This is a genomic window from Caulobacter sp., assembly GCF_039596335.1.
Classification (GTDB): Bacteria; Pseudomonadota; Alphaproteobacteria; order Caulobacterales; family Caulobacteraceae; genus Caulobacter.
Map to the genome: position 1 here is coordinate 57,672 of NZ_JBCNJZ010000009.1, position 55,914 is coordinate 113,585.

The following is a 55,914-nucleotide window of genomic DNA, read 5'->3' on the forward strand; positions in this document are numbered from 1 at the left end:
TGTCGGCGCGGATGACGCGGGGCGCGGTGTCCATGACATCGCGGACCGGACGCGTGGTCAGGTCGGCCACGCGCATCTGGCCTTGCAGTACGTCGCGATAGACCAGGCCGACGGGTGCGTCGCCCTCGACCACGGCGATGGCGGTCAAAGCCGGTTCGGCGTCGAACATCGCCGCGACCTCGCCGCAGGGCGTGTCGGGCGCGATCGGCGCGCGGGTATCGATCAGACGGGACAGCGTTTCCATACGGACGTCGCCAGGACCTTTGGCCAGCACTTTGGATTGTCAGCTTGCCCCGGCTCGCCTTGCGGAGTCGTTAAGTTGACAGCGCTTGTCATACCTTTAGCGCCGGAAACGACTGATCTTTTTCGCGGAGCATTGTTCATCGATAAAACAAGAAGGGCGGCGGATCGCTCCGCCGCCCCCGTAAAGTCGGGACGTGAACGCTACCAGGACTTGCTGATGGCGATGCCGTACAGGCGCGGCTCGGCGGTGATCACATTGGTGAACAGGCCCGAGCTGTCGTCGGTGGTGTAGGCGTCGATGATCGGGATCTTGTTGCCGATATTCTTGACGTAGGCGTCGATGGTCACGCCCCAGTCCGGCTTGTCGAACTTCAGCGTGATGTTGCCGTTGTCCCAGGCCTTCAGGCGGTCGTACTCGGTGTTGTAGACGCGGGCGAACTGCTGGCTCTGGCGGTAGTAGTCGCCACGCAGCGTCGCCGACCAGCCGCCCGAGAGCTCGAACGTGTACTGAGCGCCGACCGAGGTGGTCCAATGTGGCGAGTTGGGCAGCTCGTTGCCCGACAGGTTCGCCGCCACGCCTTCGATCGAGAAGCCGTTGGCGTAGTTGAACAGGCCGGTGCTGTTGGCCAGGAACGCGGCCGTGGCCGCGGGCAGACCTGCGCCGCCGGCCGCGGCCGGGGTCGACAGGAACGCCTGATAGGCCGCCGCCCCGGTGCAGGCCCAGGGCAGGGTGGCCCCGGCACCGGCGCCCAGGATGGTGGCGACGCCGACCGTGTTCAGTACGCAGTTGGCCCCGACCGACGAGGCCTGCGGGCCCACCTTCACGACCGTATAGGCCGGGTTGGACTGGGTGCGGTTCATGGTGTCGATCGAGGAGACGCCGTCGCCGATCTTGGTGTTCAGATAGCCGACGGTGGCGTTCAGCTTCAGGTTCCGGACTGGCGACCAGATGGACTCCAGCTCAAAACCCCAGATCTTGGCGTCGACGTTCTCGTTCACCGACGTGCGGTTCACGATCTTGGAGATCTGATAGCCCTTGTAGTCGTAGCGGAAGCCCGTGGCGTTCAGCAGCACGCTGCCGCCGGCCAGGGTGTTCTTGGTGCCGATCTCGATGGCGTTGACGAACTCGGGGGGCGAACGTCTGGCTGATGCCGATCGCGCCGGCCGGCACGCCCGGATTGATGCCGCCGCCCTTGTAGCCCTTCGAATAGAAGGCATAGAGCAGGGTGTCGTCGGTGAAGCCCAGATTGGCCTTGTAGTCGAAGCCGACGCGACCGGTGGTCTCGGTGAAGCGGGCCCGTTGGTCGGGATTGGTCGGGTTCAGGGTCAGGCCGTAGCCGGGCGCCAGGAGAACGGTCGAGTAGTTCTTGACCGCCTTCTTGTCGCGCGTCTGGCGCAGGCCCAGGGTGAACTTCAGGTCCTCGTTGACCTGGTAGTAGACCTCGCCGAACAGGGCGTCGGACACCAGGGTGTAGGGCGTGCGGTTGTCATAATAGTTGTGGCCGTCGCCGGTCGGGGTGGCCGAGGTGTCGATGCCGATGCAGTTGGCGGTGGTCGACGGGTTACAGGCCGGATTGCCGGTCTTCTGGAAGTTCAGCGCCATCGACGACAGGGTCAGCGAGTTGCCGATCACGTAGTAGTCGGTCAGCGTCCGATAGGTGAAGTGGATGCCGCCGACATTGAAGTTCAGCGGCCCGTCGAAGGCCGACTGCAGGCGGAATTCCTGGCTGAACTGCTCGGAGCGGCCCGAGCTGACGTCGATGGTGGTGAACTTGTTGGTGTTGCCCACCTGCGGGTCATTGAAGAAGCCGCCCGGCGTGAACGGCGTGCTGTTGAACGGGATCGGCGAGACGACCCGGTTGTAGTCCTGAGACGTGTAGACGCTGCCTTTGCCGTACGAGGTCATGGCCGTGAAGGTCAGCGCGTCGGACAGGTCGTAGTTCAGGGTGAACTGGTAGGTGTTCGAGTTCGACTGATAGAGCGGATCCAAGGCCGTCTCGATCTCGCGCAGGTTCGTCGAGGTCGTGGCGCCGGCGTTGGAGTCGCCCGAGGTGAAGCCGAAGATGTTGCCCAGCAGGCCGGTCAGCGTGCCCGACGTGTTGACCGAGCCGTAGGCGGCCGGGGCGTATAGCGAACCGGGCAGGCAGCCCTGGGTCAGATAGCGGGCGGCCGCGCCGGTGGGCACGCCGCCGACCGTGGCGGGGCCGGGGTCCTTGGTGCACAGCTGCTTGCCGGTGCGGGCGCGGCTGTCGTCCTCGTGGAAGCGCTCCCACAGGAAGTTGGTGCGCAGCTTCTCGGTCGGATTGAACATCACCTGTACGCGGGTCGAGTACAGGTCGCGGTCGTCGACTACGTGGTTGTTGAAGGTGTTGGTGACGAAGCCGTCGCGCTTCAGCATGGTGCCGGCCACGCGGACGGCCAGCTTGTCGCCCAGGATCGGCATGTTGACCATGCCGCGCAGGCGGATGGCGTTGTAGTTGCCGTACTCGGCGCGGGCGTTGGCCTCGAACTGGTCGGTCGGCTTGGCGGTGATGACATTGACCACGCCGCCCGTGGCGTTGCGGCCGTACAGTGTGCCCTGCGGGCCGCGCAGCACTTCCACCCGCTCGACGTCGTAGAACTCGCTTTCGAACAGGTTGCCCGACTGCTGGGGCGCGTTGTTCATGTGCACGCCGACGCCCTGGTCGGCCGAGGCGCCCACGGCCTTGGCCCCGATGCCGCGGATCTGGAAGTTGAAGCTGTTGGTGAAGTTGCTGCGGGCGAAGCTGACGTTCGGGATCGCCTGCTGCAGATTGGGGCCGCCGTCGATCTTCTGGGCCTGCAGCGAGTCCTGGCTGAAGGCCGACACGGCGATCGGCACGTCCTGAAGGGCCTCTTCCTTCTTCTGGGCGGTGACGACCAGTTCCTCGATGACAGTGGTTTGTTGTGCGGCCGGGCGGGCCTGTTGAGCGAACGCGGGGACGGCGAGAGCCGAGATCGCGGCCGCAGAAGCGCCCATGACCAATAGGCTCCGCAAACGCAGAGTATGCGACATTGGATTCCCTCCCTGGACCCGGCGGCGCCTTATGGATGGAGCCTGCGAGGGTCGGTGTTTCCTCGGCGCCGTACTGTTTTCACCACGCGGGCGTACGGCGAGCCCCTCGCAGCATTTGTCGATTGCATACTTGCGTTTGAAAGCTGTCAACTGGGCCAAACGTAAGTGAACGGCGATAGGTTACAGCTTTTCACTTTCCGTGTGGCGTTGTTCTCCTGCTGCGCGTAAGTTTTCACGGCATTAGAAAATCGGGTTTGTGAGTTCCGTAACGGAAGCTTTGCGCATATTGCGGCGCAATAGGCCCGTATCCTGGCGCGAATCCATCATTCGTGTGCGAAAGAATTCGCGAGCCTTCATGGTCGAGGTATAGCGCCCATCGCGCGCCGTGGCGCCGCATGGTTCCGGCCCGGCCTTGCCTCGTGTAAGGAGGGGCCATGTTCCCCCTTTTCCTGGAAGTCCGGAGCCTCGCATGAGCGAAGCCGCCCTTGTTCTATTCTCCGGCGGCCAGGACAGCAGCGTCTGTCTGGCCTGGGCCCTCGAGCGCTATGCGCGCGTCGAGACGGTCGGCTTCGACTATGGCCAGCGCCACGCGATCGAGATGGACGCCCGCCAGAACGTGCGCCGTGAAGTAGCCGCTCGCTTCCCGCAGTGGGCCGATCGCCTGGGCGAGGACCACGTGCTGGACATCAAGAGCTTCGGCCAGGTGGCCCAGTCGGCCCTGACCGCCGACCGCGCCATCGAGATGACCGAGCGCGGCCTGCCCTCGACCTTCGTGCCGGGGCGCAACCTGGTGTTCCTGATCTACGCCGCCGCCCTGGCCGACCGCCGGGGTGTCGACGCCCTGGTCGGCGGCATGTGCGAGACCGACTTCTCGGGCTATCCCGACTGCCGCCGCGACACGCTGGACGCCATGCAGAGCGCGTTGAACTTAGGCATGGATCGCAACTTCCGGGTCGAGACCCCGCTCATGTGGCTGACCAAGGCCCAGACCTGGGGTCTGTCCAAGGCCTTGGGCGGCGAAGACCTGGTCCAGCTGATCGTCGAGGAAAGCCACACCTGCTACCAGGGCGAACGCGGCCAGCTGCACAGCTGGGGCCATGGCTGCGGGACCTGCCCGGCGTGCGAGCTGCGCGAGAAGGGCTATGTCGAGTGGGATGCGGCGGGTCGCCCAGTCCTGGTCGAGGGGGCGCTGCAGCCGTGACCTACAGCGTCAAAGAGATCTTCCTGACCCTGCAGGGCGAAGGCGGCCAGGCGGGCAAGGCGGCGGTGTTCTGCCGCTTTTCCGGCTGCAACCTGTGGACCGGCCGCGAGCAGGACCGCGCCAAGGCCGTCTGCACCTTCTGCGACACCGACTTCGTCGGGACCGACGGCGAGAACGGCGGCAAGTTCGCCACGGCCGACGACTTGGCGGCGGCGGTCGAGGCCCAGTGGACCGGCGGACCGGATGACCGCCTGGTGGTCTGCACCGGCGGCGAGCCCTTCCTGCAGCTGGACGAGGCGGCGATCGCGGCGCTGCACGCCCGCGGCTTCCAGATCGCTTGCGAGAGCAACGGCACGATCGCGGCCCCGGCTGGGATCGACTGGATCTGCATCAGCCCCAAGGCCGACGCCCCCGTGATCCAGACCTCTGGCCAGGAACTGAAGCTCGTTTTCCCGCAGGACAAGGCCATGCCGGAGCGCTTCGCGGACCTGGATTTCGAGCGCTTCTACCTGCAGCCGATGGACGGTCCGGACCGCGACAGGAACACGCAATTGGCCGTCGCCTATTGCCTTTCGCACCCACAATGGCGTTTAAGCGTCCAAACGCACAAATATCTCGGCCTGCCCTGACGGATAAGGCGCTCGACTTGGTGACAGGGTCGACGCGCTAGAGCCTCCCAGGCCTAGTCAAAAGAAGTCACAGATGAAGCCCGTCTTCGAGATCACGAAGGCTGCGTTTTTCGACGCCGCCCATTTCATCGAGCAAGGTCCGACCGACCATCGCTATCGCAAGCTGCACGGCCACTCGTTCAAGGTGGAAGCCAGCGTGAAGGGCGAGATGCTGCCCGAAGGCTGGGTCGCCGACCTGGAAACCCTGGACGTCGCCCTGAAGGCCGTCGCCGCCGAGCTGGACCACGGCCTGCTCAACGACCGTCCGGGCCTGGAAGTCCCGACCCTGGAGCGCCTGTGCCTCTATTTCGCTGAGCGCCTGCAGGCCCAGTTCCCCGGCCTGTCGCGCGTGGTGCTGTCGCGCCCGACGATCGGCGAGACGTGCGCGCTGAGCCTCTAGCTACCGCCGATAGTCGTCGCGGTCCCGATCGCGATCCTTCTTGCCGTCGCCGGGGATCACCGCCTTGCCGGCCCCGACCACGACCTTGCCCGCGCCGCCGACGACCGCGCCGGTGACGCCGATCGCGGTGCCGGCGACCGTGCCGACCGCGGCGGCGGCCAGGCAGCCCGTCTGTGAGACGGCGATCATCGCCAGGAGAGCGGCGAGGGGAGCGAAGCGGCGGAAAAGCATGGTGAAGCTCGTAAGGGACTGTTCACCACGTTCTAGCCGGCCAATCCTTTAAATTCTCCGCGTCGGATGGACGCGCTGCCCGAACGGATCCTGGGCGTCGTCGACATAGGTCGTCCGGTCCTCCGCGCGCCGCCGTTCGCCATGATAGCGCGGGTCGTCGCGCCGGCGGCGGTCGGGGCCGAAATAGTCCTCGGTGCGGATGAAGGGCCGCGGGTTCTCGACCAGCAGGGTCAGGCGATGGATGACGCCGCGCGCGGTCACCGGCTTGGCCAGGAACTCGTTGACCCCGGCGTCGCGGGCGGCGTGGACCCGCCGCTCGGTGGAGTGGCCGGTGATCATCACGACAGGGCAGAATGGATGGGGGCTGTCGGGTGAATTGCGCAGCAGATGAACGAACTCGATGCCGTCCAGCCCGCTCATCTTGAGGTCGGTGAACACCACATCGATGGCGACCTGGCGCAGAAGCGACAAGGCCTCGGCGCCGTCCACAGCCTCGAAGACATGGCGCACGCCCAGCGCGCGGAGGATCTCGGTCAGCAGCAGGCGCATGTGCTGGTTGTCGTCGACCAGCAGAATTTTCAGCAGATCAAACCGCACGCCCCGTACTCCCCCAATGGGCGAGTTCTACGGCCTGTTGATAACTTCGGTCAATCTAAAACCTTATATTTTTCAGATATAAGGTTCTCGATCTGTGGGAATGGGCGTTCCTGGGTGATGAATCTCACACACGGGATGCGGGAGTTCAGCCGACTTGGGCGCGGTGGCGCAGGAAGGCGTCGGCCAGCACGCAGGCGGTCATGGCCTCGACCACCGGCACGCCGCGGATGCCGACGCAGGGGTCGTGGCGGCCCTTGGTGCGCAGGTCGATCTCCTCGCCGGCCTCGTTCAGGGTCTGGCGCGGGATCAGGATCGACGAGGTCGGCTTGAAGGCCACCCGCGCCACGACCGGCTGGCCGGTCGAGATGCCGCCCAGCACGCCGCCGGCGTGGTTCGACAGGAACACGGGTTCACCATTCTCGCCCCGGCGCATGGCGTCGGCATTGTCCTCGCCGGTCAGGGCGGCGGAGGCGAAGCCTTCACCGATCTCCACGCCCTTGGCGGCGTTGATCGACATCAGGGCCGCGGCCAGCTCGGCGTCCAGCTTGCCGTACAGCGGCGCGCCCCAGCCGGCCGGCACGCCGGTGGCCTCGACCTCGACGACCGCGCCGGTCGAGGAGCCGGCCTTGCGGATCTTTTCCAGGTGCTCTTCCCACACCGGGATGATGTCGGCGTCCGGCGACCAGTAGGGATTCTGTTCGGTCTGGGCCCAGTCCCAGTTGTCGCGGTTGATGGCGTGCGGGCCGATCTGCACCAGGGCGGCGCGGACGGTGACGCCGGGCGTGACCAGGCGGGCGATGGCGCCGGCGGCCACGCGTGCGGCCGTCTCACGCGCCGAGCTGCGGCCGCCGCCGCGATAGTCGCGGATGCCGTACTTGGCGAAATAGGCGTAGTCGGCGTGACCGGGGCGGAAGGCCTGGGCGATCTCGCCGTAGTCCTTGGACCGCTGGTCGGTGTTCTCGATCATCAGGCTGATCGGCGTGCCGGTTGTCCGCTGGCCGTTGCTGCGCTCGTCCTCGAACACGCCCGACAGGATGCGCACGGCGTCCGGCTCCTGGCGCTGGGTCACGAACTTGCCGTTGCCCGGCCGGCGCTTGTCCAGGAACGCCTGGATCATCTCTGGCGTCAGTTCGATGCCCGGCGGAACGCCGTCGACGACACAGCCTAGGGCCGGGCCGTGGCTTTCGCCCCAGGTGGTGACGCGGAACAGGTGACCGAAGGTGTTGTGCGACATGGGGCGGGGTTTAGCGGAAACAGAGCCGGGTCGCAAAAGGAGGGATGAGCTTGCTCACTTGCCCCCTCCGGGCCTGCGGCCCTCCTCCCCCGGAGGGGGAAGACGGGCGCCATCTGCCCCCTCCGGGGGCGGACGACCTGCGTCAGCAGGTCAGGTGGGGGCAGGTGATGAGGATCTAGCCCCGCACCTGCGCGGCATCCGCCAGATAAAGCTCCAGGTTCGTCCACCCCGAGCCGTCCTTGGCCAGCGCCGCTCCGTCGGCCTTCTTCGGATCCAGCCCGTGCGCCGTCTCCCAGGCGTCGGGCATGCCGTCGCCATCCGTGTCCTTCGCGGCCTTACCTGCCGGAAGCGCCGGCCAGCCGCCGACGTCGCTCTGGATGTTGATCACCTTGCCGGTCCGGGTGCGCACGCCCTCGATGACGCGGCGGTCGACGGGATCGCGCCAGACCGAGGCGCCGGCCTCGGCCAGCACGCGCTCATAGGCCTTGTCGGCCGTCTCGGGCGTCACCGCCCCGACGTCCAACGGCGCGGCCAGACGATAGCCAGCCGGCTCTGGGATGGTGAAGGTCACCAGGCTCCACGGATCGGCCGGAACCGCGCCCGCCATGCTGTTGCCGGCGAAATACGCTTTGGCCAGGGTGTTGCTCTCCTGGAAGGCTACATTCTTGGTCGAGTTCGGCCCCGGCACATAAGCGTTGTCGACGAAGTTATAGGCCGCCATGGCCGCCTTGTCGGCGTCGTAGCCGGCGTGGCCCTTGCCCCAATTGTAGAAGACGTTGGAGCGGAAATCGAAGAACGCCCCGACCGTATCCTCCTCGACGCCGGCATAGTTCCCCGGCCGCGGCATCCGCGCCATATGGTTGGCCCACAGGTTGTGGTGGAAGCTGATCTTCGAGCCCTGGCCGCCGCGGATCAGGCTGCCATAACCGTGGTCACCCTTGACGTGGATCGAGTGGGCCAGGCTCTCGGCGATGATCGACCATTGGACGGTCAGGTCGTAGAAGCCCTGTTCCTTGTTATTGGGGCCTTCCTTGCCGAAGCGGGCCGAGGCCGACAGGGTCTCGTCCACCGACCAGCTGGCCGAGACGTGGTCCAGGATGATCCGGCGACCGCCGTTGATCCAGATGGCGTCGCCCTCGACCTTGCTCTCGGCCCCCAGGCGCGAGCGGATGAAGCGGATGACCACGTCGTCGGCGCTGACCACCAGGGTCTGGTCGCGCAGGGTGATGCCGCCACCCGGCGCGGTCTGGCCGGCGAGGGTGATGCGGCCTTCGCTGATCTTCAGTTCGCTCTTCAGCTGGATCGTGCCGGCGACGTCGAACACCACCGTGCGCGGGCCCTTGGCCTCGATGGCGGCGCGCAGGGAGCCGGGGCCGGCGTCGTTGAGATTGGTGACTCGCAGCACCGCCCCGCCGCGTCCGCCCTGGCTGAACCGTCCCGCGCCCTCGGCGCCGGGGAAGGCCAGGGTGTCGGCCAGGGCCGGCGTCGCCGCCAGCATCAGGGCGACCGCGCCGGCGGCGCGAAGAAGGTGGCGAGCAAGCATGATCCATCCCCGGCTGCGGTCGACTTGGCGTCGCCGTCAGGCTTCGGAAAATGGCAAGTGGCGCTTGTCTTGTCCATCGGTGTCATGGCTGTTCTCCGGGGCTAGAGCCCCGGCTTCATGATCACGTTCAGCGACACCCGCGACTGCTGGCCGTCGCCCTGGTGGACGACCTCAACCGAGTCGATCGCGCCCTTGGGCAGGGTGGTGGGATCGAAGCCGGCGGGCGGGGCCGCGCCGTTCAGCAGCACGATGGTTTGCGGTGCGCGCAGGCGGCCGCGGATCTGGACGTCGCCGAAATAGGTCGACGTCTTGCCGTTCTCGATCTGCAGCTTGCCATCGATGAACTCGGCGTTGCTCACCCGGATATATTTCGAGCGGATGTCGACATACTGGCCGGTCCTGGTGTCGGTGATGACGGTGCGGCTTCGGCTGCGGCCGGGGGTCTCGTCCTGCTGGGCCAGGGCGATCGAGCCGGCGGCAGTGAGGCCGATCGCCAGCAGGCTGGCCAGGGTCAGCAGGGCGCGGCGGCCTCGGGTGGCCGGATCGCGCGGATCGGTGATGGCCTTCAGGCGCATGAGCGTGGGTCTCCGTCCCTTGCCGGTGAAGGCGGGGTGCAGGGCGGGCGCGGCGCGGGTGCGCAGCACGTCGATCAGGGTCTCGGCGTAGTTGCGGCGCACGGCCGGACCGGCGTCCTCCAGGGCCAGGGCGTCGGCCAGCTCCTCGCGGGTGGCGGCGGCGCGGGCGCGCAGCAGGGCATAGGGCGGGACCATCCAGAAGAGGCCGCCCAGCAGGTGCTCGGCCAGCAGCCGCCAGTTGTCGCCGCGCTTCAGGTGGGCCAGCTCGTGGGCGCAGACCGGGACCAACCGCTCCAGCGGCAGGCGCTCGACCAGGGCGCGGGGCAGCAGGATCACCGGCGTGGCCAAACCCGCCAGCAGCGGCTGGTCGATGGTGTCGCTGACCTTCACCTCGGGCCGGCCGGTGTCCAGCCGGCGGGCGGCGGCGCGGACGGCCTGGGCCAGTTCCGGCGAGACCGGGCGGGCCTCGGCCACGATGCGCTTGAGCCGGGCGCGGCCCAGGACTTGGCGCACGGTCGCCACGGCCAGGCCGCCCAGCGCGCCTAGGATCAGCGCGGCGCCGACCAGCTCCAGTCCGTCGAAGCGGGAAAAGGCGAGGGTCGAGACCTCCTTCGCCGCCGCCGTGGCGCGGGCCGCGGCCTGCGTGGTCAGAACGACCTGATAGACCGGGGCGGTGGTCTCCTCGGGCAGGGCCGAGACGGCGACCATGGCCGCCAGCATGGCCGGCGGCAGGGCCACGGCGCGATTCCAGGCCCGGGCCCGCTGGGCCGGATCGCCGGTCAGGCGGTCGGCCGCCTTGCCCAGCAGCCAGCCCAGGCCGCTGGCCGGCCAGGCGGCGACCAGACCCAGGGCGGCGGAGGCGAAGAGCGCGTTCATGAGTCCCTCCGAGCTCAGCGGGTCCAGGGTGTGGGCATGGGCGGGTCGTTGCGCAGGGTCACGGCGACGCTGACCTTCGGCTCGGCCTTGATGCGCGGCTCGATCACCCTCACGCGCAAGGTCTTCTCGACCATGTCCTTGGGCAGGAAGACCTTCACGTTCGGCTGCACGTCGACCTTGACGTCCAGGGCCTCCAGCGCCCTCAGCGCGGCTCTCTCAGCCCGGTGAGCCCGGTGCTGGGCCAAGTCCGCAGCGTCGGCGGCCAGACGGGCGCGCTGCGCGGCGCTATCGGCCTCGATCTGCGGGCGCGGATCGGGTTGAGGGTTCGGCTGCGGATTGGGGCGCGGATCGGGGCGCGGGTCCGGACGGGGATCGGGTCCGGGCGCGGGGAGCGGCGCGGCGGTCATGGCCAGGGTCGCGGCGGCCTCGGCCTCGGCGGCGCGTTCCACGGCGGCGGCTTCCTTCGCCACAGCGGCCTCGGCGGCCTTCTCGACTTCCAGGCGCAGAGGCTCAACCTCCGCCGCGGCCTGGGCGGCGACGGTCGCAGCCACGTCGGCCGTATGAGCGGCGGCGTCGGCGGCGGCCTGGGCCTCGATGCGGGCGATTTCGTCGGCCGTCGGCGGCGCGATGTTGCGCACCTGCGAGGCCAGGGCCAGCGAGCCGGCGCCGGTGGCCACGGTCAGGGCGCCGCCCAGGGCGACCACCAGGCCCAGCCGACCGACCGAGGCGCCGTCGCGCGGCTGCAGGATCGCCGACAGCCGCAGGGCGGCCAGGTTGCGCTCGCGGCCGGTAAAAGCGGATTGGGGCGCGGGCAGGGCGTTCATGCGCAGGGCTTCGACCAGCACGCGGGCATAGTCGCGACGGGCCTCGGGCGCAGCGCCGGCCAGGGCGTGCTGATCGCAGACCGCCTCACGCGCGGCCAGCATCCGGCCGCGCAGGGCGGCCACCGGCGGGGTCATCCAGAAGAGGCCGGCCAGGGCTTCCTCGGCCGGGATCCGCCAGTTGTCGCCACGGCGCAGGTGGGCCAGCTCGTGGCCGCATACGAGGCTCAGGCGCTCGGCGCCGGCGCTGTCGGCCAGGGCGCGGGGCAGCAGGATGGCGGGGCGGCGCACGCCGGCCAGCAGGGGCTCGGACACCGCGTCGCTGATCAGCACGCGCGGGGCCTGGACGCCCAGGCGCAGGGCCTCGCGGCGCACGGCCTGCAGCAGGGTGGGATCTTCGCAGGGCTGGGCGGCGGCGCGGATCGCGGCCAGGCGCCGGCGGCCCTGGTTCCAGCGCCAGCCGCGCGTCATCAGGCCTGCGGCCGATAGGCCCACCAGGCCCCAGGCGAGGCCGGTCGCCAGACCCGCGGGCGGCGTCCAAGCCGGGGCGGCCGGCGCGGGCGCAGCCACGACCGCCATGACGGCGACCGGCTCGGGCGGGGCTTTCGGCGGGATCGGCGCGAAGGTCATGGCGACCGTGGCGACCAGGGCCCCGGCGGGCAGGGCATAGGCCAGGCTCCAGGCGGCGGCGCGTGGGCGCGGATCGTCGGTCAGGCGCTCGACGGCGCGGCCCAAGGCGAAGCCCAGCGCGCCGACCGGCCAGGCGGCGATCAGGCCCAGGGCGGTGGAAGCCAGCAGCGGATTCATCACTTGGCGTCCTTCTCGCTGGTGTTGAGCAGGGTCTCCAGCTCGGCGATCTCGGTCTCGGACAGGATCTGGCTGCCGGCGAAGGCCGAGGCGGGCAGGCGGCCGTCGATCTCCAGCAAGCCGCGCAGACGGTTCAGCACCCCGCCGATCACGTCGACCTTGCCCGTGCGGGCCTCGTAGACGGCCAGGCCGTGCACGGCGCGGCGGACCAGCAGGCCCTTGGCCACCATCCGCTCCAGCACGGTGCGGGTGGTCGAGGCGCTCCAGCCCAGCTCGGGCTCGATCAGCCCTTGCGCCTCGCGGGCGCTCATCGCGCCGCCGCGCCAGAAGGCCTTCAGCACTTCGAGTTCCAAGTCGGAGGGTTCGGTCATGGTTGGGATCTCAGTGATGTCGCGAGTACGCTACAAATGTAGCGTATCGACGTCAAGTGTGGAGATCGCTGTTCTTTGCTTGCTGGATACTGGGTTTCATAGCAAGCTATATAGCGAGCTATTAATCTGGAGATCGAGGATGGACGTCGACCTGCTGGCCGGTTTGGGCGTGGGGTTCCTGGGCAGCCGTCTCAAGCGCCTTGCCGAACGCATGCAGGCCGACGCCGCCGAGGTGCTGCGGACCCTGGACCTGCCGGTGCAGCCGGCCCAGCTGTCGCTGCTGCTGGCGCTGCGCACTGCCGGCCCGCTGACGGTGGGCGAGTTGGCCGCGCGCCTCAAGCTGGCCCAGCCGACCGTGACCCGCGCCGTTGGCGTGCTGGAGGCCGAGGGTCTGGTCGAGGCGCGGCGCTCGGCTGAGGACCAGCGCAGCAAGCGCCTCGCCCTGACCCCCGCCGGCGAGGCGCTGCTGGTCCGCATCCAGACCCAGCTGCTGCCGGTGGTCGAGGCGGCGGCTTCGGGTCTGTGTGAAGGCCTGTCCGGCGAGCTGATGGCCAGCCTGGCGGGGCTGGAGGCGCGGCTGGACCAGGCCTCGCTGCTGGACCGGGTCAAGGCGGTGCCGACCCCGACCATGTGGGTGCGCGATTTCTCCGACGACCTCGCCGAGGCCTTCCACCGCATCAACGCCGAATGGATCCAGGCGATGTTCAGCCTGGAGGAGAACGACGTGGCCCTGCTGACCCGGCCGCGTGAGCTGATCCTGGACAAGGGCGGCCTCGTCTTGTTCGCCGAAACCCCGGACCTGGGCGTGGTTGGCACGGCGGCCTTGATGGTCTCCAAGGACGGCTGGGTCGAGCTGACCAAGATGGGCGTGTCGGAAACCGCGCGCGGCCGCAAGGTCGGCGAGTTCCTGCTGGCCAAGACCCTGGAGCGCGCCGCCAGCGTGGGCATGGCCGACAGACTGTATCTGCTGACCAACACCAAGTGCGCCGCCGCCATCTACCTCTATGAGAAGCTGGGCTTCGTGCACGACGCCGAGATCATGCGGCTGTTCGGCGCGCGCTATGAGCGCTGCGACGTGGCGATGTCGTACCGGCCGCGGGGCTAGGCGCGGGCCAGCAGCTTGCGGGCCAGCCAGCGCCGCGCCGGCTCGTCATAGAGCTTCAGGCACAGCCAGGCGATCGCCACGGCCACAACAAACACGCCGGCCCCGGCGAGCGCGCCCTGGGCCGGTGGAATCTTCCGGTCCACGACCCAGCCCGTATAGATGTAGATCAGCGGATAGTGGGTGATGTAGAGCGGGTACGACAGGTCGCCGAAGAATCGGGCGATCCGGACGCTGGGGCCGTCGGCGTCCTGGTCGCCCGCCGCGATGGCCACGATCAGCGGGAACAACAGGATGATGCAGGCCGCCTCGTAGAGGCCGTTCAGCCAACGCATCTCGCTCACGCCAAAGCGCGGCAGCGACAGGCCCACGATCAGCAGCAGACTGCAGACGGCGAAAGCGCCCGGGACCTTGATCCGCGCGCCCAGGCGCATCAGCAGCACGCCGGCGAAGAATGGGAACATCACGCGGGCCAGGCCGATCCACACGCCCTTGGCGTCCAGCGCCCAGCCGCCGATCACGTCACCGCGCGGACCCAGGACCAGCAGACCGACCAGGACGACCGCCGACAGCGCGACCAGAGCCCCCAAGGCCCGGTTTGACAGCTTCCGCAGGCCCAAGGCGTAGAGGATGTTGGCGAGGTACTCGTAGAACAGCGACCATTGGGGGCCGTTCAGCGGATAGATCTCGCCCCAGCCGCGCGGTTCGGCCGATGGCGTCATCGGGATCATTACCAGGCCCAGCAGCACCATCATCAGCACCTGAACGGTCGTGACGGTCTCCAGCTTGGGGAAGATCGACCAGTGCTGGAAGGTTAGCAGGGCGGCCCCGATCAGTGTGCCGGCCACGATCATCGGCTGCAGGCGCACCAGCCGGCGCTTGTAGAACTGCCAGGCGCTCATGCCGCCCCAGCGGTCGTCATAGGCGTAGGCGACGACGAAGCCCGATAGCAGGAAGAAGAAATCCACCGCCATGTAGCCGTGATTGACGATCTGCTTCTGCGGGTCGCCGTGGGCATAGGCCTCGAACAGGTGGAACAGCACCACCATCAGGGCGGCGACGCCGCGCAGGCCGTCCAGGATGGCGTAGTGGCGCTTGGCCGGCGCGATGGCGTCGGTTGAGGTCGTCATGCGTATCCAGGGCCTCCCCCGCCCCTTGTTCGTTGGACGGGAGGTTGGCGGTGTTCGCCGCGGGATCGCAAGGGGCTTAGTCGATGCCGGCCAGTACGCTGCGGATCGTCTCCACGATGCGGTCGATGTGCGCCTTCTCTAGGATCAGCGGCGGCGACAGGGCGATGATGTCGCCCGTGACGCGGACCAGCAGGCCCTGGTCGAAACAGGTCTCGAAGGCTTCCGTCGCACGGGCCGTGGGCGCGCCAGGGCGGGGTTCAAGCTCAATGCCGCCGATCAGGCCCAGGTTGCGGATGTCGACGACATGACGCGCGTCGGCCAGGCTGTGCAGGGCGTCCTGCCAGTAGCCCTCGATACCGGCGGCGCGGGCGAAGAGGTCCTCCTCCCGATAGGTCTCCAGCGTCGCCAGGCCCGCCGCGCAGGCCAGCGGATGGGCCGAATAGGTGTAGCCGTGAAAGAGCTCGATCGGCGCGTCGGCCCCCTCCAGCATGGCGTCGTAGATCTTTCGCGAGGCGGCGACCGCCCCGGCCGGGACGGCGGCGTTGGTCAGGCCCTTGGCCATGCAGATCAGGTCGGGCGTGACGCCGAAGCGCTCGGCGGCGAAGGCTGCGCCCAGGCGGCCAAAGCCGGTGATGACCTCGTCGAAGATCAGCAGGATGTCGTGCTTGTCGCAGATCGCCCGCAGGCGCTCGAGATAGCCCTTGGGCGGGACCAGCACGCCGGCCGAACCGGCCACGGGCTCGACGATGACGGCGGCGATGTTGGAGGCGTCGTGCAGGGCGACGATCCGCTCCAGTTCATCGGCCAACTCAGCGCCGTGCTCGGGCTGGCCCTTGGCGAAGGTGTTGCCGGGCTGGCCGTGGGTGTGGGGCAGGTGATCGACGCCGGTCAGCAAGCTGCCGAAGTACATGCGGTTCTTGGGGATGCCGCCCACCGAGATGCCGCCGAAGCCGACGCCGTGATAGCCGCGCTCGCGGCCGATCAGCCGGGTCTTGGTCCCCTTGCCGCGGGCGCGGTGATAGGCCAGCGCGATCTTCAGAGCGGTGTCGACCGACTCCGAGCCGCTGTTGGTGAAGAAGATCCGGTCCAGGCCCGGCGGTGTGATCTGGGCCAGGCGCGAGGCGAACTGGAAGGCCAGCGGATGGCCCAGGTTGAAGCTGGGCGCGAAGTCCATGGTCGCGGCCTGTTTCTGGATCGCCTCGCGGATCTTCGGCCGGTCGTGGCCGGCGTTGACGCACCACAGGCCCGAGGTGCCGTCCAGGATCTCGCGGCCGTCGGGCGTGCGGTAATGCATGCCGCTGGCGCTGGCCAGCAGGCGCGGATGGGCCTTGAAACGCCGGTTGGCGGTGAAGGGCATCCAGTAGGCGTCCAGATCGTTGGAGACGAGTTCGGACATGTCGCGATTTTCCTTACAGCGCCTTGCATTGTGACCGCAGTTGCGCCCCTCTCGTAAAGGGTGGATCGCCACGAAAACCCTAGCGCACGGGTGGAGAAATCTTGGGGTGGGCTCCAGAAGCTTTGTGCGCGTTGCATAGCGATATCGAACCGAAGTGAGCCCGCCATGACCTCCAAAGCCCTGACCCTGGTCGAGACCGCCGCCTTCATCGACGGCCTGTGGATCGAGGGCGACGACTGCTTCGACGTGACCAATCCGGCCGACGGGACGCTGATCGCCCAGGTCGCCGACTTGGGGGCCAGCGAGACGCGGGTGGCGATCGGGGCCGCGCATCGCGCCTTGCCGCTCTGGTCGGCAAAGACGGCCAAGGAGCGCGGCGCAATCCTGCGCAAGTGGAGCGACCTGATGCTGGCCCACGCCGACGACCTGGCGCGGCTGATGACCGCCGAGCAGGGCAAGCCGCTGGCGGAGGCGAAGGGCGAGGTGGCCTATGGCGCGGCGTTCATCGACTGGTTCGCCGACGAGGCCAAGCGCGCCTACGGCCACACCATCCCGACCCCGATGCCGGGCAAGCGCTTGGCCTCGATCAAGCAGCCGATCGGCGTGTGCGCGGCCATCGCGCCGTGGAACTTCCCGATCGCCATGATCACCCGCAAGGTCGGTCCGGCCCTGGCCGCCGGCTGCACCGTGGTGGTCAAGCCCGCGGCCGAGACGCCGCTGTGCGCGCTGGCCATCGCCCGGCTGGCGGTGGAGGCGGGCGTGCCAGCCGGCGTGCTGAACGTCGTCACCGGCAAGGACTCGAGCGCCATCGGCAAGGCCCTGTGCGAGGACGGTCGGGTGCGCAAGCTGTCGTTCACTGGCTCCACGCCCGTGGGCAAGATCCTGTACGAACAGTGCGCCGGCACGATGAAGAAGCTCAGCCTGGAGTTGGGCGGCAATGCGCCCTTCATCGTCTTCGACGACGCCGACCTGGAGGCCGCCGTCGACGGCGCGATCGCCAGCAAATACCGCAATACCGGCCAGACCTGCGTCTGCGCCAATCGGCTGATCGTCCAGGCCGGCATCCACGACGCCTTCGTCGCCCGGCTGGCCGAGAAGGTGGCGGCGATGAAGGTCGGTCCGGGGACGGGCGAAGGCGTGGTGATCGGCCCGCTGATCAACGACAAGGCCATCGTCAAGGTCGAGGCCCTGGTGCGCGAGGCGGTCGAGGGCGGCGCCAAGGTGGTGACCGGCGGCGAGCGCCACGACCTGGGCGGGCTGTTCTACCAACCGACGGTGCTGTCGGGCGCGACGCCGGACATGCGCCTCTTCCAGGAAGAGATCTTTGGCCCCGTCGCCCCGATTGTGAAGTTCACCACTGAGGAACAGGCGATCGAACTAGCCAACGCCACGCCGTTCGGGTTGGCGGCCTATTTCTACAGCCGCGACGTCGGCCGCTGCTGGCGGGTGGCCGAGGCTATCGAGGCTGGCATGGTGGGGATCAACGAAGGCCTGATCTCGACCGAGGTGGCCCCGTTCGGCGGCGTCAAGGAAAGCGGCCTGGGCCGTGAGGGCGCCTCCGAGGGCCTGCTGGAATATCTGGAGACCAAGTACCTGTGCTTCGGCGGGGTGGGATGATCGCCGAGCTGCTGGCCGCCGAACGCGCGCGGTTCCTGGACGAGCATCCCCGTTCGGTCGCCATGGCCAGGGCCGCGGCGGCCGTGTGGCGGGGCGGCGCGCCGATGCACTGGATGAACGACTGGGCCTCGCCGTTGCCGATCTTCGCGGCGCAGGGCGTCGGAGCGCAGGTCACCGATGTCGACGGCAAGCTCTATGACGACTTCTGCCTGGGCGACACGCCGGCGATGTTCGGGCACGGCGACGCCTCGGTGGCGGCCGCCGTCGCCGACCAGGCCAGGCGCGGGGCGGGGTTCATGCTGCCGACCGCCTCGGCGGTGATCGTCGGCAAGCTGCTGGCCGAGCGGTTCGGCTTGCCGCTGTGGCAGGCGGCGACCACGGCCAGCGACGCCAACCGCGCGGCGATCCGCTGGGCGCGGGCAGTCACGCAGCGGCCGGTGATCCTGGTGTTCGACGGCTGCTACCACGGCATGGTCGAGGACGCGTTCGTGGTGCTGGACGCCGGCGTCGCAACGATGAAGCCGGGCCTGCTGGGCCAGGTCCACGACCTGACGGCCACCACCCGCGTCGTGCCGTTCAACGATCTCGACGCTCTGGAAGCGGCCTTGGCCCCCGGCGACGTCGCAGCGGTGCTGGCCGAGCCGGTGATGACCAACTGCGGGATGATCCTGCCCGAGCGCGGCTTCCACGAAGCTCTGCGGCGACTGACCCGCGCGGTCGGGACCCTGCTGATCCTCGACGAGACCCACACGATCTCGACCGGCCCCGGCGGCTACACCAAAGCGTATGGCCTGGAGCCCGACGTCTTCGTGCTGGGCAAGGCCGTCGCCGGCGGCGTGCCGGCTGCGGTGTGGGGCGTCACGGCCGAACTCTCGGCGCGGATGGACGAGGCGCAGGCGCGGATCGGACCCGGCCAGTCGGGGATCGGCACCACCCTGTCGGGCGCCGCCCTGGCCATGGCCGCCATGCGCGCCATGCTGTCCGACGTGATGACCGACGCCGCCTACGCCAGCATGCTGGCCGGCGCGCAGCGGCTGGTCGCGGGCCTGGAGGGCGTCATCGCCGCGCGCGTCCTGCCGTGGTCGGTGGTCCAGGTCGGCGCCCGCGTGGAGCTGGTCTTCGCGAGCAATCCACCGAAGAACGCCGACGCTATGCGAAAAGTGCTGGACCACGCGGCCGTGGAAGCGCTGCATCTGTGGCTGATCAACCGGGGCGTGCTGATCGCGCCCTTCCACAACATGATGCTGGTTTCGCCCGTCACCGACGACGCGGCGATCGACCGGCTGGTCGCGGCCGTCGACGGCTTCGCGGCGGTGATGAGGGACGCATGAGCCAAGTGGCCGATATCCAGGAATGTCGCGATTTCCTGGCCGCCAACCCGCAGGTCAAGTTCGTCGAGGTGTTCTTCACCAGCATGACCGGCGTGCCGCGCGGCAAGCGGCTGCGGGTCCATGAGCTGGAGGCGATCTACGACTATGGCCGCTTCCTGCCGGGTTCGGTGCTGGTGGTCGACACCAACGGCGCCGACTGCGAGGACACCGGCCTGGTCTGGGAGGACGGCGACGCCGACCGCCGTGCGCGGCCCGTGCCTGGCACGCTCACATTGGCCCCGTGGCTGGGTCCCGACGTCGCCCAGGTCATGCTGTCGATGTACGAGCTGGACGGGACGCCGAACGACCTGGACCCCCGCCACGTCCTCCAACGTGTCCTCGACCGCTTTGCCGCCGACGGCCTGACCCCGGTCGCGGCCTGCGAGCTGGAATACTACCTCGTCGACCAGCAGCGTGGGCCCGGCGGCCAGTTGATGCCAGCCAAGTCGATGCAGACCGGCCAGCATCCGACCGGCATCCAGGTCTACGGCCTGCCCGAACTGGAGGCCCATGCCCCGTTCCTGCGCGAGCTGTGGGACACCGCCGACGTGCTGGGCGTGCCGCTGGAGGGCGCGATCTCGGAGTTCGCCCCGGGCCAGGTCGAGCTGACCCTGAAGCACAAGCCCGACGCCCTGCGGGCCGCCGACGATGCGGTGCTGTACAAGCGCGCCGCCAAGGGCGTGGCTTTGCGCCATGGCTGCGAGGCGACCTTCATGGCCAAGCCGTGGAGCGACCGGGCCGGCAACGGCTTCCACGTCCATCTCAGCGTCAATGATGCGGACGGAAACAACCTGTGCGCCGCCGAGGACCTCGAGGGCTCCGACCTGCTGAAACAGGCGATCGGCGGCATGAAGGCGCTGCTGGGCGAGGGCATGGCCATCCTGGCGCCGAACGCCAACAGCTATCGCCGCTTCAAGGCCAACTCCTACGCGCCGGTCGCGCCGACCTGGGGCGTCAACAATCGCACCGTATCCTTGCGTGTGCCCGCCGGGCCGCCGCACACCCGCCACGTCGAGCATCGTGTGGCCGGAGCCGATGCCAATCCGTACCTCGTCCTGGCCGTGCTGCTGGCCAGCGCCCATTATGGCGTCGTCAACAAGCTGGATCCTGGTCCCGCGGTGGTCGGCGACGGCTATGCCGCGGCGGCCAAGGAGAACAGCCGGCTGCCGACCCACTGGTTCGCGGCGGTCGATCTGTTCGAGCGCTCGGAAATCCTGCGCGAATACCTGGGCGACCGCTTCGTGGACATGTTCGTGGCAGTGAAGCGTACGGAACAGGCGCGGTTCTTCGAGGTCGTCACCGAGCTGGATTTCGACTGGTACCTGCGTAACGCCTGACGACACCTATAGCGAAACAAAGGGGAGTTTCGGATGAGCGGATATCGTGGCGCCTCGCGGCGCTCGCTTCTCACGGCTTTCGGCGCGGCCGCGATCGGCCTGTCGTTCACGGCTTGCGGTCAGAAGCCCAAGACCGCGGCCGGCGGCGAAGAAGCCAAGCTGAATTTCTACAACTGGGACACCTATATCGGCGAGACGACGCTGGGCGACTTCAAGAAGGCCTCGGGCGTCGACGTGAACATGAGCCTGTTCGCGACCAACGACGAGCTGTTCGCCAAGCTGAAGGCCGGCAATCCTGGCTTCGACGTCATCGTGCCGTCCAACGAGTTCGTCACCCGCATGGGTCAGGCCGGCCTGCTTGAGCCGCTGGATCACGCCAAGATTCCGAACCTGAAGAACGTCGACCCCAGCTTCATGAACCCGGACTACGACCCGGGGCGGAAGTTCTCGATGCCCTACACCTGGCTGGCGCTGGGCATCGGCTATCGCAAGAGCAAGGTCAACGGCGTCCCCGACAGCTGGAAATGGCTGCTGGACAGCGATCAGTACAAGGGGCGCATCGCCCTGCTCTCGGAAAGCGCCGACCTGGTGCGGCTGTCGGCCAAGTATCTGGGCCACAGCGTCAACGACATCCCCGCCGACATGATCCCGCGTATCGAGCAGATGTTGATCAAGCAGAAGCCGAACGTGAAGGCCTTCCACGACGACAACGGCCAGGACTTGCTGCTGTCGGGCGAGGTCGACCTGGTGCTGGAGTACAACGGCGACATCGCCCAGGCGATGAAGGAGGATCCCGACCTCGACTTCGTGATCCCCAAGGAGGGCAGCTTGCTGAACTCCGACACCCTGTGCATCCCGAAGGGGGCGCCGCGTCCCAACAACGCCCACGCCTTCATCAACTATCTGCTTGACGCGCAGGCCGGGGCCGAGATCAGCAAGACGATCCTCTACCCGACCCCGAATGCGGCGGCCAAGGCGCTGATGCCGGACGACTACAAGAACAACAAGGTGATCTTCCCACCCGCCGAGATCATGGCCAAGTGCGAGTACGGCGCGTTCGAAGGCGCCGAGAAGGCGAGCTCGTACGAGGAAGTCATCACCCGGGTTCGGGCGGCTTAGGGGGCGGACTTCAGGGGGCGGACATGGAGCAATCCTGGAAGCAGGCCAAGGCCGTGTTCGCCGCGGCGCTGGGGCCGCCGCTGGTGTGGCTGGCGCTGTTCTTCCTGGCGCCGCTGGCGATCGTCTGGGCCTACAGCTTCGGCCACAATGCGGGCCTGACTGAGATCGCCATCAGCGGCACGTTCGGCAACTACGCCCGGGCGATCGAGCCGCTGTATCTGAAGATCTTCCTGAAGTCGGCCTGGGTGGCGGCCCTGACCACGGGCCTCTGCCTGGTGATCGGCTTCCCCGTCGCCCTGGCCATCACCTTCGCGTCGGACAAGGCCAAGACCTGGCTATTGCTGCTGGTCATGCTGCCGTTCTGGACGAACCTCTTGATCCGCACCTACGCCCTGATCGCCGTGCTGCGCACCGAGGGCTACGTCAACCAGGGCCTGGAGTGGTTGTGGACCCTGGCCAGCGTCGTCGCGCCGCTCGGTGACTTCCAGCCGCTGCAACTGCTGCACAACAATTTCGCGGTGATCCTGGGCCTCGTCTATGTGCACCTGCCGTTCATGGTGCTGCCGCTCTATTCGGCCCTCGACCGACTGGACAAGTCGCTGCTGGAGGCCAGCCTGGACCTGGGCGCGGGGCATCTGCGGACCCTGTTCAAGGTGGTCGTGCCGCTGGCCTTGCCGGGCATCGCCTCGGGCGTCTTGATCACCTTCATTCCGGCGCTGGGGGCCTATCTGACGCCCGATCTGCTGGGCGGTCCCGACAGCCAGATGATCGCCAATGTCATCGAGCGCCAGTTCAAGCGCGCCAATGACTGGCCGTTCGGCGCGGCCATGTCCTTCGTGCTGATGTACCTGACCTTCATCGCCATCGCGATCCAGGCGCTGTTGGCCAAGCGCACGCCGGAGGCCAAGGGATGATGGCCCTAAATCCGATCTTCCCGGCGAAAGCGGGGACCCAGGTTCAGCCTGAGCTTTCATCCAGCTTGGCGCTTCCCAGCCTTATGATCTGGGCCCCGGCCTTCGCCGGGGAAACGGGTGGGGGAATGGCCGATGCCTAAGCGTTCTCCCCCTGGCCCCCTCGAATACCTCCGCCGCTGGCAGATGCAGGCCTGGCTGGCCGCAGTGGCGATCTTTCTCTATGCGCCGCTGATCGCGCTGATGGCGTTCAGCTTCAACGACAGCCGGCGCAACATCGTCTGGAAGGGCTTCACGCTCAAATACTACGAGAAGCTGTTCAACAATGGCGCGCTCTTGGAAGCCTTCGCCAACAGCCTGACCATCGCGGCGGTGTCGACCGTGATCAGCCTCTTCCTGGGCGCGGCCGCGGCGCTGGTGCTGTGGCGTTTCCGTTTCCCCGGCAAGACGGCCCTGGACGGCGCCCTGGCCCTGCCAATCGTCGTGCCCGAGATCTGCATGGGCGTGGCCATGCTGGTGTTCTTCGCCCGGGTCATGCCGTGGCCGCAGGGCTTGCCGTGGCCGCTGAACCTGGGGGCCATCACCATCGCCCACGTGTCGTTCTCGTTCCCGTTCGTGGCGATGGTGGTGCGCGCGCGCATGGCCAGCTTCAACCGCGAGATGGAGGAGGCCGCCCGTGACCTGGGCGCGGGTGAGTTCCGCACCATCAAGGACGTGATCCTGCCGCACATGGCGCCCTCGCTGGTGGCCGGGGCCCTGCTGGCCTTCACGCTCAGCCTGGACGACTTTGTCATCACCTTCTTCACCGCCGGTCCCGACACCGTGACCTTCCCGGTGAAGGTCTATTCGATGGTTCGCTTCTCGGTGACGCCGGAGGTCAATGCGGCCTCGACGGTGCTGATCGTGCTGACCGTGCTGCTGACCGCGGCGGCGCTGAAGCTGCAGGGGGACCCGGCGGCGACTGCTGGCCACGGGGCGGGGGACGCGAAATGACCAAGCCGATCATCACCTTCGAGAACGTCAGCAAGCGGTTCGGCAAGATGACCGCCGTGGATGACGTCTCCCTGACCATCCACGAGGGTGAGTTCTTCTCGCTGCTGGGCCCGTCGGGCTGCGGCAAGACCACCCTGCTGCGGATGCTGGCCGGTTTCGAGACCCCGACCGAGGGGCGGATCCTGATCGACGGCCAGGACATCTCCAACACCCCGCCCAACAAGCGGCCGGTGAACATGGTGTTCCAGTCCTACGCCGTGTTTCCGCACATGAGCGTGGCCGACAACGTCGCCTATGGCCTGGTTGTCGACAAGGTCGCCAAGGCCGAGCGCGACCGCCGCGTCGAGGAGGCCCTGGAGCTGGTTCAACTGGGGGGGCTTGGCCATCGCAAGCCCGACCAGCTGTCGGGCGGCCAGCGCCAGCGCGTGGCCTTGGCTCGAGCCCTGGTCAAGCGTCCGCGCGTGCTGCTGCTGGACGAGCCGCTATCGGCCCTGGACGCCAAGCTGCGCGAGCAGATGCGCACCGAGCTGTGCACCCTGCAGGAGAAGGTCGGGATCACCTTCATTATGGTCACACACGACCAGGACGAGGCCCTGGCCCTGGCCACGCGCTGCGCGGTGATGAGCCGGGGCGTGCTGCAGCAAGTGGCGACGCCCAACGACCTCTACGAGTTCCCCGCCAGCCGTTTCGTGGCCGACTTCATCGGCAGCGTGAACCTGTTCGAGGGCGTGCTGGCCGTCGACGAGCCCAGCCACGCGGTGATCCGCTCGCCGGATATGCCGGTCGACATCTTCCTGGACCACGGCGTCACCGGCGCGCGCGGCGGCGCGGTCTGGGCGGCGATCCGGCCCGAGAAGATCGAGCTGCACAAGAAGGACGGTGACGAACCGCCGAACCTCGGCGACTGCCCGAAGGGGACCAACGCGGTTGCCGGTGTCATCAAGCACGAGGCCTATCTGGGCGGCTCATCCACCTACGAGGTGGAGATCGCGGGCGGGAGACGGGTGAAGGTCCAGCGCTCGAACCTGACCCGCTGGGACCAGGAGGACTTCAAGCTGGGCGAGACGGTCTGGCTGTGCTGGCATGCCTGCTCGCCGGCGGTGCTTTTGTCGTAAGGTTGCACAGGCCCCCTCCGCGCCTTCGGCGCTCCTCCCCCGGGAGGGGGAAGACGAAATACCCGTCTGCCCCCTTTGGGGGCGGACGACCGCGAAGCGGTCAGGTGGGGGCGAGTGATCGAGGAAACGCAGGAGTTGGAGTTGAAATGACCGTCCCGATCCGTAACCACGACATCGCCGAGCTCAAGCGTCTGGATCTGGCCCACCACCTGCCGGCCCAGGCCGATCACAAGGTCATCGCGCAGCTGGGCGGCAGCCGGATCGTCACCCGCGCCGACGGCGTCTACATCCATGATGGCGAAGGTCACCAGATCCTGGACGGCATGGCCGGCCTGTGGTGCGTCAATGTCGGCTATGGCCGCAAGGAGCTGGCCGATGCCGCCTACGAGCAGATGCTGGAGCTGCCCTACTACAACACCTTCTTCAAGACCGCGACGCCGCCCACCGTGACCCTGGCGGCCAAGATCGCGCAGAAGATGGGCGACCACCTGACCCACGTGTTCTTCAACTCGTCGGGCTCGGAGGCCAACGACACGGTCTTCCGCCTGGTCCGCCACTATTGGAAGCTCAAGGAACAGCCGCAGCGGACGGTCTTCATCAGCCGCTGGAACGCCTATCACGGCTCGACCGTGGCCGGGGTGTCGCTGGGCGGGATGAAGCCGATGCATGTGCAGGGCGACCTGCCGATCGCCGGCGTCGAGCATGTGATGCAGCCCTATCTGTTCGGCGACGGCTTCGGCGAGGACCCCGCCGCCTTCCGCGACCGGGCGGTGAAGGAAATCGAGGACAAGATCCTTGAGGTCGGCCCCGAGAACGTCGCGGCCTTCATCGGCGAGCCGGTGCAGGGCGCGGGCGGGGTGATCATCCCGCCGGACGGCTACTGGCCGGCGGTGGAAGCGCTCTGTCGCAAGTACGGCATCCTGCTGGTCTGCGACGAGGTGATCTGCGGCTTCGGGCGATTGGGCCAGTGGTTCGGCCATCAGCACTACGGCATCAAGCCGGACCTGATCGCCATGGCCAAGGGCCTGTCGTCCGGCTACCTGCCGATCAGCGCCGTGGGCGTGGCCGACCACATCGTCGCCGAACTGCGCGAGAAGGGCGGCGACTTCATCCACGGCTTCACCTATTCGGGCCATCCGACCTGCGCCGCCGTGGCGCTGAAGAATATCGAGATCCTGGAACGCGAGACCCTGGTCGAGCGCACCCGTGACGACACCGGCCCCTATCTCGCCAAGGCCCTGGCCAGCCTGAACGATCACCCGCTGGTCGGCGAGACCCGGTCGCTGGGCCTGATCGGCGCCGTCGAGATCGTCCGCGAGAAGGGTACGAACCATCGCTTCCTCGACAAGGAGGGCGAGGCCGGTCCCATCGTCCGTGATCTGTGCATCGCCAACGGCCTGATGGTCCGCGCCATCCGCGACAGCATCGTCTGCTGCCCGCCGCTGATCATCACCCACGCGCAGATCGACAAGCTGGTGGCGATCATCCGGCAGTCCCTCGACGAGGCCGAGCCGGTGCTGCGGGCCTTGAAGCCGGAGGCCGCCGCATGAAGCCCAAGCACAGCAAGGCTAAGCGCGAGAACAGTCTGGATCGGGGCGTCTCGACGCTGGAGGAGGCGCAGGCCTGGTTCTCGCGTCAGAACATCGAGGAGATCGAGTGCGTGGTGCCCGATCTGGCGGGCGTGGCGCGCGGCAAGATCATGCCGGTGCGCAAGTTCCTGGGCACTCCGTCGATGAACCTGCCGCTGGCGGTGTTCTACCAGACCATCGCCGGTGAGTTCCCCGCTTTCGAAGGCTCGGTGACCGCCGTGCAGGCCGACACCGACATCTTCCTGACCCCGGACTTCGCGACCCTGGCGGCCGTGCCGTGGGCCCAGGACCCGACGGCCCAGGTTATCCACGACGCCTTCCACCCCGACGGCCGCCCGGTCGAGGAGGCCCCGCGCCAGGTGCTGCGACGGGTGCTGGCGCTCTATGCCGAGAAGGGCTGGAACCCGATCGTGGCGCCGGAGATCGAATTCTATCTGGTCGAGCGCAACACCGATCCGGACTATCCGCTGAAACCCCCGGTAGGGCGTTCGGGACGTCCCGAGACCGGCCGCCAGGGCTATTCGATCAGCGCGGTCAACGAGTTCGACGCCCTGTTCGAGGACATGTACGAATATTCCGAGCGTCAGGGCCTGGAGATCGACACCCTGATCCACGAGAGCGGCGTGGCGCAGATGGAGATCAATCTGCGCCACGGCCATCCGCTGGAGTTGGCCGACCAGGTGTTCATGATGAAGCGCACGATCCGCGAGGCGGCGCTGGAGCACGAGATCTACGCCACCTTCATGGCCAAGCCGATGGCCTCAGAGCCGGGCAGCGCCATGCACATCCACCAGTCGATCGTCGACCGGAAGGGGCGCAACCTGTTCTCGGACGAGGACGGCAATGAGACTGAGCTGTTCCACGGTTTCATCGGCGGCCAGCAAAAGTACCTGCCGGCGATCATGGCGATCCTGGCGCCGTACGTGAACTCCTATCGCCGGATCGCCCGGGACAGCGGCGCGCCGGTCAACACCCAGTGGGGCTACGACAATCGCACTTGCGGCCTGCGGGTGCCGCCGTCGGATCCGGCCAACCGCCGGTTGGAAAACCGCATCCCCTCGTCGGACGCCAACCCCTATCTGGCGATCGCGGCGGTGCTGGCTAGCGGCTATCTGGGCATGGTCGAGAACCTCAAGCCCAGCGCGCCGGTCGCCACCGACGCTGGGGCCGAGGGCGTGCAGCTACCGCGAAGCCTGTCGGAATCCCTGCGCCTGTTCGAGGCCTGCCAGCCGCTGGTCGAGATCCTGGGGCCGATCTTCTGCCAGGCCTATGACCGGGTGAAGCAGGCCGAGTACGAGACCTTCATGCGCACCATCAGCCCGTGGGAGCGGGAGTTCCTGTTGCTGAATGTCTAGCCTCTACGGCGAGGGGAACTGGTACGCCGAGGCGGCGACCCACACCCCCGACCATCCGCCGCTGGCGGGCGACGTCTCGGTCGATGTCTGCGTCGTGGGGGCGGGTTTCACAGGCCTGGGCGCGGCCATGGCGCTGGCGGGGCAAGCGAGCATCGTGGTGCTGGAGGCCGGCCGGGTCGGCTGTGCGGCCAGCGGGCGCAATGGCGGCCAGGTCCATACCGGCCAGCGGCGCGACCAGGCGTGGCTGGAAAAAGCCGTCGGCCGTGACGAGGCCCTGGCTCTGTGGCGGCTGGCCGAGGACGCCCGAGCCCACTTCCGCACCCTGACCGACTCGATCGACTGCGACTGGCGGCCGGGCATGATCCACGCGCGTCACAAGCCTGGCGGCGAAGCCGAGGACGCGACCCACATCGCCCTGATGGCCGAGCGCTACGGCTACGACCAGCTGGACCTGATTGACGAGAGGGACCTTGCCGTCGAGCTGGGGACCGACGTCTATTACGGCGGCACGATCGACCGGGGCGGCGGCCACGTGCATCCGCTGAAGCTGGCCTTGGGCATGGCGCGCGGACTGACGATCCACGAACAAACCCGCGCCGAAAGCTGGCGGCGTGAGGGCGGCAAGATCGTCGTCGAGACGGCGCGAGGCCGCGTGACCTGCGATCAGCTGATCCTCTCCGGCGATGGCGGGCTGAACGCCATGGCCGGCCCGGCGCAGGCCCGGGTCATGCCGATCAACAACTTCATCGCCGTCACTGCGCCGCTGGGCGATCTGGCCGGCGAGATCATCCGTTCGAACGCGGCGGTGTCGGACAGCCGCTTCGTCGTGAACTACTTCCGCAAAACGTCCGACGGCCGGCTGCTGTTCGGGGGCGGCGAGAACTATCGGCCCGGCTTCCCAAACCACATCGCCGGCATGGTCCGCAAGAACCTCGCCAAGGTCTATCCGCGCCTGGCCGACGCGCCGATCACCCATGCCTGGGGCGGGACGCTCGGTATCACCATGAGCCGGATGCCCTTCGTCGGCGAGGTCGCGCCGGGCGTGCGGGTCGCTTCGGGCTATTCCGGCCAGGGCGTGATGCTGGCCCCCTATGTCGGCAAGCTGCTGGCGCAGGCCGCCCTTGGCGACACCGCTGGCGTCGATCTCTTATCGCGCGTTCCGACCCCGCCATTCCCCGGCGGCCGGCTGCTGCGCTGGCCGCTGACGGTCGCGGGCTTGACCTGGTACGCGCTGAGGGATCGTCTCTAGTCCCAGGGCAGGGGAGGCCCTTCGACATGACGATCCGATCCATGATCCTCGGCGTCTGCGCCCTGGTCCTGACCGCCGGGGTGGCCCAGGCCGAAACCGCCAAGAGCTGGCGCGATTTCCCGGGCGTCTCCAACACCAGCTATGTCGACGCATCCGGCGAGCGGGCGCTGCAGCTGTCGATGGACATTCCGGCCCCGCCGCGCGCGGTGTTCGAGGCCTTCGCCACCGCCGAGGGCTTCAAGCGCTGGGCCGTCGCCGTGGCGCGGGTCGACCTGCGCACGGGCGGCGAGATCGAGGCCAGCTATGATCCCAAGGCCGCGATCGGCGACGCCAACAACATCAGGAACCAGATCGTCACCTTCATTCCTAACCGGCTGCTGGTGATCCGCAACGTCCAGGCGCCGGCCGGCTTTCCGGGCAAGGACGCCTTCCAGAAAACCGTCACGGTGATCGAAGTGGCGCCGATTGCAACCGGCACGCGCGTGACCCTGACCAACACCGGCTACGGCTCGGGCCCTGAGTCCGACACGGTCTACAAACACTTCGAGTGGGGAAACGCCTACACCCTGGCCGAATTGCGCAAGCGCTTCGCCGGAAACTGACCGCTCAAGGCACGATCATCCGCACTTGGCCCCGTTCATGCATTGTGCATCGCAGCGCATTTCCGTTGTGCGATAGCGAAACAACTGTCATGTCAGCGTGGTTAGTTCTACGTTGAGTACGTCCAAGGAGGTCGCCATGACCGAGAATCACTACTACGTCCGCCCGGTCGCCGGCGTGTGGCACGTGACCTGGAACGACTCGGCCGAGCTGATCGGCTGCTTCCCCTCGCAACACGAAGCCGAGGGCCTGGCCCAGCTGCTGGCTCGCCACATGCGCGCCCAGGGCCGCAAAGGCGAAGTCCACGTCGACGAGCCGGAAGCCCGCACCCCCGCCTGGCGCCGCAACCGCGTCGCCCACCAGATCGCGGCGGCCTAACTACCGTCCGACGACGGACAGCTTCACCGCTGTCGCGAAGTCCTTGTCGCGCAGGATCTCCCGCGCGGCGTTGCGGCCGGGATTGCCCGAGACGCCGCCGCCGGGATGGGTCCCGGCGCCGCACATGTACAGACCCTTGATCGGCGCGCGATGGCTGGCGTGGCCCAGGAACGGGCGCGTCGCCCACAGCTGATCCAGCGACAGCCGGCCGTGCATGATGTCGCCGCCGACCAGGCCGAAGGTCCGCTCAAGGTCCAGCGGCGACAGGATCTGCCGCCCCAGCACCGAGGCCTTGAAGTTCGGCGCCCAGCGATCGACCGTGGCGATGATCAGGTCGGCGGCCGCCTCGCGCACCTCGTCCCAGGAATGGCCGTTGGGCAGTTCCGGTGCGAACTGCTGGCAGAACAGGCTGGCCACGTGCTGGCCGGGCGGCGCCAGGCTGGTGTCGATGGTCGAGGGGATCAGCATCTCCACGATCGGGGCCTTGCTCAGCCCCTCGGCTTTCGCATCGCGATAGGCCGCGTCCATGTAGTCCAGGCTGGGGGCGATCACGATGCCGGCCTGATGGTGCTCGGCCGTCGCCGTCCCGGGCAGGCAGGTGAAGTTGGGCAGCTCCGACAGCGCCACGTTCATGCGGAACGTGCCCGAGCCGTTCTTGTAACCGTCGACCGCCTTGCGAAAGTCGGCGGTCAGCGCCGAGGGCGGGACCAGACGGCGGAAAAGCAGGGCCGGATTGACATTGGCCGCCACGATCGGCGCCATCACCTGGCGGCCGTCTACGAGCTGGACGCCGACGGCTTTCCCGGCGTCGACATGGACGGCCTCGACCGGCGCGTTCAGCAGGATCTCGACCCCGGCCGCCTCGCAGGCCTTGCTCATCGCCTGGGTGATCGCGCCCATGCCGCCGACCGCGTGGCCCCAGGCGCCTTTCTTGCCGTTCAACTCGCCGAACGTGTGGTGCAGCAGCACATAGGCAGAGCCCGGCGTGTCGGGACTGGCGAAGGCGCCGACCACCGAGTCGAAGCCGAAGGCGGCCTTGACCGGATCGCTCTCGAACCAGCCGTCCAGCACCTCGCGGGCGCTCTTGGTGAAGAGGTCTATCAGGTCGCGCTTGCGCTCGCGGGGCAGCATGGCCAGCCGGCCGCCCTGGCGCAGGGCTCGCATCAGGCCGGGCAGGCCATCGCCCAGGTTCGGCGGGGTCTCCTGCGCCAGGGCCCGCAGCACGTCGCCGATCTCGTCCAGCATGGCGTAGTAAGCCGGCAGGATCTCGGCGTCGCGGCGGCTGAACTTGCGGAACTCTTCCTGGGTGCGCTCCAGCCCGCCGCCCAGCTTGAGGTAGCGGTCCTCGGCCAGCGGCAGGAAATTCGAGATCGGCCGTTCCAGGAAGGTCAGGCCCAGCGCGCGCAGGCCCATGTCGGCGATGACCCGCGGGTTCAGCAGGCTGACCGTGTAGCTGGCGACGGAGTTGCGGAAGCCGGGGTGGAACTCCTCGGTTACGGCCGCCCCGCCGACGATGTGCCGGGCCTCGCAGACGGTGACCTTCAGCCCGGCCTTGGCCAGGTAGAACGCGCAGACCAGGCCGTTATGGCCGCCGCCGATGATGACGGCGTCGCGGGAGGAGGTGGGGGTCATGCGGGGAGGTTGCGGTGTGGGGCGCGGATGGGCAAGGGCCACTTGCCCCCTCCGCGCCTTCGGCGCTCCTCCCCCGGAGGAGGAAGACGAGGCGCCTCCGTCTGCCCCCTTTGGGGGCGGACGACCTGCGAAGCAGGTCAGGTGGGGGCCTGCGACCGTTCCGCCTTCCCGCGCGCGGTCAGCCAGTACATCACCGGCGTTGCCACCCGGCTCAGCAGGGTGCTGGTGATCAACCCGCCGATGATCGCGATGGCCAGCGGCGAGTAGAGCCCCGACCGTTCCAGGGCCAACGGCAGCAATCCGCCGATCGCCGTCACGCTGGTCAGCAGCACCGGCAGGAAGCGCACCTCGCCGGCTTTCTCGATGGCGTCGTGCAGGTTCATGCCTTCGCGGCGCAGCTGTTCGGTGAAGTCGACCAGCAGGATCGAGTTCTTGATCTCGATGCCGATCAGGGCGATCAGGCCGATCGTGGCCGTGAACGACATCGAGTTGCCGGTCAGGGCCAGGGCCAGCACCGCGCCGAACAGGCCGAACGGGATGATGCCGGCGACCACCAGGGCGGTCTTGAACTTCTGGAACTCCAGGACCAGCACGGCCAGGATGCCGAACACCGCCACCAGCACCGCCGCGCCCAGGCCGGCGAAGCTCTCCTCCTGCGCCTCGGCCTGGCCGCCCAGCGACAGGCGGTAGCCAGGGGGCATCGGCACTTCACGGGCCAGGCGCTCGACGGCGTCGGCATTGACCTTGGCGGTCAGGAAGCCGGTGCGCACGAAAGACGTCACGGTCACCGTCCGCTCGCGGTCGAAGCGGTCGATGCGGGCGGGGCTGGACTTCAGGGTCGGCGTCGCGACCGCACCCAGCGGGGCGGCCTCGCCGTCGGCGGTGGGGACATAGACGCCCTTCAGCGCCGACATCGGATTGCGCGCCGCGCCGTCGGCCTGGGCCATGGGCAGGCGCACCCGCACGGCGTAGTCGTCGCCGTCGGTGTCGCGATAGCGGGCGGTCTCCTCGCCTGACAGCGCCAGGCGAGCCACGCGGCGGGTCGCGCCGGCCGACACGCCCAGGGCCGCAGCCTTGGCCTCGTCGACACCCAGGTCGAGGTCGGTGCGGTCCAGGCGCACGGGGTTGTTGACGTCGCGCGTCCCGGGTGTGGCCTTCAGCACGCCTTCGGTCCGCGCGGCCAGGGCCTTCAGGACGTCCAGGTTCTGGCCGGTGATGCGGATGGCGATGGGGGCGTCGATCGGCGGGCCATTCTCGAAGGCCACGACGGTGATCCGCGCGCCCGGATACTTGGCGAAGTCGCGGCGCAGGCCGTCCAGCATCGCCTCGCTCCGGCCCGGCCGCCAGGCGCCCATGCTGGCATAGACCTCGGCATAGGTCGTGGCGCTCTCGCGCTGGCTCTGGTTGTAGAAGATCTGCGGGTTGCCGCGGCCCAGATTGTCGGCCCGCCAGACGATGTCGGGCTCCTTGGCCAGGCGCGCGTCGACGAAGCGCAGGGCCTGATCGGTGCGGGCCAGGGACGAGCCGTCGGGCGTCTCGATGCGGACCAGGAACTCCGGCGTCTCGGCCGAGGGGAACAGCGACGAGCCGATCACCTTGGCCAGCGGCACGGTCATGGCGCACAGGGCCAGCAGCAGGGCCAGCGTCAGCCACGGCCGCGCCAGGGCCCGGTGCAGCACGGGGGTGTAGATGCGGTGGATGAAGCCGTTGACCGCCTGCAGCAGGGCGTTGCCCTCCGGATCGGAGTGCTTGTCCAGGATGCGGCTGGCCAGGAACGGGATGATGGTCAGCGACACGAAGAGGGACGCGCCGACCGTGCACAGCACCGTCACCGGCAGTGACTTGATATAGGCACCGGAGCCGGCCGGCAGGGCCATCAGCGGCAGGAAGGCCAGCATCAGGGTGGCCGTGCAGCCGATCACCGCCAGGCCGATCTGCCGCGCGCCATTCACGGCGGCTTCCGTGCGCGCCTCGCCCTCGCGGATCCGGCGGGCGATGTTCTCGGTGATGACGATGCTGTCGTCGACCAGCAGGCCCAGCGACAGCACGAAGCCGGCGATCGACAGTTGGTTCAGGGTGAAGCCCAGCGCCTGCAGCATGGTCAGGCCGATCAGCAGGCTGAGCGGGATCGAGACCATGACCACGATGCCCGCGCGCGGCCCCAGCGGCAGCAGGGTGATCAGCACCAGAACCAGCGCGATGCCGAAGTCGCGGAACAGGTTCTTCAGCCGGTGGTCGACATTGCGCGACTGGTAGAAGGCCTTTTCCAGTTTCACGCCGGCCGGCAGGGTCTTGGCATAGTCGTCCAGCACCTGGTCGACGGCTTTTGTGATCTTGCCGACGTCCTGGCCGTCCTTCTGGTTGACGGTCAGGAAGACGGCGCGGCGGCCATTGAAGCGCGTCAGGTGCGTTGGTTCCTGCTGGGCCCAGGCCACGGTGGCGACATCGCCCACGCGGGTGACCTGGCCGCCGATGGCGCGCACCGGCGTGTTCTTGACGGTCTCGATATCGCGGAAGGCCCCACCGGACTTGACGTTGAAGCGACGCTCTCCCGCCTGCACCGCGCCAATCGGGGCTTCGGCCCCGGCCTGGCGCAGGGCGTCGGCGACGGCCGAGGCCGGCAGGCGCAGCGCGGCCAGGCGGGCCAGGTCCAGCGTCACCTGCACTTCGGACGGCGGCGCGCCCCAGTAGCGGGCCTGGCGCACGCCGGGCACGCGGTCCAGCCGTTCGCGCAGGCGGTCGGCGACCTTTTCCAGGCGGCGCATCGGCAGGATGTCGCTGACCAGGGCGGCCTGGACGATCGACACCTCGGTGGTGCGCACCCGTTCGATCTCCAGCCGCTGGACCCCGGCCGGCAGGTTGCCGCGGATGGCGTTCACCTCGCGCACGACCTGGTCGAACTTGCGCTCGGTGTCGACGTCCCAGGTGAAGTGGATGCGGATGATCGCCGCCCCGTCGACGGCGGTGGACTCGACCTTGTCGATGTCGTCCAGCCCGTCGACCGCATCCTCGATCGGATCGACGATCAGCTGCTCGACCTCGGACGGCTCGGCCCCCGGCAGCACGGCGCGGACCAGTACGATCGGCACCGGGAAGTGGGGATCCTCCGAGCGTGGCACACTGAGGAACGCGTTGACGCCCAGCATGACCAGCAGGCCGAAGGCGACCAGGGTGAACTGCCAGCGGCGGACGGCGAAGGCCGAGAGGTCGAACTTCACGGCTTAGCGTCCCGCCGGAGCCGCGAGGGCCTTCGGATCGATGACCCGCACGGCCTCGCCGTCGGCAACGAAGCCGGCCCCAGCGGTGATCACCCGCGTTCCCCCAGGCAAACCTGAGACCAGGGCGTCGTCGCCGTCGAAGCCGCCGAAGGTCACCGCCGTGCGCCGGGCCTTGCCGCCGTCGTAGCGCAGCACGAAGGCGCGCTGGCCGCTGGCCTCCAGCACCGCCTCGGCGGGGATGCGGGCATAGGCGGTCCCTGCGGTCGGCGCGGCGCGCACGGCCAGGGTCGCGTGAGCCACCTGGCCACTGCGCAGATTGGGCGGCGGGGCCGAGATCTCGATCTCGACATTGATCGCGCCGGTGCGGGTGTCGGCGGCCTGACCGATGCGGGTGACCCGGGCGGAGAGGGTCTGGTCGCCCAGTTCCTCGACCGTGACCTGGGCGGCGTCGCCGACCAGGACGCGGGCGGCGTCGCGGGCGGGCAGGGGCAGGCGCAGGATCAACGGGCTGGACAGGTCGGCGACCCGCGCCACCACCTGGCCGGCGGCCACCACCTCGCCGGCCTGGGCCTGGCGGGTCAGCACCACGCCCGACACCGGCGAGACCAGGCTGGCCCAACGGCGGTCGAAGCGGGCGGCGTCATAGGCGGCCTGCGCGGCCTTCAGGGCGCTGGCCCGGTCGTCGATGCGCTGACGGGCGACGAAGCCTTTCTCGAACAGGGTCTTGTCGCGCTCAAGGTCGCGGCGGGCGCGCTCCAGGTCAGCGACGGTCTGCTGCTGGCGAGCGTCGACGCCGGCCGGATCGATGGCGGCGACCAGCTGGCCGGCGCTGACCCGGTCGCCGGCCTCGACCTTCATGGCGGTCAGCACGCCGGGGATGCGGAAGGACAGGGCCATCTCACGACGGCGCTCCAGCGCGCCCGCGCCGCCGACCGAGCCGCTGGCGCCGGGCGCGGCAACCAGCACCGCCTCGACCGGCGTCGGAGCCGCGGCTGCCTCGGTTTTGGGCTTGCCCCCGCACGCGCTCAACGCTGCCATCGCGAGGACTGCCGCGGAAGCTAGCAACCGGTTGCGCCACATGGTCGGTTCCAAATCGATCGATGATAAGTTATCAGTGATCGATAGTGCGCGCTTGTCAAGCTTCGACAGCGGTGCTGAAGGACGTTTCGATGAAGTCTCCGAAAGTGCGTTCCCCGCGTAAACCCAAGGGCCAGGGCGCCGAGCGCCGCGAGGAAATCCTCGACGCCGCCCTGACCCTGTTCAGCCAGAAGGGCGTCCACGCCGTCTCGACCCGGCAGATCGCCGAGCTGGCCGGGATCAGCCAGCCGGCGCTCTACGCCTATTTCGCCACCAAGGATCACATCGCCGCCGAACTGTGCGTCCGGGCGTTCGCGACCCTGCGCCAGCGGATGTTCGATGCGGGCGTCACCTGCCAGCCGACGCCGGACACCTTCGAGCGCGCCTTGCGGGTCTATATCGACTTCGGCCTGGAAGAGCCCAACGCCTATCGCGTGGCCTTCATGCTGGAAAAGGGCGCCGGTTTCATCGAGCAGACCGACGGTCGCCCCATGGAGGCGGGGCTGGAGGTCTTCCACGTCTTCTACGAGATCATCAGCGGCTTTCACGCCCAGGGCCTAATGGCGGGTGACGATCCTCTGGCCGTCACCCAGAGCCTGTGGGCCGGCCTGCATGGCCTGGTCGCCCTGATGATCGCCCGGGCCGACTTCCCCTGGGTCGAACGGGAAAAGCTGATCGCGACACACGTAGCCATGCTGCGGAGAGGGGCGTTGAAGTAAGGTCCTCGGACCTCTAGATCAGCGCCTCGCTCTTTTCGGCCCAACCTTTTTCGGGAAGGATCCCCCATGGCCAAGCTCCTGCCGCTCCAATCGTTCAGCCTGCAGGAAACCGAGGACGGCTACCGCCTCCTGGTCTCGGCCATCGGCGGCGAGCAGATCTATGTCTCGATCACGCCCGACCAGATGGACGACATCATCGACAGCCTCGAGAACGCCATGGGCGGCGAGGCCGAGGGTGAAGGCGGCAACGAGGACGACGTCGAGTTCTAGAGCTGAACGCCGTCCTTCGCAGGGTCAGACCTGGGTCATGCCGCCGTCAACGAACAGTTCGGCGCCGGCGATGAAGCTGGCGTCGTCGGAGGCCAGGAAGGCGATGGCCTTGGCGATCTCCGACGGATCGGCGACGCGGCCCAGCGGCACCTGGCTGGCCATGAAGTCGACGAGATGTTGCTGCGCGGCGGCGTCCGGTCCGGCCAGCTCGACCAGGCCCGGGGTCTTCACCGGCCCCGGCGAGACGACGTTGACGCGGATGCGGCGATCCTTGAGGTCACTGGTCCAGCCGCGCGCCAGATTGCGCACCGCGGCCTTGGAAGCGCTGTAGACGCTGAAGGCCGGCGTACCCTGGACACCCGTGGTCGAGCTGACCAGCACGATGGCGCCGCCGTCCCGCAGCAGGGGCAGGGCCTTCTGCACCGTGAAGATCACGCCCTTCACATTGCGGCCGAAGATGTCTTCGTAGTGATCCTCGGTGATCGCGCCCAGCGGCGCCATCGAGCCCCCGCCGGCGTTGGGGACCAGCACGTCGATCTGGGAATGGCGCTGCTGGATGGTGTCGTACAGCCGATCCAGATCCGCCAGCCTGGAGGCGTCGCCCTGGACGCCGGTGACGTCGCCGCCGATCGCCTTGACGGCCGCGGCCAGTTCCGCTTCGCGGCGGCCGGTCACATAGACCGAGGCGCCCAGCTCGGAAAAGCGCTTGGCCGTGGCCAGGCCGATGCCGCTGGCGCCGCCGGTCACCACCACCACCTTGCCGTCGAAAGTCTTGTCCATCGTTTTGTCTCCTGATTGGGCCGGCGGGGTGTCCGTCGGTGACAGAAGAGATGCACGTGAGACGAAAACTGGAGTAGACGGTGAAATCGGCTCTCAACGTTCCATTAATGAGACAATAATGGCCGTCGATCTCAACGACTACGTCCTGTTCGCCGAGGTGGTGACGCATGGCGGCTTCGCGGCCGCCGGCCGGGTCCTGCGCCAGCCGAAGTCGACCCTCAGCCGCCGCATCGCTGCGCTCGAGGCGCGGCTGGGCGTGCGGCTGATCGAGCGCTCGACGCGCCGGTTTCGGGTCACCGAGGTCGGCAAGGCCTTCCACGAGCGCTGCCGCCTGCTGATGCTGGACGCCCAGCAGGCCGACGCCGTCGTCGCCGAGGCCTTGAGCGAGCCGCACGGTCTGGTCCGCCGCAGCTGTCCGGTCGGCCTGGTGGAAGCCCTGTCGCCGACCTTCCAGGCCTATATGGTGCGCTATCCCAAGGTGCGGCTGCAGATCATCGCCGTGGATCGCCCGGTGGACCTGATCGCCGAGCGGATCGACATCGCGGTTCGAGTGCGCCTGTCCCTGGACACCGACGCGGCCCTGACCCTGCGCACCCTGGGCCGCTCGACCCGGATCCTGGTCGCCGATCCGCGCCTGGCGCTGCGCTGCGCCGGCCAGCCGCTGGAGGCTCTGAGTACGCTGCCGACCCTCAGCGCGACCGACCAGATCGGCGAGCTGGAATGGGAGCTGGTCGATCCCGCGGGCGAGGGGCGGACGGTGCGGCACACGCCGCGCATGACCTGCGGTGACTTCGGAGCCCTGCGCGACGCGGCGGCGGCGGGCCTGGGCGTGGCCCTGTTGCCGGATCATGCCTGCCACGACCTGCTGGCGGCTGGACGGCTGGTGCGCGTGTTTCCCGACTGGAGCAGCCGGGCGGGGATCGTCCACGTCGTCTTCACCACCCGGCGCGGTCTGCCGCCGGCCGTGCGCGCCCTGATCGATCAGCTGGCCGAAGCGTTCCGGCGCGGCGGCGTCATGACCCCGCCAGCCCCGCCAACGCCTTGAGCCCTCGGGTCAGCGTCCCTCGCTTCCCGGCCGCGCCCAGCGAGATCCGCAGGCCCTCTCCCGTCGCGCCCGGCGCGCGGAAGGCCTCGGCGCCGACCAGGGCCAGGCCGCGCTCGCGGGCGGCGGGCGTCGCCACAGCGCCGGGCAGCCAGACATGCAGGCTCTCGGCCCCGCCCACGGCTGCCGGCAGCAGTTCGGCCGCCAGCGCCCGCCGGGCGATCGCTTCTTCTCGCACGCCGGCCAGCACCCGGCCGGCGGCGCCCTCGCGGATCCAGCTGGTCACCACCGCCGCCATCAGCGGCGCGGGCATCTGGGCGATGGCGTGCAGCGCCGCCGCAAAACCTTCGGCTTCTCCAGGCGGGCAGGCGACATAGGCTAGGCGCAGGCCAGGCGAGAGGGTCTTGGCGGTGGTGGCGACATGGAACACCCCCTCCGGCCACAGCGACGCCAGGGCGCGCGGCGGGGCGGCGGGCAAGAGGCCGTAGGCGTCGTCCTCGATGATCGTCACGTCGGCCGCCCGGCAGATCTCGACGACCGCCTGGCGCCGGCCCGCGCTCATCGTCGCCGCGGTCGGGTTCTGGAAGGTTGGGGTGCAGCACAGCAGGCGCGGACGATGCTGGGCGACCAGCTGTTCCAACTCGTCCGGAGCCAGCCCCTCGAAGTCCATCGGGCAGGCGACGACCGTGACGCCGCGCCGGGCGGCGGTCGACAGCAGGCCCGGATAGGCGAAGGCCTCGGCCAGGATCACGTCGCCCGGCGTCGTCAGGTGGTCCAGCAGGGCCGACAGCGCCGTCTGGGCGCCGCTGGCCACGACCATCCGCGCCGGATCGACCTCGCCCAGCACCGGCGCCAGCCAGGCCGCGCCGGCCGAGCGCTGGGCCAGCGAGCCCGCGCCGGGGTGATAGGCCATCAAGGTCGCCGGATCGGTCCGCGCCAGGATCGCGCCCGTCGTCTCGCGCAGCAGCCCGGCCAGGTTCAGCCCCGCTGGAGGCGGCGGCAGGTTCATCGACAGGTCGACCAGACCCGCCTCGTCCTCGTTGGTTCGTGAGCGGATGAAGGTGCCGCGCCCGGCTGTGCCCTCGACCAGGCCGCGCTCGCGGGCCAGGGCATAGGCGCGGGTGACGGTGGTGAAGTCTACGCCCACCCGCCGCGCCACCTCGCGCTGGGCCGGCACCTGGTCGCCGGCCTGCAGCTCGCCCTCAGCCACGGCGTTCTCCAGGGCGTCGGCGATGCGGCGATAGGTCGGACCGTCCAGTGCGGCGACGCGTCCCAGCCACGCGGTGGCCGGATTCGACAAGCGGCCGGTTGCGGTCATCAGCTAATATCCATACATTGGTGGGTGATTGTATGGATCAATTCGGCGATTGTAGGAAGGGTCTTCGATGACCGACCCCGACACCCCCCAGATGTCTCAGGACGTCTTCTACGACTCCCCCACGCCCGTCGCGGCGGGCTTGAAGTGCTGCTGCCCGCGCTGCGGCGAGGGCAAGCTGTATGACGGCTTCCTGAAGCTGGCCCGGTCCTGCGACCGCTGTGGCCTGGACTACGGCTTCGCCGATCCGGCCGACGGCCCGGCCTTCTTCGTGATGAGCGGCGTCGGCATCGTCATCGTCTCGATCTTCGCCTGGGTGGAGGTGGCCTTCCACCCGCCGATCTGGGTGCATTTCGCAACGGTCTTCCCCGCCTTGATCATCGGCTGTCTGGCGACCCTGCGGCCCGTGAAGGCCTGGCTGGTCGCCTCGCAGTACATCAACAAGGCCGAGGAAGGCCGCTTCGAGAGCCTGGGCCGCCACGACTACGATCCGCGGCGGCTCTAGGATCCTAGAACCCCAGCGTACCGGCCACCTGGTGCGTCGCCGCATTCAGGCGGTTCCAGACATTGATGGCGCTGATCGAGATCAGCAGGCCCGCCAGCGCCCTCTCGTCATAGTGCCGAGCGGCCTCGTTCCAGATGTCGTCCGGAACCGCGTCGCCCTTGTCGGCGATGCGGGTCACGGCCTCGGCCAGGGCGAGGGCGGCGCGCTCGGCGTCGGTGAAGTAGGGCGTGTCGCGCCAGCCGGCGAGCGTGGCCAGGCGCTCGGGCGTCTCGCCGGCCTTCGCTGCGCCGCGGGCATGCATCTCCAGGCAGACGCCGCAGCTGTTGATCTGGCTGACCCGCAGGTGAATGAGGTCGTGCAGGCCGGTCGGCACGCCTTCGACATAGGCGGACTTGGAGAAGGCCATCATCGCCTTCATGGCTTCGGGGATCAGGAAGGCGGGCTGGGTCATGCGGGCTTTCATTGGTCGCTCCTTGCGGTTTGCTGACGCCGCCGGTCACATCCGACGATTTCGTTTCGTCGAAGAGGTGACGAAGCCCGACGGAGCGATGTGACCGCGATGACCGAGAAAAATTTCCTGGCCGACAAGTTCGAAGCCGACCGCGCCCGCTTGCGCGGTGTGGCCTACCGGATGCTGGGCTCGCTGCCCGAGGCCGAGGACGCCGTGCAGGAGGCCTGGCTGCGCCTGTCGCGCGCCGACACCGCCGGCGTCGACAACCTGTCGGCCTGGCTGACCACCGTCACTTCGCGCGTGTGTCTGGACATGCTGCGCAGCAAGAAGGCCCGCCGCGAGGACGCTTTGCCCGAGGACGGCCCGCAGCCTTCGATCAGCGGTGAGGACGCCATCGAGCGCGAGACCATCCTGGCCGACTCGGTGGGGCTGGCCTTGCTGGTGGTGCTACAGGCCCTGAATCCGGCGGAGCGCATCGCCTTCGTGCTGCACGACCTGTTCGACATGCCGTTCGACGAGATCGCACCGATCGTTGACCGCAGTCCCGAGGCCGCGCGTCAGCTGGCCAGCCGCGCCCGTCGCCGGGTGCGGGGCGGAGAGGCTCTGGATCCGGTCCAGGTCGCTCAGAAGAGCGTCGTCGATGCGTTCCTGACCGCCTCGCGCACGGGCGACCTGGCTGGACTGATGGCGGTGCTGGATCCCGATGTCGTGGTGCGGGCCGATGTCTTCGCCGGTGGCGGTCAGGTCCGCGAGCTGCGCGGCGCGCCGAAGGTCGCGGCCTTCTACGACGGCCTGGCGGTCAATGCCCGCACGGTGCTCATCGATGGCGTCGTCGGCGCGGTCGTGGTCCCGCGCGGGAAGCTCTACGCCATGCTCGCCATCCGCATCGAGAACGGCAAGGTGGTGGAAATCAACGTCACGGGCGATCCCGACCGCCTGGCGGCCGCCGAGATCGCGACGCTCTGAGCTATTTGAGAAGCGTCTGGCCGCGGCGGGTCAGTTCGTCCTTGATCTTGCCGGCGGCCATGCCCAGCAGGCCGGGCAGGCTGATGTCGAGGCGGGCGTGATCCTCGAGCACCTGGACGACGCCGGTGATGGTCGAGCCCATGGCCACGGCCGAGAAGTTCAGCACGTCGCCGGCCCAGCTCTGGGTGAAGCCATTGGCGTCGCCGCCGGGGATCTGGCCGGCCAGCTGCGACAGGCCCTGCTCCAGGCGGCGCTTGGCTTCGGCCGCGCCCAGCTGGTGGGGAATGTTGATGCTGACGGTCTTGGCCATGGCGAGTCCTCGAATAACAACTCCGGCCCAAACGCGATCGGCCGGAGCTTGGCTGCATACGTCCGTTTCTGGCGCAAGGCCAGGGCAAGGTGCCTTTATCAGATGAGGACGCCGCCATGACCGACTACGCCATGCCCTACACCGCGCCGCGCCGTTTCGTGCGTCCGGGTCGTCCTGGCGGCGTGCTGGGCGCGCTGCACTACGCCGGTGTGCTGCTGGTCTGGGCGGTGGTGTTCGTCGTCGACCGTCCGCTGGCGCTGAAGGTGATGGCCGAGCGTCGCGCCGACTCGCCGATCCCCCGCCACTGGGGCTGGTGATCCGCCTCGAACGGTGACAAGCCTTCGGGCATGTCGATCGCCGTCTCCGCCCGCCCGGTCTCGCACCTGCTGAAAGCCCCGTTCCGCATTTCGCGCGGGGTCAAGACGGCGGCCGAGGTAGTCGAGGTTCTGGTGTCGGCCGAGGGCCATGTCGGGCGCGGCGAGAGCGTGCCCTACGGCCGCTATGACGAGACGGTCGACAGCGTGCTGGCCCAGCTGGCGCCGGCGCTCGCGGCCGACGACGTCGAGGCCGCCTGCGCCGCCCTGCCGCCCGGCGCGGCCCGCAACGCCCTGGACCTGGCGCTGTGGGACCTGCGGGCCAAGCGCACCGGGGTCAGCGTCGCTCAGGCGACTGGCCTGCCGATCCCGACCGACCTGATCACCGCTGTCACCGTCAGTCTGGACACGCCCGAGGCCATGGGCGCGGCCGCCCGCGCGGTGGCCGATGCGCCGCTGATCAAGATCAAGCTGTCGTCGGACGATCCCGCCGCCCGCCTGCGCGCCGTGGCCGCCGCCGCGCCGGATGCGCGCTTCATCGTCGATCCGAACGAGGGCTGGACCTTCGCGATCCTGAAGGACCTCAAGCCCCTGTTGGCCGACCTGCCCATCGCCCTGGTCGAGCAGCCGCTACCGGCCGATGCCGATCATGAGCTGGACGGCTGGGATCCGCCCTTCACCGTCTGCGCCGACGAGTCGGTGCATGTCGGCGGGGATCTCGCGGCCCTGCGTGGCCGCTACCAGGCAGTGAACCTCAAGCTGGACAAGACCGGCGGCCTGACCGAGGCCGTGGCCATGCTGAAGGCCGCCCGGGCTCTGGGCTTCCAGGTCATGACCGGCTGCATGGTCGCCTCGTCCTTGGGCGTGGCCCCGGCGCTGCATCTGGGCGGGGCCAGCGACTTCGCCGACCTCGACGGGCCGTGGTGGCTGATGACGGACCACCCCGGCGGCCTGCGGGTTGAGCGCGGGCGGATCACGCCGCCGCGGGCGGGGTTCTGGGGGGATGGACGAGACGGCGAGGGGCTCTGGCTCTAGTCAGTTAGATCCTCCCCCGCGATGCGGGGGAGGTGGCCCGGAGGGCCGGAGGGGGCTCGTGCGGCCCACATCCAGCTTGTTCCCTCAGTCGCTCCGCGACAGCTCTCCCGTATTACGGGGGAGGATCTTCTATCCGCGTGCTCCCCAGATCCGCCCGCTCCCCGCAGGCGCCGCACGTCACCACCGGCTCCAGCCTCGCGCCGCAGCTGTGCGTCAGGATTTCCGGACTTCCCTCGTCTCCCGCCAACCAGCGATCGCCCCAGGCCATCAGCGCGGCGACCAGGGGGAAAAGGTCGCGGCCTTCCTTCGTCAGCCGATATTCCCAGCGCTCAGGCCGTTCCTGGTAGAGCACGCGCTCCAGCATCCCCCGCGCCACCAGCCGCTCCAGGCGGTCGGTGAGGATGTTGCTGGCGACCTTCAGTTCGTCCTGCAGGTCCTTGAAGCGCTGCTTGCCATAGAAGGCCGCGGCCAGCAGGTGGGCGGTCCAGCGGTCGCCCAGCACCTCGACCGAGCGCTCCAGCATCGGATGCAGGGCTGCGCCGCCGACATCGTCGGAGCTGGCGCGGCGCGAGTGGCGGGCGGGCGGAGCGGGCTCCAGGCCTGCGCCAGGGCCAGGCAACAGGGTGATGTCGCGCACCTTCACCGCCTCTCCGCAGGCCTTGCAAGCCAGCACCGGCCGCAGCGGCTGGCCGCAGGGCGTGTGGACGATGCGGTGCGACGGGCATTCCGGGTCCAGCCGCCAGCGCATCTCCCAGCCCAGCAGCACCAGCGCCGAGTCGTAGAGATCGCGGCCCATCGGCGTGAGGCGATATTCGTAGCGCGGCGGACGGTCCTGATAGAGCCGGCGTTCCAGCACCCCGCCGGTCTCGAGCCGCTTCAAGCGGTCTGTCAGCAGCGAGCGGGCCACGCCGGTCATGGCCACGAAGCCGTCGAACCGGGTCACGCCCATGAAGGCGGCATACAGGGTCAGCAGGGTCCAGCGGTCGCCGATCAGGTTCAGCGCGCGGGCGGCTGAACTGCGACGGACGAGGGCGGGAGCCTTCTGGGAGACCATGCGGCTTGGTGCTGCGGTTCGGTCGAGCCTGTCAATGTCGTGGACATGACGCTAGTCACTTGTATAGTCGGACTCACTAATAGGCGCGAACGGCAGGGAGGTCGGCGCATGGTCTATGTGCTGGGCGGCTGGCAGAGCGATTTCGCCGCCAACTGGAGCCGTGAGGGTCGCGAGCTGGCCGACGCCTTCGCCGAAACGGTGGGCGAGGGGCTGGCGGCGGTCGACCTGGAGCCGTCCGACGTCGAGACCGGCCATGTCGGCAACTTCGCCGCCGAGCTGTTCGCGGGGCAGGGCCTGCTGGGCGGCATGTTCGGCCTGGTCCACCCCGCTTTCGACGGCTTACCGACCGCGCGGCACGAGGCGGCCTGCGCCTCGGGTAGTGTCGCGATCCTGGCGGCGACGGCCGAGATCGAGGCCGGGCGCTACGACCTGGCCTGCGTCGTCGGCGTCGAGCAGATGCGCAACGTCCCCGGCCAGAAGGCCGCCGAGAACCTGGGCAGCGCCGCCTGGGCCGGCCACGAGTTCCAGGACGCCCGCTTCCTGTGGCCACGCGCCTTCTCCGACCTCGCCGAGGAGTATGACCGCCGATACGGGCTGAAGTACGAGCACCTGATGGGCATCGCCGAGGTCAATTTCGCCAACGGCAAGCGCAATCCCAACAGCCAGACGCGTGGCTGGAACTTCGGGCCCGACGCCTTCACCGCCGACGACATCGCCAATCCGGTGGTCGAGGGGCGCACGCGTAAGCAGGACTGCGGCCAGGTCACGGATGGCTCGGCCGTGGTGTTCCTGGCGTCCGAGACGCGGGCTCGGGAGTATGCCGACAAGCGTGGCATCCCGCTGGAGAGCATTCCGCGCATCAAGGGCTGGGGCCATCGCTCGGCCCCGATCAGCTATGCCCGCAAGGTCGAGGCCAGCCGCGACGCCGAATATGTCTTCCCGCAGGTGCGCCGCGCCATCCTGGACGCCCGCGCCCGGGCCGGAATCGCGCCGGACGTCTCGGGCATCGACGCCGTCGAGACCCACGACTGCTTCACCGCCACCGAATACATGGCCATCGACCATCTGGGCCTGACCGCGCCGGGCGAGAGCTGGAAGGCGGTCGAGGCCGGCGACATCGCCATCGGCGGGCGTCTGCCGATCAATCCGTCCGGCGGCCTGATCGGGACCGGCCACCCCGTCGGCGCGACCGGCGTGCGCATGCTGCTGGACGCCTGGAAGCAGACCACCGAGCGCGCCGGCGACTACCAGGTCGAGGGCGCCAAGACCGTCCAGACCCTGAACATAGGCGGCTCCACGACGACGACCGTAAGCTTCGTCGTGGGGACCTAGGGCCCGAGGGGGCTGCGCCTCTCCTTCGGGGGGAGGAGGACCGCCGGCAAGGCGGTGGAGGCTGCCGACGGGCGGCTTCGGCGCGGCCCTCGGCATCCGTTTTCGCTCCCCGCCCGTATCTTCCGTGAACTTCGCTCAAGGCGCCGCATGCCGATCCTGACTGTCCTGGCCGTCAACGCCGCCGTCTCCGCCGTCGCCTTTCTGGCGCTGTGGGCCGTCTCCCTGAAGATCCGTGATGTCAGCTTCATCGACGCCTGGTGGGGGCCCAGCATGGCGCTGCTGGCCTGGAGCACTCTGCTGCAAGGGCCGATCACGCCGCATGGTCTGCTGCTGACGGGGGTCTGCACCCTGTGGGCGGCGCGGCTGGGCGGCTATCTGTTCTGGCGCTGGCGCCAGCACGGCGCGGACCGGCGCTATGTCTCGATGCTGGCCCATGCCGAGAAGCACCGCGGCTGGAGCTTCGCCAAGACCGCGCTGCTCTTCGTGTTCGCAACGCAATACGCCCTGGGCTTCGTCGTCGCCCTGCCGGTGCAGCTGGGTCAGCAGGCGGGGGCGCTGGGGCCGCTGGCCATCGCCGGCGCCGTGCTGGCGGCGACGGGTATCTTCTTTGAGACCATCGGCGACTGGCAGCTGACCCGCTTCAAGGCCGACCCGGAGAACGCCGGCAAGGTCATGGACAAGGGGCTGTGGCGCTACACCCGCCACCCGAACTATTTCGGCGACGCCTGCGTCTGGTGGGGCCTCTACCTGATCGCCGCCGAAACCGGGATCGGCGCCTGGAGCCTGCCGGGGCCGGTGCTGATCACCGTGCTGCTGACGCGGTGGAGCGGGGTCCCGACCACGGAAGGGCGGATGCGGAAGAGCAAGCCGGGGTATGAGGAGTACGTGGCGCGGACCAGCGGGTTCGTGCCGTGGTTTCCGAAGAGCGCCCCTCTCCCATAGGGAGAGGGAGGGGCCCGCCGCGAAGCGGTGGGAGGGTGAGGGGCTACAGTGGTGGACGGCGTGCCGGCGCTCCGGCTGATCTCGTAACCCCTCACCCCAACCCTCTCCCTATGGGAGAGGGAGCGATTAGCTCTTCAACTTCTCAATCAACGCCATCGCCGCCGCCGGATTCCGCACCTTCGCCCCGGCGATGAAGTAGGCGAACACGTCCCCGCGCTCGGCCCATTTCCGCGTCTGCTGCACCACCCCGTCCAGTTCCTCTGAGCTCATGCCCGTGGGCTCGTCTTCCTTGCTCGACATCAGGCGGGCATAGGTGAAGTCGGCGGTGGGCTGGTCGATGCAGGGCCAGGTCGGCTCCTCGTCGTCCACGGCGTAGACGATGGCCGCGCCGTACTTGGCGGCCAGATCGTAGAACTCCTGGCAGGCGAAGGTCGGGCTGCGGACCTCCAGGGCGTGACGCAGCGCGACGCCCTTCTGCTCTTTTGGCAGCAATTTCAGGAAGCCCTCGAAATCGACGGGGTCGAACTTCTTGGTCGCCATGAACTGCCAGTTGATGGGACCCAGCTTGGGACCCAGCTCCTCCAGCCCTTGGGACAGGAACTTCTCCAGCGAGTCATTGCCCTCCGACAGCACCTTGCGATTGGTGCAGTAGCGGCTGGCCTTGACCGCGAACACGAAGTCGTCCGGCGTCTCGTCGCGCCACTTCTGCCAGCTGTTGGGCTTGAAGGTGGAGTAGTAGGTGCCGTTGATCTCGATGCTGGTCAGCTTGGACGCAGCGTATTTCAGCTCGTCCTTCTGCTTGACGTCATCGCCGTAGAAGGTCCCGCGCCAGGGCTCGAAGGTCCAGCCGCCGATGCCTGTCCGGATCACGCCCTTGGCCATGGTTGTTCCCTTCCTGTTCTCGGCGCGCACCCTAGCATCGCCGCCGGGTTCGGCAAGGGTGGGAAGGACGACTGCTGACTCCTGCGGTCAGCACTCCACGCGGTTGACCGACAGGCCGACGGCCAGGCCGCCCATCGAGGTTTCCTTGTAGATCTCGTTCATGTCCTCGCCGGTCCGCTTCATGGTGGCGATGACCTTGTCGAGGCTGACCGAGTGCTGGCCGTCGCCCAGCAGGGCCAGGCGGGCGGCATCGATGGCCTTGATCGCGCCCATGGCGTTACGCTCGATGCAGGGGATCTGCACCAGGCCGCCGATCGGGTCGCAGGTCAGGCCCAGATTGTGCTCCATGCCGATCTCGGCGGCATTCTCGATCTGGGCGTTGGTGCCGCCCAAGGCCGCGGCCAGACCGGCCGCCGCCATCGAACAGGCCACGCCCACCTCGCCCTGGCAGCCGACCTCAGCCCCCGAGATCGAGGCATTGCGCTTGTAGAGCGCGCCGATCGCTGCCGCCGTCAGCAGGAAGGTGCGGATCTGCTCAGGCGCGCCCTTGTGGAAGCGCACAAAGAACCGCAGCACGGCCGGCACCAGGCCCGCGGCGCCGTTGGTCGGGGCGGTGACGACGCGGCCGCCGGCGGCGTTCTCCTCGTTGACCGCCATGGCCCACAGATTGACGAAGTCCATGGCCGCCAGGGGATCGCTCATCTGGCGCTCCATCCGGCCTTGGATGGTCTGGTGGATCTGGCGGGCCCGGCGCTTGACGGTCAGGCCGCCGGGCAGGACGCCCTCCTGGCGCATGCCGCGATCAATGCAGGCCTCCATGGCCCCGAAGATGCGGTCGATGCCGGCGTTCATCTCGCCTTCGCTCATCCTAGCCAGCTCATTGGCGGCCATGACCTCGGCGATGGTCAGGCCGGCGTCCTGGGCCCGCTGCAGCAGGTCCTCGCCGCTCTCGAACGGATAGGGGACGGCCGGGCCTTCCTCGGGCGGGGCATTGCGGCCCATCTCGCTCTCGTCGCGCACGAAGCCGCCGCCGACCGAGAAATAGGTGCGCTCGGCTAAAACCTCGCCGGCCTTGTCGAAGGCGGTGAAGGTGAGGCCATTGGGGTGTTGCGGCAGGCGCTCGTGGCCCAGCCAGACGATGTCGGTCGCCTCGTCGAAGGCGATAGGATGGTCGCCGCCCAGGTTGAGGGACTGGGTGGCTTGGCTTTCCAGCAGGGCCGCTTCGCCCGCGTCGGGATCGAGATCGGCGGGCACGAAGCCCATCAGGCCCAGGATCACGGCGCGGTCGGTGGCGTGGCCTTTGCCGGTCAGGGCCAGCGAGGCGTAGAGCCGGGTCTCGACCCGGGCGACGGCGGGCAGTTTCCCCGCGTCGCGCAGCCGGCCGATGAACATCACCGCGGCCGTCATCGGCCCCATGGTGTGACTGCTCGACGGGCCGACGCCGAGTTTGAAGAGGTCGAAGACGGAGGCGGTCATACAAAAACTCCCGCTGATCCCCGCGAAAGCGGGGACCCAAGCGGCACTTCAGAATGGATCCCCGCTTTCGCGGGGATGAGCGAATATCGTGTTACTTCCGCTTCGACGCCGTCTGGTCGCGCAGGGCCTTGAACTCCGAGCCGGCCTGCCATTGCGGCCAGACGCGGGAATTGGCGAGGTCCGCGCCGATCTCGTAGACCAGCCCCAGGTCCATGGCCTGGCCCGAGAGGTCCCAGTCCGCCGACCATTCGTCGGCCGGCTGGTGGTAGCGCTTCTCGTTGTAGTCGGCCTCGGCCTTCTCGCCGGCTTCCTTGCCGCCCTTCACCAGGTCGTTGCCCGAGCCGATCGAGATGGCCGGCACGCCGCGCTTGGCGAACGGGAAGTGGTCCGAGCGATAGAAATGGCCGGCCTGCGGGGTCGGGTCGGGCGTGAAGTAGCGGCCGTGCGCCTTGGCCTTGGCGGCCAGCATGTCCTGCAGGTCGACCTTGCCGTCGCCCGAGGTGGTGATGTCCTTGGCCGGACCGGCCGCCGACAGGGCGTCGATATTGATGTCGGCCACGGTGGTGGCGACCGGGAACAGCGGGTTGTCGGAATAGAATTCCGAACCCAGCAGGCCCTTCTCCTCGGCGGTCACGGCCAGGAACAGGATCGAGCGCTGCGGCGCGGGCTGGCTCTTGAAGGCGCGGGCCAGTTCCAGAATGCCGGCGATGCCGTCGGCATTGTCCACCGCGCCGTTGTAGATCGTGTCGCCCTTGGCGTCCGGCGCGCCGATCCCCAGGTGGTCCCAGTGGCCGCTGTAGATGATGGTCTCGTTCGGATATTTCGCGCCGACGATGCGGCCGGCGATGTTCTTGGAAACGATGGTCTCGTGCTTGACCTTGAAGTCGGCCGAGAAGGTCGCGCCCTTCAGCTCCACCGGCTTGAAGTCGCGGGTCTGGGCCTGCTTCTTCAGGGCGTCGAAATCCAGGCCCGCCTTCTTGAACAGGTCGACGGCCACGTCGCGCTGGATCCAGGCTTCCAGCTTGGGGTGGGTCTTGGCCGGGTCCTTGCGGACGATGTCGAACATCGTGTTGGTGTTGGAGTTCTTGACCGTGTTCCAACCGTACGAGGCCGGGGCCGTTTCGTGGACGATCAGCACGCCGGCGGCGCCCAGGCGCGCGGCTTCCTCGAACTTGTAGGTCCAGCGACCGTAGTAGGTCATGGCCTTGCCGCCGAAGTCGCCTTCACCGGTTTCGAAGTCCGGGTCGTTGATCAGCACGACCAGGATCTTGCCCTTCACGTCCAGGCCCTTGAAGTCGTCCCAGTTGCGCTCGGGAGCCTTGACGCCATAGCCGGCGAAGACGATCGGCGCGTCCTTGATCGAGACGGCGTCGACATTGGTCATGGCCGCGCGGATGGCGATCTGCTCGCCCTGGTTCAGCATCACGTGGTCGTTGCCGACCATGGCGTGGGCGGTGACTGGGCCGGCGATCTCGAACTTCGCCAGCGGCACGTTCTGGGTCCACGAGCGCGAACCATTCTTCTGGACGTCGCCGGCCGGCGTCAGGCCGATGGCCGCCATCTGGTCGACGATGTAGCCGACGGTCTTGGTTTCGCCGGCCGTGCCGGGGCCGCGACCCTCGAACGAGTCATCGGACAGCACCTTGATGTGGTTCGACAGCTTGGCGGGGTCGATCTTCGGCGCATCCGCGGCGTGGGCCAGTATGGGCGCGGCGATCAGGACGGTGGCGAGCAACAGGCGTTTCATCGGCGGCCCTCTTGAGGAGCAAATCTTGGCGCGGAACCTAGAGGGAGACCCGACGGCCGTCCACCGCCCAACGCTCCAGCCTCTCCCCATCCCAGACGTGCAGGGCGTCGTAGAGATTGATGGTCGGGTCGCAGTGCCCGGGCTGCAGCCAGACGACGTCGCCGACCTTCGGCGCGTCGGCCGGGAAGGGGCGGGCTGGATCGGCGTCGGCGGCGGCCACGGCCTGCGCAAAGCCCAGCGGGGCGCGGCCGGCGGCCTTCAGCACGTCGAGGGTGTCGGGATGGGCGATCATGCCGTGTTCGTCGCCCATCGGCCGCCACAGCGAGCCGGGCGCAGCCCCGGCGACCACCCGGGCCGGCGGACCGTCCACGGCGACGGCCTTGAAGCCGGCGTCGCAGACGACATGGCTCTTGTGGCGGGCCGAGATGACGCTGGCGGCGATGAACAGCGCCGGCTCGAACGGCCAGTCGCCGCCGCCTGGCGCGCCGCAGGCGTCGTACTCGACATCCATGACGGCGTAGGATCCGGCCTGAAGCTCGGTGAACACGCCCGAAGCCAGGTCGAAGGCGTGGGTGCCCGTGCCGCCGCCCGTCACCACCGGCGGGGGCAGGCCGGCGGCGGTCAGCTCGGCGACCAGGGCCTTCAGCGTGGCGAAGGCGGCCTCGCCGGCGCTGCGGCGCAGGGCCGCGTCGTCCAGGTGCTGCAGGTGGCCCAGATAGGCCTGGACGCCGGCGAAGCGCAGGCCCGGCGAGGCGTCGGCGGCGCGCGCCAGGCTCAGCGCCTCGTGCGGATAGACGCCCGTGCGGTGGGTGCCCAGATCCAGGTCGACGATCAGGTCCAGCTTGGTCCCGGCCGCCACGGCGGCGTCGGACAGCTGGTCGATCTGGCCTTCGTCATCGGCCACGACTCCGACGGTCGCGCCGGCCCGGGCCAGGGCGGCCAGGCGCGGACCGGCCCAGGCGGCTTGCGGGGCGGTGACCAGGACATCGCGGACGCCGGCGGCCACGAAGGCCTCGGCCTCGCCGACCGTCTGGCAGCACAGGCCCACGGCCCCGCCCTCGACGATCAGCCGGCCCAGCGCGCCGCACTTGTGGGTCTTGCCATGGGCCCGCAGGCGAACCCCGGCGGCGTCGCACAGGGCCTGCATCTTGGCGAGGTTGCGGTCGAGCGCTGCGCGGTCGACGACGAGGAGCGGGGTCTGGGGGAGAAGGTCCGCGCGCGGAAAGTTCATCTGTCTGTCCCCAACCCCATCCGTCATCCCGCGCTTTATGCGCGGGACCCATTTGTCCGCCGCAAGGGCAGAGGAAAGCTAGCCCTCACGTGCGAGCGGAACCATGGGTCCCGCGCATAAAGCGCGGGATGACGGGCGGATTTAGAGCTCGCCTTGGAGGATGCGCGCGAACAACCCCGGATCCACATTCCCCCCCGACAGCACGATGACCGCCGCCTGGCCTTTCAGGTCGATCTTGCCGGTCAGGGCTGCGGTCAGGGCCACGCAGCCACCGGGCTCGACCACCAGTTTCAGCGTCGAGAAGGCGTAGCGCATGGCCTCGGCGACCTCGGCGTCGGTGACGGCGACGATGCCCGACAGGGTCTTGCTGTTGATCGGCCAGGTCAGGTCGCCAGGGATCGGGGTCAGCAGGGCGTCGCAGATCGAGCGGGCGTCCTTGTCGATGGTCTCGCGGTCGCCGCTCTCCAGCGAGCGGCGGGTCTCGTCGAAGCCGGCCGGCTCGGCGCCCCAGACCTCCGTCGACGGAGACAGGCCCTTCACCGCCGTCGAGGTCCCAGCGATCAGGCCGCCGCCGCCCACCGGCGAGAGCACGCGATCCAGTTCCACGCCCTGGGCGCGCGCCTGCTCGACCAGCTCGAGGCCCAGGGTGCCCTGGCCGGCGATGATGTGCGGATCGTCATAGGACGGCACGACCGTGCAGCCGCGCTCGGCGGCGATCTGGTCGGCGATGGCGATGCGGTCCTCGGTGAAGCGGTCATAGAAGCGGATCTCTGCTCCGAAGCTCTTGGTCGCCTCGACCTTCACGCTGGGCGCATCGGTCGGCATGACGATCAGGGCCGGGATCTCCAGCAGCCGGGCCGCCAGCGCCACGCCCTGGGCGTGGTTGCCCGAGGAGAAGGCCACGACGCCGCGCACCTTCTCTTCGTCGGTCAGCTGACTGAGGCGGTTATAGGCGCCGCGGAACTTGAACGCGCCGGCCCGCTGCAGGGTCTCGGGCTTGAGAAGCACCCGACCGCCCAGGCGCTCATTCAGCGCCGGGTTCTCGATCAGCGGAGTCTCGACGGCCAGGCCCTTAAGGCGTGCGGCGGCGGCTTGGATGTCGGCGAGGGAGATGGTCATGGCGCAGGTTTATGGCCCCAGGCCTGACGTTTGGGAACCGTCCGGATCCGCCTGAAATGTTGCATTCACGAAACCCTTTCGGACCTCTACCGTTAGCGCCATATAGATGCTGGGGGCTCAGCTGTTCAGGACGACTTCATGAAGACCGCACCATTCGCCGTCGCGGCGCTTGCCGCGCTGGGCTGCGCCGCGCCCGCTTGGGCCGGCGAAGCCTATATCGGCGTCTTCAAACACGATGTGACCTTCATCGGCGAGGCGGTCGGCCTGGGCGCAGCCGGGCGCGAGAAGGGCGTCGACGTCCATCTGGGTTATCGCACCGCCCGCATCGAGAGCCTGCGCTGGCTGGGCCGGCCGCAGGCCCACGCCATGGTCTCGATCAACAGCAAGAACACCTCGAACTTCGTGGCCGCCGGCCTCAACTGGAAGATCGATCTGGGCAAGCCGGGCGGCTTCTATCTGCGGCCGGGCATGGGTCTGGCCTATACCGACGGCGAGGCCGGCCTGCCGCCTGCCAACGCTCCGAACCTGACGCCCGAGGAGCGCGCGCGCCGCACGCATCTCTATTACACCCGCATCGATTTTGGCTCGCACGTGCTGTTCGAGCCGGAGCTGGCCCTGGGCTACCAGGTCAATGATCGGATGTCGGTCGAGCTTTCCTATACCCACCTGTCGAACGGCCAGATCTTCCACCAGGGCAAGAACCAGGGGCTTGACGACGCAGGGGTTCGGCTGGTTTACGCCTTCTGACTTCGCGAAGCGCGCATCGACGCTGCTCGTGACGCCGCCAAAAATCTGCGAAACGTCCTGGGTCGAGTCCTGTCGAAGGACCCTGTGACGTCACCCGGCGGGCGATAAGGCGTATCTCCATCATGGCCAACGTGACCGTCGTCGGCGCCCAGTGGGGCGATGAAGGCAAGGGCAAGATCGTCGACTGGCTCAGCAACCGGGCCGATGTCGTCGTCCGCTTCCAGGGCGGCCACAACGCCGGCCACACGCTGGTCGTCGACGGCAAGGTCTACAAGCTGGCCCTGCTGCCCTCGGGCGTCGTGCAGGGCAAGCGGTCGGTGATCGGCAACGGCGTCGTTGTCGACCCCTGGCACCTGCTGGGTGAGATCGACAAGATCGCCGACCAGGGCGTCAATATCTCGCCCGAGCTGCTGATCCTGGCCGACAACGCCTGCCTGATCCTGCCGCTGCATCGTGACCTGGACCAGGCCCGCGAGGCCGCCTCGACCCAGAAGATCGGCACCACCGGCCGCGGCATCGGCCCGGCCTATGAGGACAAGGTCGGCCGTCGCGCCATTCGCGTCGCCGACCTGGCCGATCCGGAAGCCCTGAAGCCGAAGATCGAGCGCCTGCTCAGCCACCACGGCGCCTTGCGTCGCGGCCTGAACCTGCCGGAGGCTTCGGCGCAAGAGCTGTACGACGCCCTCATGGAGCTGGCCCCGCGCATCCTGCCCTACGCCCAGCCGGCGTGGCGGGTGCTGGACCAGGCGCACAAGGCCGGCCGCAAGATCCTGTTCGAGGGCGCGCAAGGCTCGCTTCTGGACGTCGACCACGGCACTTACCCCTTTGTGACCTCGTCCAATACGGCGGCGGGGCAGGCCTCGGCCGGCTCGGGCATGGGTCCGTCGGCGACCGGCTTCGTGCTGGGCATCGTCAAGGCCTACACCACCCGCGTGGGTGAAGGTCCGTTCCCGGCCGAGCTGTTCGACGAGGTCGGCCAGCACCTGTCGACCGTCGGCCGCGAAGTCGGCGTCAACACCGGCCGCGCCCGCCGCTGCGGCTGGTTCGACTCGGTGCTGGTGCGCCAGTCGGTGGCCATCAACGGCATCCACGGCGTGGCCCTGACCAAGCTGGACGTGCTGGACGGCCTGAAGACCCTGAAGATCTGCGTCGGCTACAAGATCGGCGACAAGGTCGTCGACTATCTGCCGGCCGGCCTGCGCGACCAGGCCGCCGCCACGCCGATCTATGAGGAGATCGAGGGCTGGACGGAAAGCACCGCCGGCGCCCGCTCGTTCAAGGACCTCAACGCCAACGCCATCAAGTATGTGCGCCGCGTTGAGGAGCTGATCGGCGCCCCGGTGGCCCTGCTGTCGACGAGCCCCGAGCGCGACGACACCATCCTGATGCGCGATCCCTTCCAAGGATAGCGAGGGCCTGATGCGCGATCCCTTTCAGGGATAGCGAAGGCATGATGCGCGACCCCGTCCAGGGCTGAACAAAGCGTACGGCCGGCGTCGAATTCGGCGCCGGTCGGCCGTTTGGTAAAGTTTGTTGAACGTTGTGCGCCTAGCGTCCGCCACAACTGTGGTGACGAAAGGTCGGCCCGTGGGTTTGCGCGAGGTTCTGGACGACGGGGCGGATGAGGCCATTCTCATCATGAGCCGCCGTAGCCGCCTGGCGCGCGTCATCGTCATGCTGGTGGCGGCCGGTCTTCTGGCCTTCCATTTCGGTCCCAGCCAGGCCCTGATCTGGGTGCTGGCCAACTTCCTGCTGGAAGGCTGGCTGGTCTATCTGCAGCTGTCGTTCAAGCCGGACACGGCGGTGCGCCACCCGATCCTGCGTCTGGGGCCGTCGGCGGCGTTCACCACTGTCTGGTCAGTGATGGCCTGTCTGGTGGCGATCCACG

Annotated in this window: 50 protein-coding genes and 3 pseudogenes (2 of these 53 running past the window's edge); 28 read left to right on the forward strand and 25 right to left on the reverse strand. The window is 68.6% G+C overall.

What is annotated here, in order from left to right:
* A protein-coding gene (locus tag ABDW31_RS19110) for a response regulator (RefSeq protein ID WP_184722206.1) crosses the window boundary here: on the reverse strand, positions 1-244 show its 5' end (the start). Its footprint begins 1,277 nt before the window's first position; the window shows 244 of its 1,521 coding nt (coding positions 1-244); the start codon lies at positions 242-244; its stop codon lies off the left edge, out of view.
* A gap of 200 nt (positions 245-444) precedes the next feature.
* Positions 445-3,277, reverse strand: a pseudogene (locus ABDW31_RS19115) (TonB-dependent receptor).
* Between the two features lie 469 nt (positions 3,278-3,746).
* On the opposite strand from ABDW31_RS19115, the gene queC reads away from it, so the two are divergent.
* From queC to ABDW31_RS19130, 3 genes are all read left to right on the forward strand, one after another.
* Positions 3,747-4,478, forward strand: a complete 732-nt coding sequence (gene queC, locus ABDW31_RS19120; RefSeq protein WP_184722200.1) for a 7-cyano-7-deazaguanine synthase QueC — start codon at positions 3,747-3,749, stop codon at positions 4,476-4,478.
* On the forward strand, positions 4,475-5,107 hold the full coding sequence (queE, locus tag ABDW31_RS19125) for a 7-carboxy-7-deazaguanine synthase (protein WP_184722197.1): 633 nt from the start codon (positions 4,475-4,477) through the stop codon (positions 5,105-5,107). Before queC ends, queE begins: the two co-directional genes overlap by 4 nt.
* 73 nt (positions 5,108-5,180) lie before the next feature.
* Entirely contained in the window at positions 5,181-5,546 is a 366-nt protein-coding gene (locus ABDW31_RS19130; RefSeq protein ID WP_184722194.1) for a 6-carboxytetrahydropterin synthase, read from the forward strand.
* Here the strand turns inward: ABDW31_RS19130 and ABDW31_RS19135 are convergent, their stop codons facing one another.
* From ABDW31_RS19135 to ABDW31_RS19165, 7 genes are all read right to left on the reverse strand, one after another.
* Positions 5,547-5,777 carry a hypothetical protein gene (locus ABDW31_RS19135; RefSeq protein WP_184722191.1) on the reverse strand — a complete coding sequence of 77 codons (231 nt, stop codon included), beginning with the start codon at positions 5,775-5,777 and terminating at the stop codon, positions 5,547-5,549.
* 48 nt (positions 5,778-5,825) lie between these two features.
* Positions 5,826-6,374: a response regulator gene (locus ABDW31_RS19140; RefSeq protein WP_184722188.1), complete on the reverse strand. Its 549-nt coding sequence runs from the start codon at positions 6,372-6,374 to the stop codon at positions 5,826-5,828.
* 145 nt (positions 6,375-6,519) lie between these two features.
* Complete coding sequence (gene aroC, locus ABDW31_RS19145) at positions 6,520-7,608, reverse strand: chorismate synthase (protein WP_184722185.1); 1,089 nt, start codon at positions 7,606-7,608, stop codon at positions 6,520-6,522.
* Between the two features lie 175 nt (positions 7,609-7,783).
* Entirely contained in the window at positions 7,784-9,151 is a 1,368-nt protein-coding gene (locus ABDW31_RS19150) for a pectate lyase (RefSeq protein WP_184722182.1), read from the reverse strand.
* A 101-nt stretch (positions 9,152-9,252) separates the two neighbouring features.
* Positions 9,253-10,602: a M56 family metallopeptidase gene (locus ABDW31_RS19155; RefSeq protein WP_184722179.1), complete on the reverse strand. Its 1,350-nt coding sequence runs from the start codon at positions 10,600-10,602 to the stop codon at positions 9,253-9,255.
* Positions 10,603-10,616: 14 nt separating this feature from the next.
* Positions 10,617-12,230, reverse strand: a complete 1,614-nt coding sequence (locus ABDW31_RS19160; protein ID WP_184722176.1) for a M56 family metallopeptidase — start codon at positions 12,228-12,230, stop codon at positions 10,617-10,619.
* The gene (locus ABDW31_RS19165; protein WP_184722173.1) at positions 12,230-12,601 is read right to left on the reverse strand and encodes a BlaI/MecI/CopY family transcriptional regulator; all 372 of its coding nucleotides are present in this window, start codon (positions 12,599-12,601) and stop codon (positions 12,230-12,232) included. Before ABDW31_RS19165 ends, ABDW31_RS19160 begins: the two co-directional genes overlap by 1 nt.
* A gap of 139 nt (positions 12,602-12,740) precedes the next feature.
* Here ABDW31_RS19165 and ABDW31_RS19170 point away from each other — a divergent pair, with 139 nt between their 5' ends.
* Positions 12,741-13,706, forward strand: a complete 966-nt coding sequence (locus tag ABDW31_RS19170; protein WP_184722170.1) for a GNAT family N-acetyltransferase — start codon at positions 12,741-12,743, stop codon at positions 13,704-13,706.
* Here ABDW31_RS19170 and ABDW31_RS19175 read toward each other — a convergent pair.
* Positions 13,703-14,833 carry an acyltransferase gene (locus tag ABDW31_RS19175; protein WP_184722168.1) on the reverse strand — a complete coding sequence of 377 codons (1,131 nt, stop codon included), beginning with the start codon at positions 14,831-14,833 and terminating at the stop codon, positions 13,703-13,705. The genes ABDW31_RS19170 and ABDW31_RS19175 overlap by 4 nt on opposite strands.
* A 76-nt stretch (positions 14,834-14,909) precedes the next feature.
* The gene (locus ABDW31_RS19180; protein ID WP_184722164.1) at positions 14,910-16,229 is read right to left on the reverse strand and encodes an aspartate aminotransferase family protein; all 1,320 of its coding nucleotides are present in this window, start codon (positions 16,227-16,229) and stop codon (positions 14,910-14,912) included.
* A 165-nt stretch (positions 16,230-16,394) separates the two neighbouring features.
* On the opposite strand from ABDW31_RS19180, the gene ABDW31_RS19185 reads away from it, so the two are divergent.
* The 12 genes from ABDW31_RS19185 (at position 16,395) to ABDW31_RS19240 (ending at position 29,862) form a co-directional block, all read left to right on the forward strand.
* Positions 16,395-17,846, forward strand: coding sequence for an NAD-dependent succinate-semialdehyde dehydrogenase (locus ABDW31_RS19185; protein WP_184722160.1), 1,452 nt, complete (start codon positions 16,395-16,397; stop codon positions 17,844-17,846).
* Positions 17,843-19,177, forward strand: coding sequence for an aspartate aminotransferase family protein (locus ABDW31_RS19190; RefSeq protein WP_343699430.1), 1,335 nt, complete (start codon positions 17,843-17,845; stop codon positions 19,175-19,177). Before ABDW31_RS19185 ends, ABDW31_RS19190 begins: the two co-directional genes overlap by 4 nt.
* Positions 19,174-20,553 carry a glutamine synthetase family protein gene (locus ABDW31_RS19195; RefSeq protein ID WP_184722154.1) on the forward strand — a complete coding sequence of 460 codons (1,380 nt, stop codon included), beginning with the start codon at positions 19,174-19,176 and terminating at the stop codon, positions 20,551-20,553. Before ABDW31_RS19190 ends, ABDW31_RS19195 begins: the two co-directional genes overlap by 4 nt.
* A gap of 33 nt (positions 20,554-20,586) precedes the next feature.
* Positions 20,587-21,672, forward strand: a complete 1,086-nt coding sequence (locus ABDW31_RS19200) for a spermidine/putrescine ABC transporter substrate-binding protein (protein WP_184722151.1) — start codon at positions 20,587-20,589, stop codon at positions 21,670-21,672.
* Positions 21,673-21,695: 23 nt separating this feature from the next.
* Positions 21,696-22,586, forward strand: a complete 891-nt coding sequence (locus ABDW31_RS19205; protein WP_184722148.1) for an ABC transporter permease — start codon at positions 21,696-21,698, stop codon at positions 22,584-22,586.
* Positions 22,587-22,718: 132 nt separating this feature from the next.
* Positions 22,719-23,576 (forward strand): ABC transporter permease, encoded by an 858-nt coding sequence (locus ABDW31_RS19210; protein ID WP_184722145.1) that lies wholly within the window; start codon positions 22,719-22,721, stop codon positions 23,574-23,576.
* The gene (locus tag ABDW31_RS19215; RefSeq protein ID WP_184722142.1) at positions 23,573-24,691 is read left to right on the forward strand and encodes an ABC transporter ATP-binding protein; all 1,119 of its coding nucleotides are present in this window, start codon (positions 23,573-23,575) and stop codon (positions 24,689-24,691) included. Before ABDW31_RS19210 ends, ABDW31_RS19215 begins: the two co-directional genes overlap by 4 nt.
* A 146-nt stretch (positions 24,692-24,837) precedes the next feature.
* Positions 24,838-26,241: an aspartate aminotransferase family protein gene (locus ABDW31_RS19220; RefSeq protein WP_184722139.1), complete on the forward strand. Its 1,404-nt coding sequence runs from the start codon at positions 24,838-24,840 to the stop codon at positions 26,239-26,241.
* Positions 26,238-27,635 carry a glutamine synthetase family protein gene (locus tag ABDW31_RS19225; RefSeq protein WP_184722134.1) on the forward strand — a complete coding sequence of 466 codons (1,398 nt, stop codon included), beginning with the start codon at positions 26,238-26,240 and terminating at the stop codon, positions 27,633-27,635. Before ABDW31_RS19220 ends, ABDW31_RS19225 begins: the two co-directional genes overlap by 4 nt.
* The gene (locus ABDW31_RS19230) at positions 27,628-28,884 is read left to right on the forward strand and encodes an FAD-binding oxidoreductase (protein WP_184722131.1); all 1,257 of its coding nucleotides are present in this window, start codon (positions 27,628-27,630) and stop codon (positions 28,882-28,884) included. Before ABDW31_RS19225 ends, ABDW31_RS19230 begins: the two co-directional genes overlap by 8 nt.
* Before the next feature lie 26 nt (positions 28,885-28,910).
* Entirely contained in the window at positions 28,911-29,486 is a 576-nt protein-coding gene (locus ABDW31_RS19235) for an SRPBCC domain-containing protein (protein WP_184722129.1), read from the forward strand.
* Positions 29,487-29,622: 136 nt separating this feature from the next.
* The gene (locus tag ABDW31_RS19240) at positions 29,623-29,862 is read left to right on the forward strand and encodes a hypothetical protein (protein WP_184722126.1); all 240 of its coding nucleotides are present in this window, start codon (positions 29,623-29,625) and stop codon (positions 29,860-29,862) included.
* Here the strand turns inward: ABDW31_RS19240 and ABDW31_RS19245 are convergent, their stop codons facing one another.
* The 3 genes from ABDW31_RS19245 to ABDW31_RS19255 form a co-directional block, all read right to left on the reverse strand.
* Complete coding sequence (locus tag ABDW31_RS19245) at positions 29,863-31,494, reverse strand: NAD(P)/FAD-dependent oxidoreductase (RefSeq protein WP_184722123.1); 1,632 nt, start codon at positions 31,492-31,494, stop codon at positions 29,863-29,865.
* A gap of 137 nt (positions 31,495-31,631) precedes the next feature.
* Complete coding sequence (locus ABDW31_RS19250; protein WP_343699431.1) at positions 31,632-34,712, reverse strand: efflux RND transporter permease subunit; 3,081 nt, start codon at positions 34,710-34,712, stop codon at positions 31,632-31,634.
* 3 nt (positions 34,713-34,715) lie between these two features.
* Entirely contained in the window at positions 34,716-35,792 is a 1,077-nt protein-coding gene (locus ABDW31_RS19255; protein WP_184722117.1) for an efflux RND transporter periplasmic adaptor subunit, read from the reverse strand.
* 89 nt (positions 35,793-35,881) lie between these two features.
* Here ABDW31_RS19255 and ABDW31_RS19260 point away from each other — a divergent pair, with 89 nt between their 5' ends.
* Together ABDW31_RS19260 and ABDW31_RS19265 are read left to right on the forward strand one after the other, a co-directional pair.
* Positions 35,882-36,508, forward strand: a complete 627-nt coding sequence (locus ABDW31_RS19260) for a TetR/AcrR family transcriptional regulator (protein WP_184722114.1) — start codon at positions 35,882-35,884, stop codon at positions 36,506-36,508.
* 66 nt (positions 36,509-36,574) lie between these two features.
* Positions 36,575-36,778, forward strand: coding sequence for a hypothetical protein (locus tag ABDW31_RS19265; RefSeq protein WP_184722111.1), 204 nt, complete (start codon positions 36,575-36,577; stop codon positions 36,776-36,778).
* Between the two features lie 24 nt (positions 36,779-36,802).
* On the opposite strand, the gene ABDW31_RS19270 is transcribed toward ABDW31_RS19265, so the two are convergent.
* A complete protein-coding gene (locus tag ABDW31_RS19270; RefSeq protein WP_184722108.1) occupies positions 36,803-37,558 on the reverse strand; it encodes an SDR family oxidoreductase in 756 nt (251 codons plus the stop codon).
* Positions 37,559-37,676: 118 nt separating this feature from the next.
* Here ABDW31_RS19270 and ABDW31_RS19275 point away from each other — a divergent pair, with 118 nt between their 5' ends.
* A complete protein-coding gene (locus tag ABDW31_RS19275; RefSeq protein ID WP_184722105.1) occupies positions 37,677-38,603 on the forward strand; it encodes a LysR substrate-binding domain-containing protein in 927 nt (308 codons plus the stop codon).
* On the opposite strand, the gene ABDW31_RS19280 is transcribed toward ABDW31_RS19275, so the two are convergent.
* Complete coding sequence (locus ABDW31_RS19280) at positions 38,572-39,918, reverse strand: PLP-dependent aminotransferase family protein (protein ID WP_184722103.1); 1,347 nt, start codon at positions 39,916-39,918, stop codon at positions 38,572-38,574. The two genes, ABDW31_RS19275 and ABDW31_RS19280, sit on opposite strands and share 32 nt — an antisense overlap.
* A 91-nt stretch (positions 39,919-40,009) precedes the next feature.
* On the opposite strand from ABDW31_RS19280, the gene ABDW31_RS19285 reads away from it, so the two are divergent.
* Complete coding sequence (locus ABDW31_RS19285; protein ID WP_184724177.1) at positions 40,010-40,420, forward strand: DUF983 domain-containing protein; 411 nt, start codon at positions 40,010-40,012, stop codon at positions 40,418-40,420.
* Between the two features lie 4 nt (positions 40,421-40,424).
* Here the strand turns inward: ABDW31_RS19285 and ABDW31_RS19290 are convergent, their stop codons facing one another.
* Complete coding sequence (locus ABDW31_RS19290) at positions 40,425-40,883, reverse strand: carboxymuconolactone decarboxylase family protein (RefSeq protein WP_184722099.1); 459 nt, start codon at positions 40,881-40,883, stop codon at positions 40,425-40,427.
* 96 nt (positions 40,884-40,979) lie between these two features.
* Between ABDW31_RS19290 and ABDW31_RS19295 the strand changes: the two genes are divergently transcribed.
* Complete coding sequence (locus ABDW31_RS19295; protein ID WP_184722095.1) at positions 40,980-41,837, forward strand: sigma-70 family RNA polymerase sigma factor; 858 nt, start codon at positions 40,980-40,982, stop codon at positions 41,835-41,837.
* A gap of 1 nt (position 41,838) precedes the next feature.
* Here ABDW31_RS19295 and ABDW31_RS19300 read toward each other — a convergent pair whose 3' ends face one another.
* The gene (locus ABDW31_RS19300) at positions 41,839-42,147 is read right to left on the reverse strand and encodes a polyhydroxyalkanoic acid system family protein (protein WP_184722091.1); all 309 of its coding nucleotides are present in this window, start codon (positions 42,145-42,147) and stop codon (positions 41,839-41,841) included.
* Between the two features lie 116 nt (positions 42,148-42,263).
* Here ABDW31_RS19300 and didA point away from each other — a divergent pair, with 116 nt between their 5' ends.
* Together didA and ABDW31_RS19310 are read left to right on the forward strand one after the other, a co-directional pair.
* Positions 42,264-42,464, forward strand: coding sequence for a DNA damage-induced SOS-independent cell division inhibitor A (gene didA, locus ABDW31_RS19305; protein ID WP_184722088.1), 201 nt, complete (start codon positions 42,264-42,266; stop codon positions 42,462-42,464).
* Between the two features lie 30 nt (positions 42,465-42,494).
* Positions 42,495-43,496 (forward strand): dipeptide epimerase, encoded by a 1,002-nt coding sequence (locus ABDW31_RS19310; protein ID WP_343699432.1) that lies wholly within the window; start codon positions 42,495-42,497, stop codon positions 43,494-43,496.
* A gap of 112 nt (positions 43,497-43,608) precedes the next feature.
* On the opposite strand, the gene ABDW31_RS19315 is transcribed toward ABDW31_RS19310, so the two are convergent.
* Positions 43,609-44,550 (reverse strand): helix-turn-helix domain-containing protein, encoded by a 942-nt coding sequence (locus tag ABDW31_RS19315; RefSeq protein ID WP_184722082.1) that lies wholly within the window; start codon positions 44,548-44,550, stop codon positions 43,609-43,611.
* 108 nt (positions 44,551-44,658) lie between these two features.
* Between ABDW31_RS19315 and ABDW31_RS19320 the strand changes: the two genes are divergently transcribed.
* Entirely contained in the window at positions 44,659-45,882 is a 1,224-nt protein-coding gene (locus ABDW31_RS19320) for an acetyl-CoA acetyltransferase (RefSeq protein ID WP_184722079.1), read from the forward strand.
* 147 nt (positions 45,883-46,029) lie between these two features.
* On the forward strand, positions 46,030-46,824 hold the full coding sequence (locus tag ABDW31_RS19325; protein ID WP_184722076.1) for a DUF1295 domain-containing protein: 795 nt from the start codon (positions 46,030-46,032) through the stop codon (positions 46,822-46,824).
* Here ABDW31_RS19325 and ABDW31_RS19330 read toward each other — a convergent pair.
* The 6 genes and pseudogenes from ABDW31_RS19330 to ABDW31_RS19355 form a co-directional block, all read right to left on the reverse strand.
* Positions 46,800-46,919, reverse strand: a pseudogene (locus ABDW31_RS19330) (hypothetical protein); the annotation flags it as partial. The gene ABDW31_RS19325 and the pseudogene ABDW31_RS19330 sit on opposite strands and share 25 nt — an antisense overlap.
* 31 nt (positions 46,920-46,950) lie before the next feature.
* A pseudogene (locus ABDW31_RS19335) lies at positions 46,951-47,744 on the reverse strand (DUF72 domain-containing protein).
* Between the two features lie 49 nt (positions 47,745-47,793).
* Complete coding sequence (locus ABDW31_RS19340) at positions 47,794-49,182, reverse strand: L-serine ammonia-lyase (protein ID WP_184722070.1); 1,389 nt, start codon at positions 49,180-49,182, stop codon at positions 47,794-47,796.
* A gap of 91 nt (positions 49,183-49,273) precedes the next feature.
* Entirely contained in the window at positions 49,274-50,929 is a 1,656-nt protein-coding gene (locus ABDW31_RS19345; protein WP_184722067.1) for a M28 family metallopeptidase, read from the reverse strand.
* A gap of 37 nt (positions 50,930-50,966) precedes the next feature.
* Positions 50,967-52,160 (reverse strand): DSD1 family PLP-dependent enzyme, encoded by a 1,194-nt coding sequence (locus ABDW31_RS19350; RefSeq protein WP_184722064.1) that lies wholly within the window; start codon positions 52,158-52,160, stop codon positions 50,967-50,969.
* Between the two features lie 141 nt (positions 52,161-52,301).
* Positions 52,302-53,279, reverse strand: coding sequence for a threonine/serine dehydratase (locus ABDW31_RS19355; protein WP_184722061.1), 978 nt, complete (start codon positions 53,277-53,279; stop codon positions 52,302-52,304).
* Positions 53,280-53,417: 138 nt separating this feature from the next.
* On the opposite strand from ABDW31_RS19355, the gene ABDW31_RS19360 reads away from it, so the two are divergent.
* The 3 genes from ABDW31_RS19360 to ABDW31_RS19370 all read left to right on the forward strand — a co-directional run.
* Complete coding sequence (locus ABDW31_RS19360; protein WP_184722057.1) at positions 53,418-54,026, forward strand: acyloxyacyl hydrolase; 609 nt, start codon at positions 53,418-53,420, stop codon at positions 54,024-54,026.
* A gap of 122 nt (positions 54,027-54,148) precedes the next feature.
* Positions 54,149-55,435, forward strand: coding sequence for an adenylosuccinate synthase (locus tag ABDW31_RS19365; protein WP_184722054.1), 1,287 nt, complete (start codon positions 54,149-54,151; stop codon positions 55,433-55,435).
* 229 nt (positions 55,436-55,664) lie between these two features.
* Positions 55,665-55,914, forward strand: the start of a protein-coding gene (locus ABDW31_RS19370; RefSeq protein WP_221444740.1) for an ATP-binding protein. The gene runs 1,412 nt beyond the window's last position; the window shows 250 of its 1,662 coding nt (coding positions 1-250); the start codon lies at positions 55,665-55,667; the stop codon falls past the right edge of the window.

Bases quoted from the DNA above. Each gene is read 5' to 3' on its own strand.
- ABDW31_RS19165 (WP_184722173.1), bottom strand. From the start codon at position 12,601: ATGACCGAACCCTCCGACTTGGAACTCGAAGTGCTGAAGGCCTTCTGG.
- ABDW31_RS19195 (WP_184722154.1), top strand. From the start codon at position 19,174: ATGAGCCAAGTGGCCGATATCCAGGAATGTCGCGATTTCCTGGCCGCC.
- ABDW31_RS19340 (WP_184722070.1), bottom strand. From the start codon at position 49,182: ATGACCGCCTCCGTCTTCGACCTCTTCAAACTCGGCGTCGGCCCGTCG.
- ABDW31_RS19275 (WP_184722105.1), top strand. From the start codon at position 37,677: ATGGCCGTCGATCTCAACGACTACGTCCTGTTCGCCGAGGTGGTGACG.
- ABDW31_RS19155 (WP_184722179.1), bottom strand. From the start codon at position 10,602: ATGAACGCGCTCTTCGCCTCCGCCGCCCTGGGTCTGGTCGCCGCCTGG.
- ABDW31_RS19220 (WP_184722139.1), top strand. From the start codon at position 24,838: ATGACCGTCCCGATCCGTAACCACGACATCGCCGAGCTCAAGCGTCTG.
- ABDW31_RS19265 (WP_184722111.1), top strand. From the start codon at position 36,575: ATGGCCAAGCTCCTGCCGCTCCAATCGTTCAGCCTGCAGGAAACCGAG.
- ABDW31_RS19360 (WP_184722057.1), top strand. From the start codon at position 53,418: ATGAAGACCGCACCATTCGCCGTCGCGGCGCTTGCCGCGCTGGGCTGC.
- ABDW31_RS19300 (WP_184722091.1), bottom strand. From the start codon at position 42,147: ATGGCCAAGACCGTCAGCATCAACATTCCCCACCAGCTGGGCGCGGCC.
- didA (WP_184722088.1), top strand. From the start codon at position 42,264: ATGACCGACTACGCCATGCCCTACACCGCGCCGCGCCGTTTCGTGCGT.
- ABDW31_RS19310 (WP_343699432.1), top strand. From the start codon at position 42,495: ATGTCGATCGCCGTCTCCGCCCGCCCGGTCTCGCACCTGCTGAAAGCC.
- ABDW31_RS19365 (WP_184722054.1), top strand. From the start codon at position 54,149: ATGGCCAACGTGACCGTCGTCGGCGCCCAGTGGGGCGATGAAGGCAAG.
- ABDW31_RS19260 (WP_184722114.1), top strand. From the start codon at position 35,882: ATGAAGTCTCCGAAAGTGCGTTCCCCGCGTAAACCCAAGGGCCAGGGC.
- ABDW31_RS19280 (WP_184722103.1), bottom strand. From the start codon at position 39,918: ATGACCGCAACCGGCCGCTTGTCGAATCCGGCCACCGCGTGGCTGGGA.
- ABDW31_RS19215 (WP_184722142.1), top strand. From the start codon at position 23,573: ATGACCAAGCCGATCATCACCTTCGAGAACGTCAGCAAGCGGTTCGGC.
- ABDW31_RS19290 (WP_184722099.1), bottom strand. From the start codon at position 40,883: ATGAAAGCCCGCATGACCCAGCCCGCCTTCCTGATCCCCGAAGCCATG.
- ABDW31_RS19240 (WP_184722126.1), top strand. From the start codon at position 29,623: ATGACCGAGAATCACTACTACGTCCGCCCGGTCGCCGGCGTGTGGCAC.
- ABDW31_RS19160 (WP_184722176.1), bottom strand. From the start codon at position 12,230: ATGAATCCGCTGCTGGCTTCCACCGCCCTGGGCCTGATCGCCGCCTGG.
- ABDW31_RS19285 (WP_184724177.1), top strand. From the start codon at position 40,010: ATGTCTCAGGACGTCTTCTACGACTCCCCCACGCCCGTCGCGGCGGGC.
- ABDW31_RS19150 (WP_184722182.1), bottom strand. From the start codon at position 9,151: ATGCTTGCTCGCCACCTTCTTCGCGCCGCCGGCGCGGTCGCCCTGATG.
- ABDW31_RS19355 (WP_184722061.1), bottom strand. From the start codon at position 53,279: ATGACCATCTCCCTCGCCGACATCCAAGCCGCCGCCGCACGCCTTAAG.
- ABDW31_RS19175 (WP_184722168.1), bottom strand. From the start codon at position 14,833: ATGACGACCTCAACCGACGCCATCGCGCCGGCCAAGCGCCACTACGCC.
- ABDW31_RS19225 (WP_184722134.1), top strand. From the start codon at position 26,238: ATGAAGCCCAAGCACAGCAAGGCTAAGCGCGAGAACAGTCTGGATCGG.
- aroC (WP_184722185.1), bottom strand. From the start codon at position 7,608: ATGTCGCACAACACCTTCGGTCACCTGTTCCGCGTCACCACCTGGGGC.
- ABDW31_RS19325 (WP_184722076.1), top strand. From the start codon at position 46,030: ATGCCGATCCTGACTGTCCTGGCCGTCAACGCCGCCGTCTCCGCCGTC.
- ABDW31_RS19130 (WP_184722194.1), top strand. From the start codon at position 5,181: ATGAAGCCCGTCTTCGAGATCACGAAGGCTGCGTTTTTCGACGCCGCC.
- ABDW31_RS19320 (WP_184722079.1), top strand. From the start codon at position 44,659: ATGGTCTATGTGCTGGGCGGCTGGCAGAGCGATTTCGCCGCCAACTGG.
- ABDW31_RS19345 (WP_184722067.1), bottom strand. From the start codon at position 50,929: ATGAAACGCCTGTTGCTCGCCACCGTCCTGATCGCCGCGCCCATACTG.
- ABDW31_RS19350 (WP_184722064.1), bottom strand. From the start codon at position 52,160: ATGAACTTTCCGCGCGCGGACCTTCTCCCCCAGACCCCGCTCCTCGTC.
- ABDW31_RS19190 (WP_343699430.1), top strand. From the start codon at position 17,843: ATGATCGCCGAGCTGCTGGCCGCCGAACGCGCGCGGTTCCTGGACGAG.
- ABDW31_RS19200 (WP_184722151.1), top strand. From the start codon at position 20,587: ATGAGCGGATATCGTGGCGCCTCGCGGCGCTCGCTTCTCACGGCTTTC.
- ABDW31_RS19270 (WP_184722108.1), bottom strand. From the start codon at position 37,558: ATGGACAAGACTTTCGACGGCAAGGTGGTGGTGGTGACCGGCGGCGCC.
- ABDW31_RS19245 (WP_184722123.1), bottom strand. From the start codon at position 31,494: ATGACCCCCACCTCCTCCCGCGACGCCGTCATCATCGGCGGCGGCCAT.
- ABDW31_RS19185 (WP_184722160.1), top strand. From the start codon at position 16,395: ATGACCTCCAAAGCCCTGACCCTGGTCGAGACCGCCGCCTTCATCGAC.
- ABDW31_RS19295 (WP_184722095.1), top strand. From the start codon at position 40,980: ATGACCGAGAAAAATTTCCTGGCCGACAAGTTCGAAGCCGACCGCGCC.
- queC (WP_184722200.1), top strand. From the start codon at position 3,747: ATGAGCGAAGCCGCCCTTGTTCTATTCTCCGGCGGCCAGGACAGCAGC.
- ABDW31_RS19135 (WP_184722191.1), bottom strand. From the start codon at position 5,777: ATGCTTTTCCGCCGCTTCGCTCCCCTCGCCGCTCTCCTGGCGATGATC.
- ABDW31_RS19315 (WP_184722082.1), bottom strand. From the start codon at position 44,550: ATGGTCTCCCAGAAGGCTCCCGCCCTCGTCCGTCGCAGTTCAGCCGCC.
- ABDW31_RS19210 (WP_184722145.1), top strand. From the start codon at position 22,719: ATGCCTAAGCGTTCTCCCCCTGGCCCCCTCGAATACCTCCGCCGCTGG.
- ABDW31_RS19255 (WP_184722117.1), bottom strand. From the start codon at position 35,792: ATGTGGCGCAACCGGTTGCTAGCTTCCGCGGCAGTCCTCGCGATGGCA.
- ABDW31_RS19235 (WP_184722129.1), top strand. From the start codon at position 28,911: ATGACGATCCGATCCATGATCCTCGGCGTCTGCGCCCTGGTCCTGACC.
- ABDW31_RS19170 (WP_184722170.1), top strand. From the start codon at position 12,741: ATGGACGTCGACCTGCTGGCCGGTTTGGGCGTGGGGTTCCTGGGCAGC.
- ABDW31_RS19205 (WP_184722148.1), top strand. From the start codon at position 21,696: ATGGAGCAATCCTGGAAGCAGGCCAAGGCCGTGTTCGCCGCGGCGCTG.
- ABDW31_RS19180 (WP_184722164.1), bottom strand. From the start codon at position 16,229: ATGTCCGAACTCGTCTCCAACGATCTGGACGCCTACTGGATGCCCTTC.
- ABDW31_RS19230 (WP_184722131.1), top strand. From the start codon at position 27,628: ATGTCTAGCCTCTACGGCGAGGGGAACTGGTACGCCGAGGCGGCGACC.